The organism is Geobacillus thermocatenulatus, assembly GCF_002217655.1.
Classification (GTDB): domain Bacteria; phylum Bacillota; class Bacilli; order Bacillales; family Anoxybacillaceae; genus Geobacillus; species Geobacillus thermocatenulatus.
This window is the reverse complement of the sequence record NZ_NEWK01000002.1, coordinates 1,721,994-1,776,790: the sequence shown is the minus strand read 5'-3', so window position 1 is coordinate 1,776,790 and position 54,797 is coordinate 1,721,994. Positions and strand designations below refer to the sequence as shown.

The following is a 54,797-nucleotide window of genomic DNA, read 5'->3' as shown; positions in this document are numbered from 1 at the left end:
TGATGCACGCCGTTGCTGGCGGCGCTGCGGCGCGCCCGTTCATTACGCATCATAACGCATTGGATATGACCCTTTATATGCGAATCGCCATCGAGCTCCATTTAAAACGGCTCATCGTCGGCGGTTTGGAAAAAGTGTATGAAATCGGCCGCGTTTTCCGGAACGAAGGCATTTCCACCCGCCATAATCCGGAGTTTACGATGCTCGAATTGTACGAGGCGTACGCCGATTTTCGCGACATCATGGAACTAACGGAAAACTTGATCGCCCACATTGCCACTGAAGTGCTTGGAACGACGAAAATTCAATACGGCGAGCATGTCGTCGACTTAACGCCCGAGTGGCGGCGCCTCCATATGGTCGATGCGATCAAGGAATATGTCGGCGTCGACTTCTGGCAGCAGATGAGCGACGAAGAGGCGCGGGAGCTGGCGAAAGAACATGGAGTGGAAGTTGCTCCACATATGACGTTTGGCCATATTGTCAACGAATTTTTTGAACAAAAAGTCGAGTCTCACCTCATTCAGCCGACGTTCATTTATGGCCATCCGGTTGAAATTTCACCGTTGGCCAAGAAAAATCCGGACGACCCGCGTTTTACCGACCGATTTGAACTATTTATCGTCGGGCGCGAACATGCAAACGCCTTTACCGAATTGAATGATCCGATCGATCAGCGCCAACGCTTTGAGGCGCAGCTGAAAGAGCGTGAACAAGGAAACGATGAAGCACATGAAATGGACGAAGACTTCCTTGAAGCGCTCGAGTACGGCATGCCGCCAACAGGCGGGCTTGGCATCGGCGTCGACCGTCTGGTCATGCTGCTGACGAACTCGCCGTCGATCCGCGACGTGTTGCTTTTCCCGCAAATGCGTCATAAATAAATTTGATCGCTCCCTGCAAAGACAAGCAGGGGGCTTTTCATTTATGTAAAAATAGTCGTCGTTGTTTTGTTGAAAAACAAACACAGGAAGTCAAGTTGACAAACCACTCCCAACGTGTTATATTATGATAGCACGTTGAAATGACAGCACTAATCAAAAACAAAGACCTATTGACAAATAAATAAATTTAATTATAATATAACTTGTCTGTTGATTGTCTAGTGATGATAGCGGAGGGGAAACACCCGTTCCCATCCCGAACACGGAAGTTAAGCCCTCCAGCGCCGATGGTAGTTGGGGCCAGCGCCCCTGCAAGAGTAGGTCGTCGCTAGGCAATCCTGTGGAGGATTAGCTCAGCTGGGAGAGCACTTGCCTTACAAGCAAGGGGTCGGCGGTTCGATCCCGTCATCCTCCACCATCACCTATTATGAGCCATTAGCTCAGTAACGAGCGCTGCATCTTCGAGTTCACTGCGAGTTGCCCCGACGCATCTCGCTTCCTTGAACAGACTGGCAGAGGAAGGGGCAGGTAGAGCTAGGTAGTACCTAGAGTGTATACCCAACCATGAGCCATTAGCTCAGTAGGTAGAGCAACGAGCTTTGCATCACCGAGTTTGCTTCGAGTTGTCCCGACGCATCCTGCATCTTCGAATATGCTAGTAGAGGAAGGGACATCGTTCACTGTGAGTGTATACCCAACCATGAGCCATTAGCTCAGTAGGTAGAGCATCTGACTTTTAATCAGAGGGTCGGAGGTTCGAGTCCTCCATGGCTCACCACAATTGATTTGCGGGTGTGGCGGAATTGGCAGACGCGCTAGATTCAGGGTCTAGTGCCCTTTACGGGCGTGGGGGTTCGAGTCCCTTCACCCGCATGTTGATTCGAGCGGAAGTAGTTCAGTGGTAGAACACCACCTTGCCAAGGTGGGGGTCGCGGGTTCGAGTCCCGTCTTCCGCTCCATTTATTTGCTCATTTAGCCGGGGTGGCGGAATTGGCAGACGCACAGGACTTAAAATCCTGGGGTAGGTCACTACCGTGCCGGTTCGAGTCCGGCCCTCGGCACTTGCGCTCGTAGCTCAATTGGATAGAGCATCTGACTACGGATCAGAAGGTTAGGGGTTCGAATCCTCTCGAGCGCGTTGGCGGGAAGTAGCTCAGTTTGGCAGAGCACATGGTTTGGGACCATGGGGTCGCAGGTTCAAATCCTGTCTTCCCGATAGCGGATATATGGGGCCTTAGCTCAGCTGGGAGAGCGCCTGCTTTGCACGCAGGAGGTCATCGGTTCGATCCCGATAGGCTCCATCGTCGTTCCTTGAAAACTGAACGAAACGAAGCGCGAAAGAAAAGCTGAGGTCGCTTGCCTATCGGCGAAACGCGCTGAGAGGCCCGCGAGCGGGCTTAGCCCGCCAAAGCGGGACACGAAGCGTCGCGAGCCGATAGCGGCCGAAGCTAGACAATCCGAAAAGCCAATCAACTTTCTTTTGGAGAGTTTGATCCTGGCTCAGGACGAACGCTGGCGGCGTGCCTAATACATGCAAGTCGAGCGGACCGCCGCGTTAGGCGGGTAAGATCCCTCGAAGATGACGAGGTCGATAGGTCCGAGGTGGAAGCGTGGCGACACGTGGAGCTGACGGATACTAATCGATCGAGGGCTTAACCTAGAAAAGTGGAAGCGCCGTGTTTAGCTCTCGAGGCCAAATGTTCTTCACCTCGAGGGGTGCTGGCACCCCGAGGGGGAAGGTGATTTGACCCCGAGCGGCGGCGAGCCGGAGCTGGACAGCAGAAAAGTGGAGGCCGCCCGCTGATCGGCGAAACGCGCTGGAGGCCTGCGAGCGGGCTTAGCCCGCCGCAGCAGGACCGAAGCGTCGCGAGCCGATGGCGGCCGGAACTAGACAGCGAAAAGCGGAAGCGCCGCGGCTTCTTCCAACGGTTATCTAGTTTTGAAGGAATGAATTTCCTTCTTGACATTGTTTGTTTTCCAAGTATAATAAATGATGTCAAAACTGAATCGTTTGCCTAGTGGCTATGGCGGAGGGGAAACACCCGTTCCCATCCCGAACACGGAAGTTAAGCCCTCCAGCGCCGATGGTAGTTGGGGCCAGCGCCCCTGCAAGAGTAGGTCGCTGCTAGGCAAAATGGAAAGCACGTCTTTTCTTCTAAGAAAAGGAAAGACGTGCTTTTTCATTTATTTGCTTGACGTTTTATTGTCCAAAAAAAACGGATATTCTATAGTTAGTTTTCCTTCTTTGGTCACTCTTGAAATTTTCCGTAATACATTGTATAGTAAGAGTAAGGTCAAATATAGTCAAAGTCAACAAATAGGCAGTGGGGTGTCCTTGTCAGCGGACGGCCCATCGCCAGGCAGCTTGGTTGTAAGGAAGGTGGTAGGTAGAGTGCCGAACATTTCCGACATCATTGAGCAATATTTAAAGCAAGTGCTCAATATGAGCGACCAAGATATCGTTGAAATTAAGCGAAGCGAAATCGCTAATAAGTTCCAATGTGTTCCGTCTCAGATCAACTATGTCATCAATACGAGGTTTACCCTTGAAAGAGGGTACATCGTCGAAAGCAAGCGCGGTGGCGGTGGGTATATCCGCATTATGAAAGTGAAGACAAAGAGTGAAGCGCAGCTTATTGACCAGCTGCTCGAGCTTATCGGCCACCGCATCAGCCAATCGAATGCCGAAGATGTGGTAAAACGTCTCGTTGAAGAAAAGGTAATTTCGGAGCGGGAAGCGAACATTATGTTAAGCGCTATGGATCGTTCTGTTTTATATATCGATTTGCCCGAGCGGGACGAACTGCGGGCCCGCATGTTAAAAGCGATGCTGACGTCGCTGAAATACAAATAGGGGGAGGGGGAGGCATTGATTTGCCAAGAATGCAAGCAGCGGCCGGCCACGATGCACTTTACAAAAATTGTAAATGGAGAGAAAACGGAGTTCCATCTTTGCGAGCAATGCGCCAGAGAGCATGGCCATATGTTTACGTTCTACGGCAATGATGATTTTTCACTCAACAACTTGTTGGCGGGGCTTCTTAACTTTCAAGCGCCGATGAAAGAGATGACGGCGAACGCGTTTCCGAACCCGGATGTACTTCAATGTGAGACGTGCCAAATGACATACCATCAATTCACACAAATCGGGCGGTTCGGCTGCGCTAACTGCTACCGGACGTTTGCACGCTACTTGCCGCCGATTTTGAAACGGCTCCATAGCGGCAATACCGCTCATTCAGGAAAAATTCCGAAGCGAAAAGGCGGCGTTCTCCATTTGCGCAAGCAACTTGCTATGTTGAAACAAAAGCTTCAGGAGCTCGTCGCTCGTGAGGAATTCGAGCGAGCGGCCGAGGTGCGCGACCAAATCCGCTCGTTGGAGGATGAACTGCGTCGACGCGGAGAGGGGGATATGTAAGCGGTATGTCGTTCGAGAAGTTTTTCAATACGGCGGTCAGCGCGTGGATGAGCCAAGAGGGGCCGGATTCGGACATCGTCTTAAGCAGTCGCATCCGACTGGCGCGCAACATCGTTGACTTTCGTTTTCCAACGCTGTTTAGCAGTGAAGAAGCGATGCAAATCGTCGCGTTGTTTGAACGGACGTTCGCTCATCGTTCTTACGGAGGGGCAGGCCGCTTCGAGTTGTTGAAAATGTCGGAGCTTCAACCGATTGAAAAACGGGTATTGGTAGAAAAACACTTAATTAGTCCGCATCTGGCTGAAGATTCGCCGTTTGGCGCTTGTCTGCTTTCGGAAAATGAAGAAATCAGCATCATGATCAACGAGGAGGATCATATCCGCATCCAATGCCTATTCCCGGGGTTGCAGCTTGCTGAGGCTCTCGAGGCGGCGAGCGAATTGGACGATTGGATTGAAGGGTATGTCAACTATGCCTTTGACGAGCGGCTTGGTTATTTAACGAGCTGCCCGACCAATGTCGGGACGGGATTACGGGCTTCGGTGATGATGCATCTTCCGGCGCTTGTGCTGACGCAGCAAATTAACCGTATTATTCCTGCCATCAACCAGCTTGGGCTTGTTGTCCGTGGAACATACGGTGAAGGGAGTGAAGCGTTGGGGAATATATTCCAAATTTCCAACCAGATCACGCTTGGGAAATCGGAGGAAGACATTGTTGCTGATTTGCATACGATCGTTCAGCAGCTGATCGCCCAAGAAAGAGCGGCTCGTCAGGCATTAGTGAAAACTTTGGGCATACAATTAGAAGACAAGGTGTTCCGTTCATACGGCATACTGGCCAACTGCCGCGTCATCGAATCAAAAGAAGCGGCGCAATGTCTGTCCGATGTTCGCTTAGGGATTGATCTAGGATATATCAAGAACATCTCGCGCAACATTTTAAATGAGCTGATGATTTTGACGCAGCCGGGATTTTTGCAGCAATATGCCGGCGGGGCGCTTCGCCCTGAAGAACGGGACGTCCGCCGCGCGGCGCTGATCCGGGAGCGTTTAAAGATGGAGGAACGAAGAAAGATGGAGGGTGATGAACGATGATGTTTGGCAGATTTACGGAACGGGCGCAAAAAGTGCTGGCGCTGGCGCAGGAAGAAGCCATTCGCCTTGGCCATAACAATATCGGCACAGAACATATTTTGCTTGGCCTCATTCGTGAGGGCGAGGGGATCGCGGCTAAGGCGCTCATGGCGCTTGGGCTCGGCCCAGATAAAATTCAAAAAGAAGTCGAATCGCTCATCGGCCGTGGCAGTGAAGTGTCGCATACGATCCACTATACACCGCGGGCGAAAAAAGTAATTGAGCTGTCGATGGATGAAGCGCGGAAGCTCGGCCATTCATACGTCGGCACAGAACATATTTTGCTTGGGTTGATCCGCGAAGGCGAAGGGGTGGCCGCCCGCGTGCTGAACAACTTGGGAGTAAGCTTGAACAAAGCGCGCCAGCAAGTGTTGCAGCTGCTCGGCAGCAATGAGTCGATGTCAGGCCATGGCGGCGGCGCGTCGCATGTGAGCACTCCGACGCTTGACAGCCTCGCCCGCGATTTGACAGCGATTGCCCGCGAAGGGCGGCTGGACCCGGTCATCGGCCGCAGTAAAGAAATTCAGCGCGTCATTGAAGTATTAAGCCGGCGGACGAAAAATAATCCGGTGTTGATCGGCGAGCCGGGCGTTGGGAAAACGGCCATTGCTGAAGGGTTAGCCCAACAAATCGTCAATAACGAAGTGCCGGAAACGCTGCGCGACAAGCGGGTCATGACGCTCGATATGGGGACGGTCGTCGCCGGAACGAAATACCGGGGGGAATTTGAAGACCGGCTGAAAAAAGTGATGGATGAAATTCGTCAAGCGGGCAACATCATCTTGTTCATCGATGAGCTGCATACATTAATTGGCGCCGGTGGGGCAGAAGGAGCGATCGACGCGTCGAACATTTTGAAACCGGCGTTGGCGCGCGGGGAGCTTCAATGCATCGGCGCGACAACGCTCGATGAATACCGGAAATATATTGAAAAAGACGCCGCGCTTGAACGCCGCTTTCAGCCGATTTACGTTGATGAACCGACAGTGGAAGAATCGATCCAAATTTTAAAAGGGTTGCGCGATCGGTATGAAGCGCATCACCGCGTTTCGATTTCCGACGAGGCGATCGTGCAAGCTGTCAAGTTGTCCGACCGCTACATTACCGACCGTTTCTTGCCGGATAAGGCGATCGATTTGATCGACGAGGCTTGCTCGAAAGTGCGCCTTCGTTCGTTCACCGCACCGCCGAAATTGAAAGAACTTGAACAAAAGCTCGAGGAAGTGCGGAAAGAAAAAGACGCGGCCGTGCAAAGCCAAGAATTTGAAAAAGCGGCGTCGCTGCGCGATATGGAACAGCGGCTGCGCGAAGAACTGGAGGAAACGAAACGTGCGTGGAAAGAAAAACAAGGCCAAGAAAATTTGGAAGTGACGGTCGAAGACATCGCCGCGGTCGTCTCGAGTTGGACCGGCATTCCGGTATCGAAGCTCGCTGAGACGGAAACGGAGCGGCTGCTCAAGCTGGAAGAAATTTTGCATTCGCGTGTCGTCGGCCAAGACGAGGCGGTCAAAGCGGTCGCCAAAGCGGTGCGCCGCGCCCGTGCTGGCCTGAAAGACCCGAAACGCCCGATCGGTTCGTTCATTTTCCTTGGTCCGACCGGCGTTGGGAAAACAGAGTTGGCTCGAGCCTTGGCAGAAGCGATGTTTGGCGATGAAGACGCCCTCATTCGCATCGATATGTCCGAGTATATGGAAAAACACTCGACATCGCGGCTCATCGGGTCGCCGCCGGGGTATGTCGGTTATGAAGAAGGCGGCCAGCTGACGGAAAAAGTGCGCCGCAAGCCGTATTCGGTTGTCTTGTTAGATGAGATGGAAAAAGCGCATCCGGACGTGTTCAATATTTTGCTGCAAGTGTTGGAAGATGGGCGGCTGACTGACTCGAAAGGGCGGACGGTCGACTTCCGCAACACGATCATCATCATGACGTCCAACGTCGGCGCCGATGCGCTGAAACGGAATAAGTACGTTGGCTTCAACATTCAAGATGGGAACCAGCAATACAAAGATATGAAAAGCAAAGTGATGGATGAGCTGAAAAAAGCATTCCGTCCAGAGTTTTTAAACCGGATCGACGAAATCATCGTCTTCCATTCGCTCGAAAAAGACCATCTGAAACAAATCGTCCGATTGATGGCCGATACGCTCGTGAAGCGGTTGAAAGAGCAAGACATTGATCTTGAGCTGACAGAGGTCGCCATTGAGAAAATCGCCGCCGAAGGGTTCGATCCAGAATACGGTGCCCGCCCGCTGCGCCGCGCCTTGCAAAAGCATGTTGAAGACCGTTTGTCCGAAGAATTGTTAAAAGGCACGATCGCCAAAGGGCAAAAAGTCGTTGTGGATGTCAAAGACGGGGAGTTTGTCGTATTGTCAAAACAGGCGGTCGTGTGAGGGAAGAAAAGGCATGCGGCAGCTTCCTGCCCATGCCTTTTTTCGTTGGAAAATGTTACAGAAAGGGTTAAGATCGATGGCGAAGAAGAAAACGAAGTTCGTTTGCCAAGAGTGTGGATATGAGTCGGCCAAATGGCTTGGACGCTGTCCGGGATGCCAAACATGGAATTCGTTTGTTGAGGAAATTGAGCAGGAGAAACCGACTGTGCGCGGCGCATTTCTTCATTCGGAGCGGGCGGGTTCGGCCAAACCGGTCCCGATTACAGCCGTGGAGGCGGTGCAAGAGCCGCGCATGAAAACGAACAGCGCGGAGCTCGATCGCGTGTTGGGCGGTGGAATCGTCAAAGGTTCGCTCGTTTTGATCGGCGGCGACCCTGGCATTGGCAAATCAACGTTGCTTTTGCAAACATCAGCGCAGCTGGCCGCCGATGGGCATCAAGTGCTGTATGTCTCCGGCGAGGAATCGGTCAAACAAGTAAAGTTGCGCGCTGGACGCCTTCGTGCGGAGTGCCATCAGCTGTACGTGTTGGCGGAAGCAGATTTGGAATACATTGTGGCAGCGGTTGAAACGGTTCAACCTGCTTGTGTCATCATTGATTCGATTCAGACGGTGTATCGCACCGATATTTCCTCTGCACCGGGCAGCGTCGCCCAAGTGCGCGAATGCACGGCCGAGCTGATGAAGCTGGCGAAAACAAAAGGCATTGCCATTTTTATCGTCGGTCATGTGACGAAGGAAGGGGCGATCGCCGGGCCGCGCCTGCTCGAACATATGGTGGACACCGTTCTCTATTTTGAAGGGGAGCGGCATCATACGTACCGCATTTTGCGAGCGGTGAAAAACCGTTTTGGCTCAACGAACGAAATCGGCATTTTTGAGATGCGCGACATTGGGCTGAAGGAAGTGGAAAACCCATCAGAAGTGTTTTTAGAAGAACGGTCGCGCGGAGCGGCTGGCTCGACGGTCGTGGCAGCGATGGAAGGGACGCGGCCGGTGCTCGTGGAAATCCAGGCGCTCGTCTCGCCGACGAGCTTCGGCAACCCGAGACGGATGGCGACCGGCCTTGACCATAACCGTGTGTCGCTTTTGATGGCCGTGCTCGAAAAGCGGGTTGGGCTGCTGTTGCAAAACCAAGATGCTTATTTGAAAGTGGCGGGCGGTGTGAAGCTTGATGAGCCGGCCATTGATTTGGCGGTCGCTGTCAGCATCGCCTCAAGTTTCCGCGATCGGCCGACGAATCCGGCGGATGTCATTATCGGCGAAGTCGGCTTAACTGGAGAGGTGCGCCGCGTCTCGCGCATCGAACAGCGCGTACAGGAGGCGGTAAAATTAGGCTTTTCCCGCATCATTGTGCCAAAAAACAATTTAGCCGGCTGGCAGCCGCCAAAAGGTGTGCAAGTGATCGGTGTTTCGCATGTGGCCGAGGCGCTTGAGCATACAATGTGTTAAACGCTCCCCCATCTGCGCGGCCCATTTCTTTGCGTCCAAAGGTATGAGTGAAAGTCCAATCGCCTCCTCGTTTTTTAAGCGCTCAAGCGGGGGCATAGACAACCGAAAAAATTGAACCCTTTTGCGTTGATGTACGTAAAAAATAAGTAGAGGCCCCTAAACAAATCCGATTTGCCCTGATGTACGTAAAAAATAATAAAAGCTCCTAAACTAACCCGACGTTTGGCAAATGTGTTCTACCCATTGTTACAAGCACATGTCGAATGTTCAAAAACGATGAAAAATTGCCTTCCAATTGGTTTCAAACATGGGAAACTGTTTATAATGTTAAATAGGGAGGTGAAGATGGGCTGATGGTCAAACGCATTGTGCAATTATTTTTCCTCGCCGTGGGTGGAACGTTAGGCGCCATGTTTTTTCCTGACTTGCTTAAGCTGATGAATGTGAGCGGCATGCCGCTTCTCCATAATTCTTATACGCTGGCGGTGCTAGGGGCAGTCGTTTTCTTTTTGTTGACGTTTTGGCTTGTTGATTATGTCGTTGACATGATTCGCTGGGTGGAGGAAACGCTCGTGAAGGCGCCGGCCGCCGACGTGCTGTTTGGCAGTCTCGGGCTGATTTTCGGTCTTATTATCGCGTTTTTCGTTGTCATGCCGTTGCAGTCGTTTCACATTCAAGTGTTGAATACGGTGTTGCCGATTTTTTTGACGGTGTTGCTTGGCTACTTAGGGTTTCGAGTCGGTTTAAAGAAACGGAATGAGTTGATGAACTTATTTTCCTTGTCCAACCGCATGGCGAAGAAAAAAGGTGGAGAAGCGGAAAACGAACCGTCAAAGGGCGGTGCTGTGAAAATTTTGGATACAAGCGTCATCATCGACGGGCGGATCGCAGACATTTGCCAAACTGGGTTTTTGGAAGGACCGCTTGTCATTCCGCGGTTTGTGCTCGAAGAATTGCAGCATATCGCTGATTCGTCCGATGTGCTGAAGCGGAACCGCGGCCGCCGCGGCTTGGATATTTTGAACCGCATCCAAAAAGAAATGGCGATGAAAGTGGAAATCCATGAAGCAGATTTCAGCGATGTCCAGGAAGTCGACAGCAAACTTGTCAAGCTGGCGAAGCAGCTGCAAGGCGTTGTGGTGACGAACGATTTCAATTTAAACAAAGTATGTGAGCTGCAAAACGTGCGTGTTTTGAATATCAACGATTTAGCGAATGCCGTCAAACCGGTCGTGCTGCCAGGCGAGGAGCTGAACGTACACGTCATTAAAGATGGGAAGGAGCATAACCAAGGCGTGGCCTATTTGGACGACGGGACGATGATCGTCGTCGAAGATGGCAAAGAATATATTGGCAAACGGGTTGACGTTTTAGTCACCAGCGTGTTACAAACATCTGCAGGGAGAATGATTTTTGCCAAATTGAAATTGCTGCAAAAAGTGTTGTAAAACGAATAGGGGAAACGGCCAATGAATTACGAAGCGATTGTCTTGGCGGCCGGGCGAGGAAAGCGGATGAACGCCGGCATGAACAAGCAATTCCTTGAGCTTGGCGGTGAGCCGCTCATCGTTCGGACGCTGAACGTGTTTGAGCGCGATGAGCGGTGCACCCGCATCGTGCTCGTCGTCAACCCAGCCGAGCGAAGCCGATTTGAGCAGCTGCTCGCCCGCTTTCGCATTCGAAAAGTCGCCGCGCTTACCGACGGCGGCGAGGAGCGGCAGCATAGCGTCTATAACGGATTGCAGGCGCTCGCGGGGGAGGAGATTGTTCTCATCCATGACGGCGCCCGCCCGTTTGTCCGCGTCCATCATTTGCACGAGCTCGTGAACGCCGCTGTTCAGTACGGGGCGGCGATCCCGGCAGTGCGGGTGAAAGATACGATCAAAAAAGCGAACGGTTTGTTTGTCGAACAGACGATTGATCGTTCCAGCTTGTGGGCGGTGCAGACGCCACAAGCTTTTCGTCTGTCTTTGATCATGGAAGCGCACGAAGCGGCGAAACAGGCTGGCTATCTCGGCACGGATGACGCCAGCCTTGTGGAGCGAATCGGCAAGCCGGTGAAGATCATTGAAGGGGATTATCGCAATATTAAGATGACGACGCCGGAGGACCTTTTGTTTGCTGAGGCGATTTTGGCAAGCCGGATGGCCGAATAGATGGGGGTGGAGAGATGTTTCGCATTGGACAAGGGTTTGACGTCCATCAGCTTGTTGAAGGGCGTCCGCTGATCATTGGCGGCGTCACCATTCCGTATGAAAAGGGGCTGCTCGGCCACTCAGATGCCGACGTGCTGCTTCATGCGGTGGCGGACGCATGCCTTGGGGCAATCGGCGCCGGCGATATCGGCCGGCATTTTCCGGACACAGATCCGCGCTTTAAAGATGCCGACTCGGCTGAGCTGTTGGCGCACGTATGGGCGCTTGCTCGTCAGGAAGGGTATAGGCTCGTGAACGCCGACTGCACGATCATCGCACAAAAGCCGAAGATGGCGCCGTATATTGAAGAAATGAGGACGGTGATCGCTCGGTTGCTGGAAGCCGAGCGATCGCAAGTCAATGTGAAGGCAACGACGACGGAGAAGCTTGGATTCACTGGGCGAGGGGAAGGCATTGCCGCCCAGGCGGTCGTCTTGCTGCAAAAAAGCTAATGGAGCGGACTTTGGCAACATCATTTGGGAAGACCTCGTTCCTTCATACATAAGCGCTTTGTTTGCCGTCCTGGCTAGGAGGTGTAAAGGGGGGCGTCGGCGGTGTGGAGCGGCTTAGGCGAGAGCTGTCTGTTTTGAACTTTGCCGCGATAAACGGTACAATAATAGCACAAGCTTTGATGGAAGTGGAGGGTTTGGATGATGGCAAAAGAGGTGCGCGTGCGCTATGCGCCGAGCCCAACCGGCCATTTGCATATCGGCGGGGCGCGGACCGCGCTGTTTAACTATTTGTTTGCCCGCCATCACGGTGGAAAAATGATCGTCCGCATCGAGGATACGGATATTGAACGGAACGTCGAAGGCGGCGAAAAGTCGCAGCTCGAAAACTTAAAATGGCTCGGCATTGATTATGATGAATCGATTGATCAAGATGGCGGCTACGGGCCGTACCGGCAAACGGAGCGGCTCGATATTTACCGAAAATATGTGAATGAATTGCTTGAGCAAGGGCATGCATACAAATGTTTTTGCACGCCGGAAGAGCTCGAGCGCGAGCGGGAGGCGCAGCGGGCGGCCGGCATCGCCGCTCCGCAGTACAGCGGCAAATGCCGCCATTTGACGCCGGAGCAGGTCGCGGAGCTTGAGGCGCAAGGGAAGCCGTATACGATCCGCCTGAAGGTGCCGGAAGGGAAAACGTACGAGTTTTACGATTTAGTGCGCGGCAAAGTGGTGTTTGAATCGAAAGATGTCGGCGGCGATTGGGTGATTGTCAAGGCGAATGGCATTCCGACATACAATTTCGCTGTTGTCATCGACGACCATTTAATGGAAATCAGCCATGTGTTTCGCGGTGAGGAACATTTGTCCAATACGCCGAAGCAGCTCATGGTATACGAGTACTTCGGCTGGGAGCCGCCGCAGTTCGCGCACTTGACGTTGATCGTCAACGAGCAGCGGAAAAAGCTGTCTAAGCGCGATGAATCAATCATTCAGTTCGTCTCGCAATACAAAGAACTTGGCTATTTGCCGGAAGCGATGTTCAACTTTTTCGCCCTCTTAGGCTGGTCGCCGGAAGGAGAGGAAGAAATTTTTACGAAAGACGAACTGATCCGCATGTTCGATGTCTCTCGGCTGTCAAAATCGCCGTCCATGTTTGATACGAAAAAGCTGACATGGATGAACAACCAATATATCAAAAAGCTTGATCTTGACCGGCTTGTCGAGCTGGCCTTGCCGCATTTAGTGAAAGCCGGGCGCCTGCCGGCGGATATGACGGACGAACAGCGGCAATGGGCGCGCGATTTAATTGCTTTGTATCAAGAGCAAATGAGCTACGGGGCGGAGATCGTTCCGCTGTCTGAGTTGTTCTTTAAAGAAGAAATCGACTACGAGGACGAGGCGCGTCAAGTGCTTGCTGAAGAGCAAGTGCCGTCTGTGCTTTCCACCTTCCTTGAGAGCGTGCGTGAGCTTGAGCCGTTTACGGCAGACGAGATTAAAGCGGCCATTAAAGCGGTGCAAAAGGCGACCGGGCAAAAAGGGAAAAAGTTGTTTATGCCGATCCGCGCGGCGGTGACGGGACAAACGCACGGACCGGAGCTGCCGTTTGCCATTCAGTTGCTCGGCAAAGAAAAAGTGATCGAGCGGCTGGAGCGGGTGTTGCAAGAAAAATTTTAATCGGCCTCTATGCACGTTTGCATGATGGATGTGGTATAATAATACAAAGTTTCGATGGAACAAGCGCATAAAGAAAAAGCGTTGACGAGGAGAAGTAGGAAGCATCGGCATCCCAGAGAGAGCCGCCTGGGCTGGAAGCGGCTTATGTTCGGTGCTGTCTGAAGTGCGCCTCGGAGTCTCCTTTCGAACCGGAACAGAGACGTTCTGCAGTAGAGGGGAGCGGAGCATCTCCGTTATCGGAATCGAGTGAGCGAAACGGAGCCCCGTTTCGCTAAACAGAGTGGAACCGCGCCAAAAGCGTCTCTGTGTCTTCGGCACAGGGACGCTTTTTTATTCAAGACAACTTAGAGGGATGGAGGGAGGACATGATGTTTAAAACGTTAAAAGAGGATATTGAGGTCATTTTTGAGCAAGACCCGGCGGCGAGAAGCTATTTGGAAGTCATTTTAACGTATTCCGGCCTGCATGCCATCTGGGCGCATCGGATTGCCCATGCGCTTTACAAGCGGAAATTTTACTTTCTTGCCCGCTTGATTTCGCAAATCAGCCGCTTTTTCACTGGCATTGAAATCCATCCGGGCGCGAAAATCGGCCGCCGCTTTTTCATCGACCACGGCATGGGCGTGGTGATCGGCGAAACGTGCGAAATCGGCGACAATGTCACCGTCTATCAAGGGGTCACATTAGGCGGGACAGGGAAAGAAAAAGGGAAGCGGCACCCGACGATCAAAGACAACTGTTTGATCGCTGCCGGCGCGAAAGTGCTCGGTTCGATTACGATCGGGGAAAACTCGAAAATCGGTGCCGGGTCGGTTGTGTTAAAAGATGTGCCGCCCAATTCGACCGTCGTTGGCATTCCGGGCCGCGTCGTTGTGCGCGACGGGGTGAAAGTGAAGAAAGATTTAAACCATACCGACCTTCCTGACCCGATCGCCGACCGGTTTCGGGAGCTTGAAGAGGAAATCGCCCGGCTGAAAAGCGAGCTTGAGGCATTGAAACAACAAGAAAGGAAGAACGAGTATGAGCAGCATCCGGCTTTATAATACGCTGACGCGAAAAAAAGAACCGTTTGAGCCGCTGGAGCCGAATAAAGTGAAAATGTATGTGTGCGGCCCGACCGTCTATAATTATATTCACATCGGCAATGCTCGGGCCGCCATCGTTTTTGACACGATCCGCCGCTATTTGGAGTTCCGCGGCTATGATGTGACGTATGTATCGAACTTTACCGACGTCGATGACAAGTTGATCAAAGCGGCCCGCGAGCTCGGGGAGAGCGTGCCGGCGATCGCTGAGCGGTTTATTGAGGCGTATTTTGAAGACATTCAGGCGCTTGGCTGCAAAAAAGCGGACATCCATCCGCGGGTGACCGAAAACATTGATACGATTATCGAATTCATTCAGGCGCTCATGGACAAAGGATATGCCTACGAAGTCGACGGCGACGTGTATTACCGGACGCGCAAGTTCCGCGAATACGGCAAGCTGTCTCATCAATCGATCGATGAGCTGCAAGCTGGGGCGCGCATCGAAATTGGGGAGAAAAAAGACGATCCACTTGATTTCGCCCTTTGGAAAGCAGCAAAGGAAGGAGAAATTTGTTGGGACAGTCCATGGGGGAAAGGGCGGCCTGGTTGGCATATCGAATGTTCGGCGATGGCGCGCAAATATTTGGGCGATACGATCGATATCCACGCCGGCGGCCAGGACTTGACATTCCCGCACCATGAAAACGAAATCGCCCAGTCGGAGGCGCTGACCGGCAAACCGTTTGCAAAATATTGGTTGCACAATGGGTATTTAAATATTAACAACGAAAAAATGTCGAAGTCGCTTGGCAATTTCGTGCTCGTTCACGATATCATCCGGGAGATCGACCCGCAAGTGCTGCGTTTTTTCATGCTGTCGGTGCATTACCGCCATCCGATCAACTACAGCGAGGAACTGCTTGAGAGTGCGCGGCGCGGACTCGAGCGCCTGAAGACGGCGTACAGCAATTTGCAGCATCGCCTGCAGGCAAGCACGAACTTAACGGACAATGACGAGGAATGGGTTTCGCGCATTGCCGATATCCGCGCCTCGTTCATCCGTGAAATGGACGACGATTTCAACACGGCGAACGGCATTGCCGTATTGTTTGAACTGGCGAAGCAGGCCAACTTGTACTTGCAGGAAAAAACGACATCCGAGAAGGTCATTCACGCGTTTTTGCGCGAGTTCGAACAGCTGGCGGACGTACTTGGACTCACCTTGAAGCAGGATGAGCTGCTTGATGAGGAAATCGAGGCGTTGATCCAAAAGCGAAATGAAGCGCGGAAAAATCGCGATTTTGCTCTGGCCGACCGCATTCGCGACGAGTTGAGAGCGAAAAACATTATTTTGGAAGACACGCCGCAAGGAACGAGATGGAAACGGGGATAGCACGCGATGATGGCGGAGTTTGAAACGGTCAACGATGTGAAGCAGTTAAATGGACTGGCGCTTGCCTATATTGGCGACGCCGTGTACGAGGTGTATGTGCGACGCCATTTGCTTGCTGGTGGCAGCGTGCGGCCGCATGAGCTGCATCGGCGGGCGGTCCGCTATGTGTCGGCGCGGGCGCAAGCGCAAGTGATTTTGGCGTTGCTTGACGAGGGCGTCCTGACCGAGGAGGAAAAGGACATCGTCCGCCGCGGCCGCAATGCCAAATCAGGCACAATCCCGAAAAATACGGATGTGCAAACATACCGGCATAGCACGGCCTTTGAGGCGCTCATCGGCTATCATTTTTTGATGAATAATGAAAAGCGGGTTGATGAGCTGATCGGCCGTTCGTTTGCCATTATTGAAAGGGAAGAAAGGGCGTTGGAATGATGGACTACATTATCGGCAAAAATCCGGTCATTGAAGCGCTCAAAGCCGGGCGCGACATCCATAAAATTTGGATCGCGGAAGGGGCGCAGCGCCATGCCGTCGAACCTGTGCTTGAATGGGCAAAGCGGCGGGGCGTGCTCGTCCAATATGTCCCGAAGCGCAAGCTTGATCAGATGGCTGAAGGAGCTCATCAAGGGGTGATCGCTCAGGCGGCGGCTTACCGCTACTATGAAATCGATGACTTGTTCGCTCGCGCCGCTGAGCGGGGCGAGGCGCCGTTTTTTCTCATCTTGGACGAGCTTGAGGATCCGCATAATTTAGGGGCCATCATGCGCACCGCTGATGCGGTCGGGGCGCACGGCCTCATTATTCCGAAGCGGCGTTCGGTCGGGCTGACCCAAACGGTGGCGAAGGCGTCGACCGGGGCGATTGAGCACGTTCCGGTCGCGCGTGTGACAAACTTGGCGCGGACGATTGACGAGCTGAAAGAGCGCGGAGTGTGGGTAGCCGGAACGGATGCGTCGGCTCAAGACGACTACCGCTCGCTCGATGGCACGATGCCGTTGGCGCTCGTCATCGGGAGCGAAGGAAAAGGGATCAGCCGCCTAGTGCTTGAAAAGTGCGATTTCTTGTTCCGGTTGCCGATGCGCGGCCATGTCACCTCACTCAATGCCTCTGTCGCCGCCAGCCTGCTCATGTACGAGGTGTACCGGAAGCGGTATCCGTTGGGAGAGTAGCGAATGAACATTTTGATTGTCGACGGCTATAACATCATCGGAGCGTGGCCGGAGCTGCGCCGGTTGAAAGAAGAGGGCGATCTGGCAGCGGCAAGGGATTTATTGATTGAAAAAATGGCTGACTACAAAGGATTCACCGGGGACCATGTCGTGATCGTATTCGATGCCCACCTCGTGCAAGGAAACGAGAAAAAGTATAAACATTACGACGTCGATGTCATTTTTACAAAGGAACATGAGACGGCCGATGAGCGAATTGAACGGTTGACGAAAACATTGATGAATGCGCGCACAAAAGTGTATGTCGCTACCTCCGACTACACTGAACAATGGACGGTGTTCGGCCAAGGCGCCCTGCGCAAGTCGGCGCGCGAGCTATTGGATGAAGTCGAGACGGTTGAGCGGGACATTTCCCAAAAAGTAAAAGCGATGCGGCAGCGCACTCCGACCTCCAAAGTTCCGCTAAATGATAGAATTGCTGAAATTTTTGAAAAATGGCGAAGAGGAGAAAAATGAGCGGTTGACGCTGTAAAAATTTGTCCTGTATAATACATGTTAGCGATTGATGCGGTCGGGGGGATCAGCGTGGGGGAATGCTTGAAAGCAATGAAAGGGAAAGATTATCATCATCTGGACGATGAGCAGCTTGTTGCGCTCGTTCACGAAGGGGATGGGGAAGCACTTGATTTTTTAATCCATAAATATCAAAACTTTGTGCGCGCCAAAGCTCGCTCCTATTTTTTAGTCGGAGCTGATCGTGAAGATATCGTGCAGGAAGGAATGATCGGTCTGTATAAGGCCGTCCGTGATTTTAAGGGGGACAAGCTTTCCTCATTTAAAGCGTTTGCAGAACTTTGCATCACAAGGCAAATGATTACCGCGATTAAAACGGCGACCCGCCAAAAGCATATTCCGCTCAACTCTTACGTTTCCTTGGATAAGCCGATTTATGACGATGAATCTGACCGGACGCTGATGGATGTGTTGTCCGGCACGCAGGTGACCGACCCGGAACAGTTGATTGTCAACCGCGAGGAAGTCGACGATATTGAACTAAAGATGGCGGAACTGCTCAGCGACCTCGAGCGGAAAGTGCTCGCTTTGTATTTGGATGGACGCTCATACCAAGAAATTTCCGAAGAGCTGAACCGCCATGTCAAGTCGATCGACAACGCGTTGCAGCGCGTCAAGCGGAAGCTCGAGAAATATTTGGAATACCGCGAGGTCAGTTTGTAGGCATCGCGCCGCCGAATCAAAAGACGTCATTGACAGCGAAACAGCCAATATGATAAATTTTTATGGACATCTCGCAGGAACGGTGGAATGCTGATGCGCCAAAAAGTGACGCTGGCTTGCGCGCAGTGCGGAAGCCGAAACTATACGGCAGCAAAACAAATACGTCGCCTTGGTGAGCGCCTTATGGCCAACAAGTTTTGCTCAACATGCAACAAACATACGATCCATCGTGAAACGAAATAGACGGTGGAGATAGTTTTGAACGATGATGGAGGTACGAGTGATGCAGCGAGTAATCAACTTTTTAAAAGAAGTCGTACGCGAGCTGAAAAAAGTGAGTTGGCCAAACCGGAAGGAGTTGGTGAACTACACGGCGGTCGTGTTGGCCACGGTGGCGTTTTTCACCGTCTTTTTTGCCGTTGTGGACCTGGGCATTTCTGAGTTGATTCGCCTCGTGTTTGAATAAGCGGATGAAGGATATGTTATAATGAAAGATAATCGTGCGCGTATGGAACCCGGCAACGGGTTTTTGTTTTGCGCAAAAAACAAAACGAAAACCGCCTTGGGGAGGCTTGTTGATGGAGAAAAACTGGTATGTTGTCCATACATATTCGGGATATGAAAACAAAGTGAAAGCCAATTTGGAAAAACGCGTCGAATCGATGGGAATGCAAGATAAAATTTTTCGCGTCGTCGTTCCGGAAGAGACGGAAACGGATGTCAAAAACGGAAAACGGAAAACGACGAAAAAGAAAGTGTTCCCTGGCTATGTGCTCGTTGAGATGGTCATGACGGATGACTCATGGTATGTCGTGCGCAACACGCCGGGCGTCACGGGATTTGTCGGCTCAAGCGGAGCTGGTTCGAAACCGACGCCGCTTATGGAGGAAGAAGTAAAAATGATCTTGAAGCGGATGGGCATGCCGCTTGCCGAGGTTGACGTGGACTATGAGGTAAATGAAACGGTGCGGATCAAAGAAGGTCCGTTTGCGAACTTTACAGGGAAAATTGAAGCGATTGACCCGGATAAACATAAAGTGAAGCTGCTTGTCGATATGTTTGGGCGCGAAACACGGGTGGAGCTTGAGTTTTCGCAAATAGAAAAAATCTAATGGATAAAGAACTTGCAATTGATAGGGAAAAGTGATACTATTTTAAAGTCAGTATGTCTCTTAAACGGAGGCATATGGCGGTGAACTTATACACTTTTGTATAAGGGAGCCGTTTTGTTTTACGCTGATCCTCTCAACTGAACGGGAGATAGGAAAACGGCTCAGTAGACCGGAGCCGGATGAGTGGGAGGGGCAATCCCTAATACCACATCACGGACTTAAGGAGGTGTGTCTCGTGGCGAAAAAAGTCATCAAGGTCGTCAAACTGCAAATTCCTGCAGGGAAAGCGAATCCGGCGCCGCCAGTAGGTCCTGCGTTGGGTCAAGCCGGTGTCAATATTATGGCGTTTTGCAAAGAGTTTAATGCCCGCACGGCGGACCAAGCAGGGTTGATCATTCCGGTTGAAATTACGGTTTTTGAAGACCGTTCATTTACATTCATCACGAAAACGCCGCCAGCCGCTGTATTGCTGAAAAAAGCGGCAGGCATTGAATCGGGCTCCGGCGAACCGAACCGCAACAAAGTGGCGACAATTAAACGCGACAAAGTACGTGAGATCGCTGAGCTGAAAATGCCGGATTTGAATGCGGCGAGCATTGAGGCGGCCATGCGCATGATCGAAGGCACGGCCCGCAGCATGGGCATCGTGATTGAAGACTAAAGCCGTGCGTCGTTTGTGAAGGGGGTTGCGTCATTCGGCAACCTCTTTCTCCATGAATAAAAACAGCAAGACAGGCCTGATGAATGGGCATCCGGCCGCTTCTTCGCTTTCGAAAGAAGCGAAGAATGTTCCATGTGGGAGGTTTTTTCCGCTAAAACCACAATCGAGGAGGATTTTTCACATGCCGAAAAGAGGAAAGAAGTACTTAGAAGCATTGAAGCTCGTTGACCGCTCCAAAGCATACCCGATTGCTGAAGCAATCGAGCTCGTGAAAAAAACGAACATCGCGAAATTTGATGCCACGGTGGAAGTGGCGTTCCGCTTGGGTGTTGACCCGAAAAAAGCGGACCAACAAATTCGCGGCGCTGTCGTCCTGCCGCACGGCACAGGGAAAGTGGCGCGCGTGTTGGTGTTCGCGAAAGGGGAAAAAGCGAAAGAAGCAGAAGCAGCTGGCGCTGACTATGTCGGCGATACAGAATATATCAACAAAATCCAGCAAGGTTGGTTTGACTTTGATGTCGTTGTGGCTACGCCGGACATGATGGGTGAAGTCGGGAAACTCGGCCGCATTTTAGGGCCGAAAGGGTTAATGCCAAACCCGAAAACCGGAACCGTCACGTTTGACGTAGCAAAAGCGGTGCAAGAAATCAAGGCTGGTAAAGTGGAATACCGGGTCGACAAAGCGGGCAACATCCACGTTCCGATCGGCAAAGTATCGTTTGACAACGAGAAATTGGCTGAAAACTTCGCGGCCGTCTATGAAGCCATTTTGAAAGCTAAACCGGCGGCGGCAAAAGGGACGTACGTGAAAAACGTCACGATTACATCGACAATGGGCCCTGGCATCAAGGTTGACCCGTCCACGGTTGCGGTTGCACAATAACCGTTGACTTTTGTTTGTCCGTTTGTTAAAATGCCATTTGGCTGAACAAATGAATATCATTTGTACCGTAGACAGTAGGTGCCTGTTTGAGGCTTAATTTCCTACCGAGGTATGTGGACGATAGAACAGCGCGCCCTACGTCGGGGACGAGCGGCGGTGCGTTGAACGACACCTCCATGTCTACGCGGCATGGAGGTTTTTTATTGAGCAGACGGTATAAGTGGTATTCTCTCATTTTTCTTACAGGAGGTGCAGGACGTGTCGAGCGCGATTGAACTGAAAAAACAAGTGGTGGCGGAAATCGCAGACAAATTCCGGGCCAGCAAGGCAACCGTCATCGTTGATTACCGCGGCTTGAACGTGGCGGAAATGACCGAGTTGCGCAAACAGCTGCGCGAGGCAGGCGTCGAGTTTAAAGTGTACAAAAACACCTTGACCCGCCGGGCGCTCGCGGAAGTCGGCTTGGAAGGACTGGATGAAGTGTTCACCGGTCCAAATGCCATCGCCTTCAGCAATGAAGATGTCGTGGCGCCGGCAAAAATTTTAAGCGAGTTTGCGAAAACGCATGAAGCATTGGAAATCAAAGGCGGCGTCATCGAAGGGAACATCGCCAGCAAAGAAGAAATCGATGCGTTGGCGAAACTCCCGTCCCGCGAAGGGTTGCTTTCGATGTTGCTTAGCGTTCTTCAAGCCCCGATCCGCAACTTTGCGCTTGCGATTAAAGCGGTGGCTGACAAGCAAGAGGAACAAGGCGCGTAATGGCGCATCGATATGTGCTTAACCATCATTCAGAAAACAAAGGAGGAAGTTGTGATGACGAAAGAACAAATCATTGAAGCAGTGAAAAATATGACCGTATTGGAATTAAACGAATTGGTGAAAGCGATCGAGGAAGAATTCGGCGTAACAGCTGCGGCTCCGGTTGTTGTCGCGGGCGGCGCAGCAGCTGGCGCTGAAGCAGCGGCAGAAAAAACGGAATTCGACGTCATTCTTGCCGACGCCGGCGCGCAAAAAATCAAAGTCATCAAAGTCGTTCGCGAAATCACTGGCCTCGGCCTGAAAGAGGCGAAAGACTTGGTCGACAACACCCCGAAGCCGATCAAAGAAGGCATTGCGAAAGAAGAAGCAGAAGAAATCAAAGCAAAACTCGAAGAAGCTGGCGCGAAAGTCGAAATCAAGTAATGGCTGCGCCATTGAAAAAAGAGGCTTGCCCGAAGCAAGGGACGGCCTCTTTTTTGTTACACTATATAACGGAAGGCCGTGCAGCCTGTCGACAAGGAGGAGGGGATGATGATGAGCGAGCATTATTACTCAGTCAATCCGAAGTCCGAGCGAAACCCGCAAACGTGGACGTACGTGTTGCGGGGGCATGAATTCCGCTTTACGACCGACAGCGGAGTGTTTTCAAAACGCGAAGTCGACTTTGGCACACGCCTGTTAATTGAAACGTTCGAGGAGCCGGGAGTGGCTGGGGATTGGTTGGATGTCGGCTGCGGATATGGGCCGATCGGGCTTGCCTTGGCCAAATCGTTTCCAAACCGGCGCGTTCACATGATTGATGTCAACGAGCGGGCGCTCGAACTGGCGCAGGAAAACAAGCAGGCAAACGGGATTGACAATGCGGTGATTTACAAAAGCGATCTTTTTTCGGAAGTCGGAGAACAGCGATTTGCAGCGGTCGTCACCAATCCGCCGATCCGGGCTGGCAAACGGGTCGTTTACGCGATTTTTGAACAAAGCCGCGATCATCTGCTCGATCATGGCGAGCTATGGGTCGTCATTCAAAAAAAGCAAGGCGCCCCATCGGCCTTGCAAAAGCTGAACGAATGCTTTCCCGCTGTAGAAGTCGTCGCGAAGAAAAAAGGATATTATATCATAAAGGCGAAAAAATGTTGACACCGTTTTTTTATTGTGGTAACATTATAAAATGCTAAATATGCACATTTCCCGTGCAGAGGGGATGACGTATAATTTTGGACGCAATGGAAACAATGATAAAATCAATAAACAACGAACCATATGGTTTTCTATTGGAATAGAAACCATTTTCTTTTTTTCTCCATTCAACTCAACGCCTGGTTTCCTCGCGCCGGGAGCGTGTTAAATCCCCTAAATGAAACGGCGGTGCACGCAACGAAGCCGTTTCCGCCCGGATGGCGGGGGCCGGCCGCATGCATGCCTAGTGCTTTGCCCCGGAATGACGGAGCGGCCAGTCCGCCTTGAAGGCATTGATTGCTAAGCAGAGCGGATGATGGAGCTGTTCCGGTTCCGGTTTTCACTAATGTCTACATTTGAGGGGTGAATCACTCTTGACAGGCCGACTAGTTCAATACGGGCGACACCGCCAACGCAGAAGCTATGCACGCATCAGCGAAGTGCTGGAATTGCCGAACTTGATCGAAATTCAAACGTCCTCCTACCAATGGTTTCTCGATGAAGGGCTGCGGGAAATGTTTAGGGAAATTTCCCCGATTGAAGACTTTTCCGGCAATCTCTCGCTTGAATTTATCGACTATAGTTTAGGAGAACCGAAATATACGGTCGAAGAGGCGAAAGAACGCGACGTTACATATGCGGCGCCGCTTCGCGTCAAAGTTCGCCTGATCAATAAAGAAACGGGCGAAGTGAAGGAACAAGACGTGTTTATGGGCGATTTTCCGCTCATGACGGAAACCGGAACGTTTATTATCAACGGGGCGGAACGCGTCATCGTTTCCCAGCTTGTCCGTTCGCCAAGCGTCTATTACAGCGACAAAGTTGATAAAAACGGCAAACGCGGCTACTCGGCGACAGTGATTCCGAACCGCGGCGCATGGCTTGAATATGAAACCGATGCGAAAGACGTCGTTTACGTTCGCATCGACCGCACCCGTAAACTGCCGGTTACGGTGCTTCTCCGTGCGCTTGGGTTCAGCTCCGACCAAGAAATCATCGATCTGCTCGGCGACAACGAATACTTGCGCAATACGCTCGAAAAAGATAATACCGACAGCACGGAAAAGGCGTTGATTGAAATATATGAGCGCCTCCGTCCGGGCGAGCCGCCGACGCTCGAGAACGCGAAAAGCTTGCTTGCGTCTCGCTTTTTTGACCCGAAACGCTACGATCTGGCCAGCGTCGGGCGCTATAAAATCAACAAAAAACTTCATATTAAAAACCGTTTGTTCAACCAGCGGCTGGCGGAAACGATCGTCGATCCGGAAACGGGCGAAGTCATCGCTGAAGCTGGAGCGATGATCGACCGCCGAACGCTGAATCGCCTGCTCCCGTATTTGGAAAAAGGGGTCGGCTTACAGACATACCGCCCGGCCGAAGGGGTGGTGGACGGGGACATTTCGGTGCAAACGATCAAAATTTATGCCCCGAATGACCCGGATGGCGAAAAAGTAATCAACGTCATCGGCAACGGCTTCATCGCCGAGGATGTCAAACATATTACACCGGCTGACATCATTGCGTCGATCAGCTATTTCTTCAACTTGCTCCACGGCGTCGGCGATACGGATGACATCGACCATTTAGGCAACCGCCGCCTCCGTTCGGTCGGCGAACTATTGCAAAACCAATTCCGCATCGGCCTGTCGCGCATGGAGCGCGTCGTGCGCGAGCGCATGTCGATCCAAGATACGAACACGATTACGCCGCAGCAACTGATCAACATCCGCCCAGTGATCGCGGCGATCAAAGAGTTTTTCGGCAGCTCGCAGCTGTCACAGTTCATGGATCAAACGAACCCATTGGTCGAACTGACGCATAAGCGGCGTCTGTCCGCGCTTGGCCCTGGCGGATTGACACGTGAGCGTGCTGGATTTGAGGTGCGCGACGTTCACTATTCGCACTACGGGCGGATGTGTCCGATTGAAACGCCGGAAGGTCCGAACATCGGACTCATCAACTCGCTGTCCACTTACGCGAAAGTGAACAAGTTCGGCTTTATTGAAACGCCATACCGGCGCGTCGATCCGGAAACAGGGCGGGTGACGGACCAAATCGATTATTTGACAGCCGATGAAGAGGACAATTACGTTGTAGCGCAGGCGAACGTACCGCTTGCGGAGGACGGCACGTTCCTTGAAGAAAACGTTGTCGCCCGTTTCCGCGGCGAGAACATCGTCGTCAAGCGCGATCGCGTCGACTACATGGACGTTTCGCCGAAGCAAGTCGTCTCGGCAGCGACAGCGTGCATCCCATTTTTGGAAAACGACGACTCGAACCGCGCGCTGATGGGAGCGAACATGCAGCGGCAAGCCGTGCCGCTGTTGGAACCGGAAGCGCCGATCGTTGGCACGGGGATGGAGTATGTTTCGGCGAAAGACTCGGGCGCAGCGGTCATTTGCAAGCACCGCGGCATCGTCGAGCGCGTCGAAGCAAAGGAAATTTGGGTGCGTCGGCTGATTGAAGTGGACGGCAAAGAAGTCAAGGGTGATCTAGATAAATATCGGTTGCTGAAATTCGTTCGTTCGAACCAAGGCACGTGCTACAACCAGCGGCCGATCGTGAAAAAAGGCGATATCGTTGAGAAGGGCGAAATTTTGGCCGATGGCCCGTCGATGGATAAAGGCGAATTGGCGCTTGGCCGCAACGTGCTTGTTGCCTTTATGACATGGGACGGCTACAACTACGAAGATGCGATCATCATGAGCGAACGGCTCGTCAAAGAAGACGTGTATACGTCAATCCATATTGAAGAGTATGAAGCCGAATCGCGCGATACGAAACTCGGTCCGGAAGAAATTACGCGCGACATTCCAAACGTCGGCGAGGATGCGCTGAAAAACTTGGATGAACGCGGCATCGTCCGCATCGGCGCAGAAGTGAAAGACGGCGACTTGCTCGTCGGCAAAGTGACGCCAAAAGGAATGACCGAGTTGACGGCGGAAGAGCGGCTTTTGCACGCGATCTTCGGTGAAAAAACGCGCGAGGTGCGTGATACGTCGTTGCGCGTCCCGCACGGCGGCGGCGGCATCGTCCTTGACGTGAAAGTGTTCAACCGCGAAGACGGCGACGAGCTTCCGCCGGGTGTCAATCAACTAGTGCGCGTCTATATTGTGCAAAAGCGGAAAATTTCCGAGGGCGACAAAATGGCAGGCCGCCACGGAAACAAAGGGGTTATTTCCCGCATTTTGCCGGAGGAAGATATGCCCTTCCTGCCGGATGGCACGCCGATTGATATCATGTTAAACCCGCTCGGCGTTCCGTCGCGGATGAACATCGGGCAAGTATTTGAGCTGCACCTTGGCATGGCGGCGAAAAAACTCGGCCTGCACATCGCCTCCCCGGTCTTTGACGGGGCGACGGGGGAAGACGTTTGGAACATCCTCGAAGAGGCAGGTCTAGCGCGCGATGCAAAAACGGTGCTGTATGACGGACGGACGGGTGAACCGTTTGATAACCGCGTGTCGGTTGGGATCATGTACATGATCAAGCTCGCCCACATGGTCGACGACAAGCTTCATGCCCGTTCCACCGGCCCATACTCACTCGTCACTCAACAGCCGCTTGGCGGCAAGGCGCAGTTCGGCGGCCAGCGCTTTGGTGAGATGGAAGTATGGGCGCTTGAGGCGTATGGGGCGGCATACACGCTTCAAGAAATTTTGACCGTCAAGTCCGACGATGTCGTCGGCCGTGTCAAAACGTACGAGGCGATCGTCAAAGGGGAAAACATTCCGGAGCCGGGTGTGCCGGAGTCGTTTAAAGTGTTGATCAAGGAGCTGCAAAGCTTGGGCATGGATGTCACGATTTTGACGAGCGATGAACAAGAAGTGAACATGGAAAACTTTGATGATGATGATGACCATGCACCGGATGCCCTCATGGTGGACGTCAAACCGGCCGAACGGGAAGAAGCCGGCGAAGAGAAAGATGCGGTGACGAAAGAATAAACCGGCCATAACGGCCAGGCGGGGAGCTGTTCCCCGCCATTGGCCGCTTGAGCGAACGGAAAACCGACGGATCAAAAAGGGAGGTATACCCCTTGCTAGATGTCAATAAGTTTGAGTACATGAAAATTGGGCTCGCTTCCCCGGAGAAAATTCGTTCTTGGTCGTATGGCGAAGTCAAAAAGCCGGAGACAATCAACTATCGGACGTTAAAGCCGGAAAAAGACGGCTTGTTTTGCGAGCGCATTTTCGGTCCGACGAAAGACTGGGAATGCCATTGCGGCAAATATAAACGCGTTCGCTACAAAGGCGTCGTCTGCGATCGCTGCGGCGTCGAAGTGACGCGCTCGAAAGTCCGCCGCGAACGGATGGGCCATATCGAGCTGGCTGCCCCGGTTTCGCACATCTGGTATTTCAAAGGCATCCCGAGCCGGATGGGATTGGTTCTTGACATGTCGCCGCGGGCACTCGAAGAGGTCATTTATTTTGCATCCTATGTCGTCACCGACCCGGGTGATACGCCGCTTGAGAAAAAGCAGCTGTTGTCGGAAAAGGAATACCGCGCCTATCGCGAGAAGTACGGTCAATCGTTCCAAGCGTCGATGGGGGCGGAGGCGATCAAAAAGCTGCTCCAAGACATTGATTTGGATAAAGAGGTGGCCGCGCTGAAAGAAGAGCTAAAAACGGCGCAAGGGCAACGGCGCGCCCGCATCATTAAGCGGCTTGAAGTGCTTGAAGCGTTCCGCAGTTCAGGGAACGATCCGGCATGGATGGTGCTTGATGTACTGCCAGTCATTCCGCCGGAGTTGCGCCCGATGGTTCAGCTTGACGGCGGGCGGTTTGCAACATCGGATTTGAACGATTTGTACCGCCGCGTCATCAACCGTAACAACCGGCTGAAACGGCTGCTTGATCTCGGTGCGCCGAACATTATCGTCCAAAATGAGAAGCGGATGCTGCAAGAGGCGGTTGATGCTTTGATCGATAACGGCCGCCGCGGCCGTCCGGTGACCGGTCCGGGGAACCGTCCGTTAAAATCGCTTTCTCATATGCTGAAAGGGAAGCAAGGGCGCTTCCGGCAAAACTTGCTCGGCAAACGCGTTGATTATTCCGGCCGCTCCGTCATCGTCGTCGGCCCAAACTTAAAAATGTATCAATGCGGGTTGCCGAAAGAAATGGCGCTCGAGCTGTTCAAGCCGTTCGTCATGAAGGAGCTTGTGGAGCGGGGGTTGGCGCATAACATTAAAAGCGCGAAACGGAAAATCGAGCGCGTCCATCCGGAAGTGTGGGATGTGCTTGAAGATGTCATCAAAGAACATCCGGTGCTGTTAAACCGCGCTCCGACGCTGCACCGTCTCGGCATTCAGGCGTTTGAACCAACGCTTGTGGAAGGGCGGGCGATCCGTCTTCATCCGCTTGTTTGCACGGCGTACAACGCTGACTTTGACGGCGACCAAATGGCGGTGCACGTGCCGCTGTCAGCTGAGGCGCAAGCCGAAGCGCGCTTGTTGATGTTGGCGGCGCAAAACATTTTGAACCCGAAAGATGGGAAGCCGGTCGTGACACCATCACAAGACATGGTGTTGGGCAACTACTACTTGACGATGGAGCGCGAGGGAGCCATCGGCGAAGGCATGGTGTTCAAAGACACGGACGAGGCGCTCCTTGCTTACCATAACGGCTACGTCCATCTCCATTCGCGCATCGCCATTCATGCCGGTTCGCTGAAAAACGAAACGTTTACCGAAGAGCAAAACAACAAGTTGCTCTTAACGACCGTCGGAAAGCTCATTTTCAACGAAATTTTGCCGAATTCGTTCCCGTACATCAACGAGCCGACGACGGAAAACATTGAAGGGCGGACGCCGGACAAGTACTTCCTTGACAAAGGGGTCAACGTGCGCGAAGAAATTCGCAAGCGCGAACTCGTGCCGCCGTTTAAGAAAAAAGTGCTCGGGCAAATTATCGCTGAAGTGTTCAAACGGTTCAAAATCACCGAAACATCGAAGATGCTCGACCGCATGAAAGACCTTGGCTTCCAATATTCGACGAAGGCCGGCATCACGATCGGCGTGGCCGATATCGTCGTCCTGCCGGAAAAACAAGAAATTTTGGATGAAGCGCAAGCGAAAGTCGATACGGTTTTGAAGCAGTTCCGCCGCGGCTTAATTACGGACGAAGAGCGGTACGAGCGCGTCATCTCCATCTGGAGCGCGGCGAAAGACAAAATTCAAGACCGGTTGATGAAGTCGCTTGATAAACGCAACCCGATCTTTATGATGAGCGATTCCGGAGCGCGCGGGAACGCGTCGAACTTTACGCAGCTTGCGGGGATGCGTGGTTTGATGGCCAACCCGGCCGGCCGGATCATTGAGCTGCCGATCAAGTCGTCGTTCCGCGAAGGCTTGACGGTATTGGAATACTTTATCTCGACGCACGGCGCGCGAAAAGGATTGGCGGATACGGCGCTCAAAACGGCCGACTCAGGCTATCTCACGCGCCGCCTTGTCGACGTGGCCCAAGACGTCATCGTCCGCGAAGAAGATTGCGGCACCGACCGCGGCATTTTGGCGCGGGCGCTGACGGATGGCACGGAAGTTGTCGTCAAGTTGGAAGAGCGGCTTGTCGGCCGCTATGCGCACAAAACGGTGCGCCATCCGGAAACGGGCGAAGTGATCGTCCGCAAAGACGAGATGATCACCGAAGATATCGCCAATGAGATCATGAAAGCCGGCATTACGGAAGTATGGATTCGCTCCGTATTCGCCTGCAACACGCGCCATGGCGTCTGCAAAAAATGTTACGGCCGCAACATGGCGACCGGCATGGACGTCGAAGTTGGCGAAGCCGTCGGCATTATCGCCGCTCAGTCGATCGGCGAGCCGGGCACGCAGCTGACAATGCGGACGTTCCATACAGGCGGCGTCGCCGGCGACGATATCACTCAAGGTTTGCCACGGGTGCAAGAGCTGTTTGAAGCGCGCAACCCGAAAGGGCAAGCGGTCATTTCGGAAATTGACGGCACGGTCATCTCGATTAACAAAACGCGTGACAACCAATATGAAGTTGTCGTGCAAGGTGAGGTTGAAACGCGGACATATGTAGCGCCGTACAACGCGCGGCTGAAAGTCGAAGAAGGTCAGCGCGTCGAACGAGGCCAAGAGCTGACAGAAGGCTCGGTCGACCCGAAACAGTTGTTGCGCGTGCGCGATATTACATCCGTTCAAGAGTACTTGCTCCGCGAAGTGCAAAAAGTGTACCGGATGCAAGGGGTGGAGATCAGCGACAAGCATATCGAGGTCATGGTGCGGCAAATGCTGCGCAAAGTGCGCGTCATCGATGCCGGCGACACCGATGTGCTGCCGGGTACGCTTTTGGATGTCCACCAGTTTACGGATGTCAACGCCAAAGCTCTTCGCGAAGGGAAACGGCCGGCGACGGCCCGCCAGGTGTTGCTCGGCATCACGAAAGCGTCGCTTGAGACGGATTCATTCTTGTCTGCTGCTTCGTTCCAAGAAACGACGCGCGTCTTGACCGATGCAGCGATCAAAGGAAAACGTGATGAATTGCTTGGCTTAAAAGAAAACGTCATTATCGGCAAACTCGTCCCGGCTGGAACCGGTATGGCCCGCTACCGGAAAGTGAAGCCGGCCGTCAAAAAGGAAACGGCTGGCGACACGGTGTCGTCCAAATAACGCGAACCAAGTGGCCGGCTAAGGCGCTCCTTGGCCGGCCATCATCTAATGAAAAATCCAGTTGACAATCGACAAAGAAAATGGTAGTCTAATAAAGGTGTTCCAACAACCTGGTACTTTGGAGGATATGTTACATGTCTTATGAAAAAGTATTACAGGCTGGAAAAATTGTCATTGGAACCAAACAAACGATAAGGGCTTTAAAGGAAGGGAAAGCAGCGGAAGTGATCGTGGCGGAGGATGCCGACTTGCCGATCATCGAAAAAGTGACCGCCGCCGCCAATGAGGCAAACGTGCCGGTCACAAAAGTCGATTCGATGAAAAAGCTTGGCAAGGCGTGCAAAATCCAAGTCGGCGCGGCCGCGGTGGCGATCCTTCGGTAACGTTTTGTCTTTCTCCCCTAAAACCTTTATTTGCATAAACGATGAACCACCTGGATATGTGGGCTTAAACGATACATGCGAAAGGAGGATCTTTTCATGCCTACAATCAACCAATTGGTCCGCAAAGGACGCGAGAAAAAAGTCGTTAAATCGAAATCTCCTGCGTTGAACAAAGGGTATAACAGCTTCAAAAAAGAGCAAACGAATGTGTCGTCTCCGCAAAAACGCGGCGTTTGCACGCGTGTCGGCACGATGACGCCGAAAAAACCGAACTCGGCGTTGCGGAAATACGCCCGTGTCCGCTTGACAAATGGGATTGAAGTTACGGCGTACATTCCGGGGATCGGCCATAACTTGCAAGAACACAGCGTTGTGCTCATCCGCGGCGGACGTGTCAAAGACTTGCCGGGGGTACGCTACCATATCATCCGTGGGGCGCTGGATGCTGCCGGCGTAGCGAACCGGATGCAAGGTCGTTCGAAATACGGCGCGAAAAAACCAAAAGCAGCGAAAAAATAATGAAATGAAGAGAATGTTTTCCTGAAGGGAGGAAACACTATGCCACGTAGAGGCCCTGTTGCTAAACGTGACGTACTGCCGGATCCGATTTACAATTCGAAGCTTGTTACCCGTTTGATCAATAAAATTATGATCGACGGCAAAAAATCAAAAGCGCAAAAAATTCTTTACACCGCGTTTGATATGATCCGTGAGCGCACGGGTAAAGATCCAATGGAAGTGTTTGAGCAAGCGTTGAAAAACGTGATGCCGGTGTTGGAAGTGCGCGCTCGCCGCGTTGGTGGGGCGAACTACCAAGTTCCGGTCGAGGTTCGTCCGGACCGCCGCGTTTCTCTCGGTTTGCGCTGGCTCGTGCAATATGCACGTCTTCGCAACGAAAAAACGATGGAAGAGCGCTTGGCAAATGAAATTATGGACGCTGCCAACAACACGGGTGCAGCGGTGAAAAAACGCGAAGATACGCATAAAATGGCTGAAGCGAACCGCGCGTTTGCCCATTACCGCTGGTAAGGAGCGTCGCCTAAAGGAAATAGGTGAGGAGGCACTGCGGTTGCCTATTCACCTATCTTCCTATATATTGCGGCCTTTCCGGTCGCGCGTGGGACAACTTCAAAGACAAGGGGATTGCGCCATCGATGGCGGCGCCATCTACTTATATTTCATATTTGAAGGAAGGAGAAAATAACCACTATGGCAAGAGAGTTCTCCTTGGAAAAAACTCGCAACATAGGGATTATGGCGCACATTGACGCCGGGAAAACGACGACGACGGAACGGATCTTGTTCTATACCGGTCGCGTTCATAAAATCGGGGAAGTGCATGAAGGTGCGGCCACGATGGACTGGATGGAACAAGAACAAGAGCGCGGAATTACGATCACGTCGGCGGCGACAACGGCGCAATGGAAAGGCCATCGCATCAATATCATCGACACGCCGGGGCACGTCGACTTTACGGTCGAGGTTGAGCGTTCGTTGCGCGTATTGGACGGGGCTATCACGGTCTTAGACGCGCAATCGGGTGTTGAGCCGCAAACGGAGACCGTTTGGCGCCAAGCGACGACATATGGCGTCCCGCGGATCGTGTTCGTCAACAAAATGGACAAAATCGGCGCCGATTTCTTGTATTCGGTGAAAACGCTCCATGACCGCCTGCAAGCGAACGCCCATCCGGTGCAACTGCCGATCGGCGCTGAAGATCAATTCTCCGGCATTATTGACTTGGTCGAAATGTGCGCGTACCATTACCATGATGAGCTTGGCAAAAACATTGAGCGCATTGACATTCCGGAAGAATACCGCGAGATGGCAGAAGAGTACCATAACAAGCTGATTGAGGCGGTCGCTGAGCTGGACGAAGAATTAATGATGAAATATTTAGAAGGGGAAGAAATCTCGACGGAAGAGCTGAAGGCTGCCATCCGCAAAGCGACGATCAGTGTTGAATTCTTCCCAGTCTTCTGCGGCTCGGCATTCAAAAACAAAGGTGTTCAGCTGCTTCTTGACGGTGTTGTCGACTACTTGCCGTCTCCGGTTGACATCCCGGCGATTCGCGGCGTTGTTCCGGATACCGAAGAAGAGGTGACACGTGAAGCAAACGATGACGCTCCGTTTGCCGCTTTGGCATTTAAAATCATGACTGACCCGTATGTCGGGAAATTGACGTTTATTCGCGTCTACTCTGGAACACTTGATTCCGGTTCATATGTGATGAACACGACGAAAGGGAAGCGTGAACGAATCGGCCGCTTGTTGCAAATGCACGCAAACCACCGTCAAGAAATTTCGAAAGTCTATGCCGGTGATATTGCCGCAGCGGTAGGTTTAAAAGATACGACGACCGGTGATACTCTATGTGATGACAAGCATCCTGTCATTTTAGAGTCGATGCAATTCCCAGAACCGGTCATTTCAGTGGCAATTGAGCCGAAGTCGAAAGCTGACCAAGACAAAATGAGTCAAGCGTTGCAAAAATTACAAGAAGAAGACCCGACTTTCCGCGCTCACACCGACCCGGAAACGGGACAAACGATCATCTCCGGAATGGGCGAGCTGCATCTTGACATCATCGTCGACCGGATGCGCCGTGAGTTCAAAGTCGAAGCGAACGTCGGGGCGCCGCAAGTTGCCTACCGCGAAACGTTCCGCAAATCGGCGCAAGTCGAAGGCAAATTCATCCGTCAATCCGGCGGCCGCGGTCAATACGGCCACGTTTGGATCGAGTTTTCGCCGAACGAGCGCGGCAAAGGCTTCGAATTCGAGAACGCCATCGTCGGTGGGGTTGTTCCGAAAGAGTATGTGCCGGCCGTCCAAGCTGGATTGGAAGAAGCGATGCAAAACGGCGTCTTAGCCGGCTATCCGGTTGTCGACATTAAAGCGAAACTGTTCGACGGATCGTACCACGATGTCGACTCGAGCGAAATGGCATTCAAAATCGCTGCGTCCTTGGCATTGAAAAATGCCGCGACGAAGTGCGATCCGGTTCTTTTGGAACCGATCATGAAAGTCGAAGTTGTCATCCCTGAAGAGTACCTCGGTGACATCATGGGCGACATCACGTCCCGTCGCGGCCGCATCGAGGGGATGGAAGCGCGCGGCAACGCCCAAGTTGTCCGGGCGATGGTGCCGTTGGCTGAAATGTTCGGTTACGCGACATCGCTCCGTTCGAACACGCAAGGACGCGGAACGTTCTCGATGGTGTTTGACCACTATGAAGAAGTTCCGAAAAACATCGCCGATGAAATTATCAAAAAAAATAAAGGCGAATAATTGATTTCTCTTGCTAGTTTCGCTATAAATACTTATGTAAGTAAGACTTGGGAACATTTTGTTCCCAAGCATCCTATACTTACCCAACCATATAAATTCATATCTTACTTTTAAGGAGGATATCTCTCATGGCTAAAGCGAAATTTGAGCGCACGAAACCGCACGTCAACATTGGCACGATCGGCCACGTTGACCACGGGAAAACGACGTTGACAGCTGCGATCACGACGGTTTTGGCGAAACAAGGCAAAGCCGAAGCAAAAGCGTACGACCAAATCGACGCTGCTCCGGAAGAGCGTGAACGCGGGATTACGATTTCGACGGCGCACGTTGAGTATGAAACGGATGCTCGCCACTATGCGCACGTTGACTGCCCGGGCCACGCTGACTACGTCAAAAACATGATCACGGGCGCGGCGCAAATGGACGGCGCGATCCTTGTTGTATCGGCGGCTGACGGTCCGATGCCGCAAACGCGCGAACACATTCTTCTCTCCCGCCAAGTCGGTGTTCCGTACATCGTTGTATTCTTGAACAAATGCGACATGGTGGACGACGAAGAATTGCTTGAACTTGTTGAAATGGAAGTTCGCGATCTTCTCTCTGAATACGACTTCCCAGGCGATGAAGTGCCGGTCATCAAAGGTTCGGCATTAAAAGCGCTTGAAGGCGACCCGCAATGGGAAGAAAAAATCATTGAACTGATGAATGCGGTTGACGAATACATCCCGACGCCGCAACGTGAAGTGGATAAACCGTTCATGATGCCAATCGAGGACGTCTTCTCGATCACGGGCCGCGGTACGGTTGCAACAGGCCGTGTTGAACGCGGTACGTTGAAAGTTGGCGACCCGGTTGAAATCATCGGTTTGTCGGATGAGCCGAAAACGACGACCGTTACGGGTGTAGAAATGTTCCGCAAACTTCTCGATCAAGCGGAAGCCGGCGACAACATCGGTGCGCTTCTCCGCGGCGTATCTCGTGATGAAGTCGAGCGCGGCCAAGTATTGGCGAAACCTGGTTCGATCACGCCGCACACGAAATTCAAAGCGCAAGTATACGTCCTGACGAAAGAAGAAGGCGGACGCCATACTCCGTTCTTCTCGAACTACCGTCCGCAATTCTACTTCCGTACGACGGACGTAACGGGCATCATCACGCTTCCGGAAGGCGTCGAAATGGTTATGCCTGGCGACAACGTTGAAATGACGGTGGAACTGATCGCCCCGATCGCGATCGAAGAAGGTACGAAATTCTCGATCCGCGAAGGCGGCCGTACGGTCGGCGCTGGCTCTGTATCGGAAATCATCGAGTAATCACGGCAAAAAAGGGTGTCCAGCAATGGACATCCTTTTTTTAATGCCATCTTGACCTTCAGATTGGCGGCTGTGTTGAAAACGGGATGGCGGCTATGTATAATAGAAGAAGTGTGGGAAAAGCAAAGAAATCACTTGCAATCTTGCTTACATACCAGTATAATATCAAATGTTGGTCTTTGACTGCGATGAAGCGGAAGGTTGCTGACACACCCGGCCGCTTTGCCACGGCGGTGTGCAGGAAATTTCCGTGGAGAAGTCTATTTTCAAAATAGGCGAAGAAGGAGGGAAACCAAATGGCAAAAGAAAAAATTCGCATTCGTTTAAAAGCTTACGATCATCGAATTTTAGACCAATCGGCGGAGAAAATTGTGGAAACCGCAAAACGTTCCGGGGCAAAAGTGTCGGGGCCGATCCCGCTGCCGACGGAAAGAACGGTGTATACGATCTTGCGTGCCGTTCATAAATACAAAGACTCCCGTGAACAATTCGAAATGCGGACGCATAAACGTTTGATCGACATCATCAACCCGACTCCGCAAACGGTTGATTCGTTAATGCGTCTCGATTTGCCGTCGGGCGTTGATATTGAAATTAAACTTTGATCGACTGGGAGGTGTGACACATGACGAAAGGAATCTTAGGAAGAAAGATCGGTATGACGCAAATATTTGCGGAAAATGGCGATTTGATTCCGGTAACCGTCATCCATGCGACGCCGAACGTCGTCCTGCAAAAGAAAACGATCGAAAACGACGGTTACGAAGCGATCCAATTAGGTTTTGAAGATATTAGCGAAAAACGCGCCAATAAACCGCAAATTGGCCATGCTGCCAAAGCGAACACGGCACCTAAGCGCTTCATTCGTGAAATCCGCGGCGCCAACATCGATGAATATGAAGTTGGCCAAGAAGTGAAAGTTGACATTTTCAGCGAAGGCGAAATTGTCGATGTCACGGGCATTTCGAAAGGGAAAGGTTTCCAAGGGGCGATCAAACGCCACGGTCAATCACGCGGACCAATGGCTCACGGTTCCCGTTATCATCGCCGTCCGGGTTCGATGGGGTCCATCGCGCCAAACCGCGTTTTCAAAACGAAAAACTTGCCGGGCCGCATGGGCGGTGAGCGCGTGACGATCCAAAACTTGAAAATCGTGAAAGTGGATCCGGAGCGCAACTTGTTGCTCATTAAAGGCAATGTGCCGGGTCCGAGAAAAGGCTTAGTCATCGTCAAAAGCGCCGTGAAAGCGGCGAAGAAGGCGAAATAACATCCGGCCAAGAAAGGAGGAACTACGTAATGCCAAAAGTAGCATTATACAACCAAAACGGTCAGACGGTCGGCGAAATCGAGTTGAACGACGCCGTTTTTGGAATTGAACCAAATAAGCATGTGTTGTTCGAAGCAGTGATTATGCAACGCGCCTCGATGCGTCAAGGAACGCATAAAACGAAAAACCGCGCTGAAGTGAGCGGCGGCGGCCGCAAGCCATGGCGCCAAAAAGGGACAGGACGCGCCCGTCAAGGTTCGATTCGCGCTCCGCAATGGCGCGGCGGCGGTACGGTCTTTGGTCCAGTTCCGCGCAGCTACAGCTACAAACTTCCGAAAAAAGTTCGCCGTTTAGCGATCAAATCGGCATTGTCTTCGAAAGTGCTCGAAAACGACATCGTTGTATTGGATCAATTGTCGCTTGAGGCACCGAAGACGAAGGAAATGGTCAAAATTTTAAACAATCTCTCGGTGGATCGGAAAGCACTCATTGTGACCGACGAGCTGAATGAGAATGTATATCTGTCGGCGCGCAACATTCCGGGCGTCAAAGTGGTGGCAGCCAACGGCATCAATGTGCTCGATGTGCTCAACCATGACAAACTCGTCATTACGAAGGCGGCCGTGGAGAAAGTAGAGGAGGTGCTTGCATAATGAAAGACCCCCGCGACATTATTAAGCGCCCCATCATCACGGAAAATACAATGAATTTGATCGGGCAAAAAAAATATACGTTTGAGGTCGACGTCAAAGCGAACAAGACGGAAGTGAAAGACGCCGTCGAGAAAATTTTTGGCGTTAAAGTAGCCAAAGTGAACATCATGAACTATAAAGGGAAATTTAAACGCGTCGGCCGCTACAGCGGCTATACGAACCGCCGCCGCAAAGCGATCGTCACGCTGACGCCGGACAGCAAAGAGATCGAACTGTTTGAAGTGTAACATAAACGATGAAGGAGGGACATTCCGATGGCGATCAAAAAGTACAAACCGACATCGAACGGCCGTCGCGGCATGACGGTGCTTGATTTCTCGGAAATTACGACGGATCAGCCGGAAAAATCGCTGCTTGCTCCGTTAAAGAAAAAGGCGGGCCGCAACAATCAAGGGAAAATTACGGTGCGCCATCAAGGCGGCGGCCATAAACGCCAATATCGGATTATCGACTTTAAACGCGACAAAGACGGAATTCCAGGACGCGTTGCTACGATTGAATACGATCCGAACCGTTCTGCCAATATCGCGCTTATCAACTATGCAGACGGTGAAAAACGCTACATTATCGCGCCGAAAAACTTGAAAGTCGGCATGGAAATCATGTCCGGTCCGGATGCGGACATTAAAATCGGCAATGCGCTTCCGCTTGAGAACATCCCAGTCGGTACGCTCGTCCACAACATTGAGCTGAAACCGGGCCGCGGCGGACAATTGGTGCGTGCAGCTGGTACGTCGGCGCAAGTGCTTGGGAAAGAAGGAAAATACGTCATCGTTCGTTTGGCTTCCGGCGAAGTGCGCATGATTTTAGGCAAATGCCGTGCAACGGTTGGTGAAGTCGGCAACGAGCAACACGAGCTCGTCAACATCGGGAAAGCAGGACGCGCCCGCTGGTTGGGGATTCGCCCGACAGTTCGCGGTTCGGTTATGAACCCGGTTGACCATCCGCACGGCGGTGGTGAAGGGAAAGCGCCAATCGGACGCAAATCGCCGATGACACCATGGGGCAAACCGACTCTTGGATACAAAACACGCAAAAAGAAAAACAAATCGGATAAATTCATCATCCGTCGCCGCAAGAAATAATGAACGAGCGCAATTCAGAAGGGAGGTTCACTTATGGGTCGCAGCTTGAAAAAAGGTCCGTTTTGCGATGAGCATTTGATGAAAAAAATCGAAAAACTGAATGCAACAGGGCAAAAACAAGTGATCAAAACGTGGTCTCGCCGTTCGACGATCTTCCCGCAGTTTGTCGGGCATACGATCGCGGTGTACGATGGCCGCAAACATGTTCCGGTCTACATCACGGAAGACATGGTCGGGCACAAACTCGGCGAATTTGCGCCGACGCGTACGTTCCGCGGCCATGCTGGCGATGACAAGAAAACGAAACGGTAATGAGAGGAGGTTCTAGATATGCAAGCTAAAGCTGTTGCCAGAACCGTTCGCATCGCTCCTCGTAAAGCGCGCTTAGTCATTGACCTGATTCGCGGGAAGGAAGTGGGCGAAGCGTTCGCGATTTTGCGCCATACACCAAAAGCAGCTTCCCCGATCATTGAGAAAGTGTTGAAATCAGCAGTTGCCAACGCTGAACACAACTATGACATGGACGTCAACAACTTGGTCATTACTCAAGCGTATGTCGACGAGGGCCCGACGCTGAAACGGTTCCGTCCGCGTGCCATGGGACGGGCAAGCGCCATTAACAAACGCACAAGCCATATTACGATCGTCGTTTCAGAAAAGAAGGAGGGATAATCCGTGGGTCAAAAGGTCAACCCGATCGGTCTGCGCATCGGCATCATTCGTGACTGGGAATCGAGATGGTATGCGGAAAAAGACTATGCAGATCTGTTGCACGAAGACTTGAAAATCCGTGAATACATTAACAAACGCCTGCAAGACGCGGCCGTCTCCCGCGTGGAGATTGAACGGGCAGCCAACCGCGTCAACGTAACGATCCATACCGCCAAACCGGGCATGGTCATCGGGAAAGGCGGTTCGGAAGTGGAAGCGCTCCGTAAAGCGCTCGCGCAATTGACCGGTAAACGCGTCCATATCAACATTGTCGAAATCAAAAAACCAGACTTGGATGCACGTCTTGTTGCTGAAAATATCGCTCGTCAGCTTGAAAACCGCGTATCGTTCCGCCGGGCGCAAAAACAAGCGATCCAACGTGCGATGCGCGCTGGGGCGAAAGGGATCAAAACGATGGTATCCGGCCGTTTGGGCGGGGCTGACATCGCTCGTTCGGAGCATTACAGCGAAGGGACGGTTCCACTCCATACGCTGCGCGCTGACATTGACTATGGAACGGCAGAAGCCGATACGACGTACGGAAAAATCGGCGTGAAAGTATGGATTTATCGTGGAGAAGTCCTTCCGACCAAGAAAAAAGATGAGGAAGGAGGAAAATAATCATGTTAATGCCAAAACGCGTCAAATATCGCCGTGAACATCGCGGACGGATGAAAGGCCGGGCGAAAGGCGGCACGGAAGTTCATTTCGGTGAATTTGGGTTGCAAGCATTAGAATCAGCTTGGATTACGAACCGGCAAATCGAAGCAGCCCGTCGGGCGATGACCCGGTACATGAGACGGGGCGGGAAAGTATGGATCCGCATTTTCCCTTCCAAACCGTATACGGCAAAACCGCTTGAAGTGCGGATGGGTTCTGGTAAAGGGGCGCCGGAAGGCTGGGTCGCCGTTGTCAAACCAGGCAAAGTGATGTTTGAAGTGGGCGGTGTTTCTGAGGAAGTGGCACGTGAAGCATTGCGTCTCGCTTCTCACAAACTTCCGATCAAATGCAAATTTGTAAAACGTGAAGAAACTGGTGGTGAAGCGTAATGAAAGCGAAAGAAATCCGTGAGTTGACCACTGCCGAGATCGAACAAAAAATTAAGGCATTGAAGGAAGAATTGTTCAACCTTCGCTTCCAACTGGCCACAGGTCAATTGGAAAACACAGCGCGCATCCGCCAAGTGCGCAAAGACATTGCCCGCATGAAAACGATTATTCGCGAACGTGAGCTCGCTGCCAATAAATAATGTGTTTGAGAGGAGGTTTGTGGAATGAGCCAACGCAATCAACGCAAAGTGTACGTCGGGCGGGTTGTATCGGACAAAATGGACAAAACGATCACCGTGTTGGTCGAAACGTACAAAAAACATCCGCTGTACGGCAAACGCGTGAAATATTCAAAAAAATATAAAGCGCATGATGAACATAACATCGCGAAAGTCGGCGATATCGTGAAAATTATGGAAACTCGCCCGCTGTCGGCCACAAAACGCTTCCGCTTAGTGGAAGTCATCGAAAAATCGGTTGTTCTGTAATCGTTCTTCACTTAGTTCGGAGAGATAATTCCGAAAGGAGGTTTCGTCGATGATTCAACAAGAATCTCGCTTGAAAGTAGCTGATAACTCTGGTGCACGCGAAGTGCTTGTCATTAAAGTGCTCGGAGGCTCGGGTCGCCGCTATGCGAACATCGGCGACGTCGTTGTGGCGACGGTCAAAGATGCGACACCAGGTGGCGTTGTTAAAAAAGGTCAAGTCGTGAAAGCAGTTGTTGTTCGTACGAAACGCGGGGTGCGCCGTCCGGACGGTTCGTACATCCGCTTTGACGAAAACGCCTGCGTCATCATCCGCGATGACAAAAGCCCGCGCGGCACGCGGATTTTCGGACCGGTTGCCCGTGAATTGCGCGATAAAGACTTCATGAAAATCATTTCTTTAGCTCCGGAAGTTATTTAATGGAACGGAACAGCGTTTCAAGGAGGTGCGAATGCGATGCATGTAAAAAAAGGCGATAAAGTGCAAGTAATCTCCGGCAAAGACAAAGGCAAGCAAGGCGTCATTCTGGCGGCGTTTCCGAAGAAAAACCGCGTCATCGTCGAGGGCGTCAATATTGTGAAAAAGCATGCGAAACCGTCGCAAGCGAACCCGCAAGGCGGCATCATTGAGAAAGAAGCGCCGATCCACGTTTCGAAAGTCATGCCGCTCGACCCGAAAACGGGTGAACCGACGCGCATCGGCTACAAAATGGTCGATGGCAAAAAAGTGCGCTATGCGAAAAAATCCGGCGAGATTTTGGATAAATAACCGTGACGCAGGAAGGGAGGTACTTTTATGAACCGCCTGAAAGAGAAGTATGTAAACGAAGTCGTACCTGCTCTCATGAGCAAGTTCAACTATAAATCGATCATGCAAGTGCCAAAAATCGAAAAAATTGTCATCAACATGGGTGTCGGCGATGCGGTGCAAAACCCGAAAGCATTAGACAGCGCCGTTGAAGAGCTGACGCTGATCGCCGGTCAGCGTCCGGTGGTAACGCGTGCGAAAAAATCGATCGCCGGCTTCCGTCTTCGCCAAGGGATGCCAATCGGTGCGAAAGTGACGCTGCGCGGCGAACGGATGTATGAGTTTCTCGATAAGTTGATTTCGGTCTCGCTTCCGCGCGTGCGCGACTTCCGCGGCGTATCGAAAAAGTCGTTTGACGGCCGCGGCAACTATACGCTCGGCATTAAAGAACAGCTCATTTTCCCTGAGATTGACTACGATAAAGTGAACAAAGTGCGCGGCATGGACATCGTGATCGTCACAACGGCCAACACGGATGAAGAAGCTCGTGAACTGCTGGCGTTGCTCGGCATGCCATTCCAAAAATAATGATCCCATAACGCAAGGGAGGCGAAATCGTGGCTAAAAAATCGATGATCGCGAAACAAAAACGGACGCCGAAGTTTAAAGTGAGAGCGTACACCCGTTGCGAGCGCTGCGGCCGCCCGCACTCGGTCTATCGCAAATTCAAATTGTGCCGTATTTGTTTCCGTGAGCTCGCATACAAAGGTCAACTTCCAGGCATCAAAAAAGCCAGCTGGTAATCAACCCATTGATTGGGAAGGAGGTAAAACATAATGGTGATGACAGATCCAATTGCTGATATGCTGACTCGCATCCGCAATGCGAATATGGTGCGTCACGAAAAGCTCGAAGTCCCGGCTTCGAAAATCAAGCGGGAAATCGCGGAAATTTTAAAGCGCGAAGGGTTTATTCGTGATTATGAATATATCGAAGACAACAAACAAGGCATTCTCCGCATCTTCTTGAAATACGGTCCGAACAACGAACGTGTCATTACCGGGCTGAAACGCATCAGCAAACCCGGCTTGCGCGTTTACGTCAAAGCCCATGAAGTGCCGCGCGTCTTAAACGGCTTAGGGATCGCGATTCTTTCGACATCGCAGGGCATCTTAACAGACAAAGAAGCACGGCAAAAAGGCACGGGCGGCGAAGTAATCGCCTACGTTTGGTAATCTATCTGCTCAAGAATGGAGGTGTTTTTGACATGTCACGTGTCGGCAAAAAACCAATTGAAATTCCTGCCGGTGTCACCGTTACGGTCAACGGCAACACGGTTACGGTCAAAGGGCCGAAAGGGGAGCTGACCCGCACGTTCCATCCAGATATGACGATCACGGTGGAGGGCAATGTCATCACGGTTACGCGTCCAAGCGATGAAAAACATCATCGTGCGCTCCATGGCACGACGCGCAGCTTGCTCGCCAACATGGTCGAAGGCGTTTCGAAAGGTTATGAAAAAGCGCTCGAACTCGTTGGTGTCGGGTACCGGGCGTCGAAACAAGGGAAAAAGCTTGTATTGAGCGTCGGTTATTCTCATCCGGTAGAAATTGAGCCGGAAGAAGGGCTTGAAATTGAAGTGCCATCCCAAACGAAAATCATCGTCAAAGGGGCAGACAAACAGCGCGTCGGCGAACTGGCCGCCAACATTCGCGCCGTACGTCCGCCAGAGCCGTATAAAGGCAAAGGCATCCGCTACGAAGGTGAATTGGTGCGCTTGAAAGAAGGCAAAACTGGTAAATAACGCGGCATAGCGAAGCGAAAGGAGTGACATTCGATGATCACGAAAGTGGACCGAAACGCGGTTCGGAAGAAAAGACACGCGCGCATCCGCAAAAAAATCTTCGGCACGGCTGAACGTCCGCGGTTGAGCGTGTTCCGTTCCAATAAACATATTTACGCGCAAATTATCGATGATACAAAATCGTCAACGATCGTCAGCGCCTCGACGTTGGATAAAGAGTTTGGCTTAGATTCGACGAACAACATTGAGGCAGCGAAAAAAGTCGGCGAACTTGTCGCCAAACGTGCGTTGGAAAAAGGCATTAAAAAAGTCGTGTTCGACCGTGGCGGGTATTTATATCACGGACGGGTAAAAGCATTGGCAGACGCCGCCCGCGAAGCCGGCTTGGAATTCTAATTACAAAGGAGGGACAACGATGCGTCGTATCGATCCAAACAAACTTGAATTGGAAGAGCGTGTAGTCGCGGTCAACCGTGTAGCAAAAGTCGTGAAAGGCGGACGTCGCCTGCGCTTTTCAGCTCTCGTCGTCGTCGGCGATAAAAACGGCCATGTCGGATTTGGCACCGGAAAAGCACAAGAGGTTCCAGAAGCGATCCGCAAAGCCATTGAAGATGCGAAGAAAAACTTAATTGAAGTGCCGATCGTCGGCACAACGATTCCGCATGAAGTCATCGGCCATTTCGGTGCCGGGGAAATCATTTTGAAACCCGCTTCCGAAGGTACCGGGGTCATCGCTGGGGGTCCGGCGCGTGCTGTATTAGAGCTGGCGGGCATCAGCGACATCTTGTCGAAATCGATCGGTTCCAACACGCCAATCAACATGGTGCGCGCAACGTTTGATGGGCTGAAACAATTAAAACGCGCCGAAGACGTAGCGAGATTGCGCGGCAAAACAGTCGAGGAACTGTTAGGATAAGGAGGGAACGATCATGGCAAAAAAACTGGCGATTACCCTCACGCGCAGCGTGATTGGCCGTCCGGAAGACCAACGCGTTACCGTCAGAACGCTCGGCCTGCGAAAAATGCACCAAACGGTCATCCACAATGACAATCCTGCGATCCGCGGGATGATCAACAAAGTGGCCCACCTTGTCAAAGTCAAAGAAATTGAAGAATAATGAATCATAAGGAGGTGCTTTGCCATGAAACTTCATGAATTGCAACCAGCGCCGGGATCCCGAAAGAAAGCTGTGCGCGTCGGCCGCGGGATCGGTTCGGGCAACGGCAAAACGTCCGGCCGCGGTCAAAAAGGTCAAAATGCTCGCTCAGGTGGAGGAGTTCGTCTTGGGTTTGAAGGCGGTCAAACTCCGCTGTTCCGCCGTTTGCCGAAACGAGGATTTACGAACATCAATCGGAAAGAGTATGCGGTTGTGAATCTGGAAAAACTGAATCGTTTTGAAGACGGAACGGAAGTGACGCCGGAATTGCTTCTTGAGACGGGCGTCATCAGCAAGTTGAAATCGGGTGTGAAAATTTTGGGCAAAGGCCAAATCGAGAAAAAGCTGACGGTCAAAGCGCATAAGTTCTCGGCATCGGCGAAAGAGGCCATTGAGGCGGCTGGCGGTAAAACTGAGGTGATTTAATGTTTCGGACAATCTCCAACTTTATGCGCGTCAGTGATATTCGAAACAAAATTATTTTCACTCTTCTTATGTTGATCGTGTTCCGCATTGGAACGTTCATCCCTGTTCCGGGCGTGAACGCGGATGTGTTAAAACTGCAAGATGAATTGAATGCATTCGGCGTCCTGAACATTTTCGGCGGCGGGGCGCTGCGAAACTTTTCGATTTTTGCCATGGGGGTTATGCCCTATATCACGGCATCGATTATCGTCCAGCTGCTGCAAATGGACGTTGTTCCCAAATTTACGGAGTGGTCGAAGCAAGGAGAGGTTGGGCGGCGTAAATTAGCTCAGTTTACCCGCTATTTCACGGTCGTGCTCGGATTTATCCAAGCCATCGGCATGTCGTACGGCTTTAACAACTTGGCTGGCGGGATGCTCATTCGAAATCCGGGCATCGGCACGTATTTGTTGATCGCGGTTGTCTTGACCGCCGGCACCGCATTTTTAATGTGGCTCGGCGAACAGATCACCGCGAAAGGCGTGGGCAATGGCATTTCGATCATTATTTTCGCCGGGATTGTCTCAGGCATTCCGACGGTCTTGAACCAAATTTACGCCCAACAGTTTGAAAATGTCGGGGAAGATGTGTTTTTGCGCATCGTCCGGCTCCTGCTTGTGGCGTTGGCGGTCGTTGCCGTCATCGTTGGTGTCATTTACATCCAGCAGGCGTTCCGGAAAATTCCGATTCAATACGCAAAGCGGCTTGAGGGCCGAAGCCCGGTGGGCGGCCACTCGACTCATTTGCCGCTCAAAGTGAACCCAGCGGGAGTCATTCCGGTCATTTTCGCTGTATCGTTTTTGATTGCACCACCGACCATTGCATCGTTTTTTGGCACGAATGATGTAACATTGTGGATTCGCCGAACGTTTGATTATACGCACCCGGTTGGGATGATCATTTACGTCGTGCTCATCATCGCGTTTACGTACTTTTATGCGTTTGTTCAAGTCAATCCGGAGCAGATGGCGGACAACTTGAAAAAACAAGGCGGCTACATCCCAGGTATTCGCCCTGGGAAAAATACACAAGAGTACGTGACGAGAATTTTATACCGGCTGACGCTGGTCGGATCAATCTTTTTGGCGGTTGTCGCTGTGCTGCCGGTGTTCTTTGTGAACTTTGCCAACTTGCCGTCTTCCGCACGAATCGGCGGTACGAGCTTGCTTATTGTCGTCGGCGTGGCGCTTGAGACGATGAAACAGCTTGAGAGCCAGCTGGTGAAACGCCATTACCGTGGATTCATCAAATAAAGAAGGCAAGAACGGACGTCCCTTGCCGATAGGGGGAGTTAGGATGAATTTAGTGCTGATGGGGCTGCCGGGTGCCGGCAAAGGCACGCAGGCCGGGAAAATTGTCGAGGCTTACGGAATTCCGCATATTTCAACGGGAGATATGTTTCGAGCGGCGATCAAAGAAGGGACGCCGTTAGGGTTGCAGGCAAAGCAGTATATGGACCGCGGCGACCTTGTGCCGGATGAGGTGACGATCGGCATCGTCCGAGAACGGCTGAGCAAAGACGATTGCCAACACGGTTTTTTGCTCGATGGATTCCCGCGCACGGTCGCCCAAGCAGAAGCGCTTGAGAGGTTGCTTTCGGAAATCGGGCGCAAGCTTGACTATGTCATCCATATCGACGTTCGCCAAGAGGTCTTAATGGAGCGCCTGACCGGCAGACGTATTTGCCGCAACTGCGGAGCAACGTACCATCTCGTTTTTCATCCGCCGGCGAAACCGGGCGTATGCGATAAATGTGGTGGCGATCTGTACCAGCGCCCCGATGATAATGAAGCAACGGTGGCCAATCGGCTTGAGGTGAATAGGAAACAAATGAAGCCGCTCCTCGACTTTTACGAGCAAAAAGGCTATTTGCGCCACATTAACGGCGAACAGGAAATGGAAAAGGTGTTTGCTGATATTTGTGAAGTGCTCGGGGGACTTGCTCGATGATTCGTTGCAAAACCGCGCAGGAAATTGCTTTGATGCGCGAGGCGGGAAAAATCGTTTCCCTTACATTGAAAGAATTGCAAAAGCACATTCGTCCCGGGATCACAACAAAGGAACTGGACGCCATCGCGGAGGAAGTGATTCGTTCCCATGGCGCCATTCCGTCGTTTAAAGGGTATCAAGGGTTTCCAGGGAGCATTTGCGCCTCGGTGAATGAAGAGCTTGTGCACGGGATTCCCAGCGGCCGTGCATTGCGGGAAGGCGATATTATTACGATCGATGTCGGCGCGCAGTATGAAGGCTATCACGCCGACTCCGCCTGGACGTATCCGGTTGGGGAGATCGACGCCGAGACGAAACGGTTGCTTGACGTGACAGAGCAATCACTGTACGTCGGGCTCGCCGAGGCAAAACCGGGCGCTCGTTTAACGAACATTTCCCATGCGATTCAAACGTATGTCGAAGCGCATCACTTTTCCGTTGTTCGCGAGTATGTCGGGCATGGAATTGGTCAACACTTACATGAAGACCCGCAAATCCCACATTATGGGCCACCGAACAAAGGACCGATTTTGCGGCCAGGGATGGCGCTGTGCATCGAACCGATGGTCAATGCTGGCAGCCGTTACGTGAAAACGTTGGCCGACGATTGGACCGTCGTCACGGCCGATGGAAAACGGTGCGCCCATTTCGAACATACGATTGTCATTACAGAAGATGGCTATGAAATTTTAACACATGGTGGAAATGAATCTCCCACTTCATAAGTGGGAAGGGGTAAACGTCTTCTCGATCATCATGGATATCACGTTCGGTTTTGCGCAACACAATGTTACTCATTCGAAGGAGGGAGAGCCGCTCGATGGCGAAAGATGATGTAATTGAAGTGGAAGGCACCGTCATCGAAACATTGCCAAATGCGATGTTTCGTGTAGAATTAGAAAATGGGCACACAGTGTTGGCTCATGTATCCGGCAAGATCCGCATGCATTTCATTCGCATTTTGCCTGGCGACCGGGTGACGGTGGAGCTGTCGCCGTATGATTTGACGCGTGGACGGATCACGTATCGATATAAATAAAAGGAATGCACTCCGTTCAATAGGGAGGTAAACAACATGAAAGTAAGACCATCTGTCAAACCGATTTGCGAAAAATGCAAAGTTATTCGCAGACGGGGCAAAGTCATGATCATTTGCGAAAATCCGAAACATAAACAACGCCAAGGGTAATTTCTAAGGAGGTGTATCATATGGCACGCATTGCAGGTGTCGATATTCCGCGTGATAAACGGGTCGTCATTTCGTTAACATACATTTATGGGATCGGCAAACCGACAGCACAAAAAATCTTAAAAGAAGCTGGCGTATCGGAAGACACGCGCGTCCGCGACTTAACGGAAGAAGAGCTTAGCCGCATTCGTGAGATCGTCGGCCGCTTAAAAGTAGAAGGCGATTTGCGCCGTGAAGTATCGCTGAATATTAAACGCTTGATGGAGATCGGCTGCTATCGTGGTCTTCGCCATCGCCGCGGATTGCCGGTTCGCGGCCAAAACACGAAAAACAATGCCCGCACCCGCAAAGGTCCGCGCCGCACGGTAGCGAACAAGAAAAAATAATCATGCAAAGGAGGTCATTTGACGAATGGCACGCAGAACAAACACTCGTAAACGCCGGGTAAGAAAAAATATTGATACAGGCATCGCCCATATCCGTTCAACGTTCAACAACACGATCGTGACGATTACGGACGTTCATGGCAACGCCATTGCTTGGGCGAGCGCTGGTTCGCTGGGGTTCAAAGGTTCGCGCAAATCAACGCCGTTTGCGGCGCAAATGGCGGCTGAAGCAGCAGCGAAAGCGTCGATGGAGCATGGCATGAAAACGGTCGAAGTGAACGTCAAAGGTCCGGGGGCTGGCCGCGAGGCAGCGATCCGTGCATTGCAAGCAGCCGGGTTGGAAATCACGGCGATCAAAGACGTCACTCCAATCCCGCACAATGGATGCCGTCCGCCAAAACGTCGCCGCGTATAACGCCCCTGTATAGAATTTGCGCCGTTGTCAATAATGGGATATGATAAAGACCATGACAGGCAAGCGTAAAGAGAGATTCATGGGGGAATGTTGGTAGGCGTGTACCGTTTGATCGGGGTCTCGACGTTTTGAAGGAGGGTATAATAATCGATGATTGAAATTGAAAAGCCGAAAATTGAAACGGTCGAACTGAGCGAAGATGCCAAATATGGCAAATTCGTCGTCGAACCGCTTGAGCGTGGATATGGTACAACCTTAGGGAACTCCTTGCGTCGTATCCTATTGTCTTCACTCCCTGGTGCAGCTGTAACATCGGTGCAAATCGACGGCGTCTTGCATGAGTTTTCCACGATTGACGGCGTCGTGGAAGATGTGACAGCCATCATTTTGAATATCAAAAAACTAGCGTTGAAAATTTATTCAGACGAAGAGAAAACGTTGGAGATTGATGTGCAGGGTGAAGGAGTTGTCACGGCTGCCGATATTACTCACGACAGCGATGTCGAAATTTTAAACCCGGATCTTCATATCGCGACGCTGGCGGAAGGCGGCCGCCTGCGCATGCGCATGACCGCCAAGCGAGGGCGCGGATATGTTCCTGCTGAGGCGAATAAGCGCGAAGACCAGCCCATCGGCGTCATTCCGATCGATTCCATTTATACGCCGGTCTCCCGAGTTTCTTATCAAGTTGAGAATACAAGGGTCGGCCAAGTGACGGACTATGACAAGCTGACCATTGATGTGTGGACGGATGGAAGCATCGGGCCGAAAGAGGCCATTTCCCTTGGAGCGAAAATTTTAACGGAGCACTTGAACATTTTTGTCGGCTTGACGGATGAAGCGCAAAATGCGGAGATCATGGTCGAGAAAGAGGACGATCAAAAAGAAAAAGTGCTCGAAATGACGATCGAGGAGCTCGATCTTTCGGTTCGTTCCTACAATTGCTTGAAGCGGGCCGGCATCAACACCGTTCAAGAACTGACGCAAAAAACGGAAGAAGATATGATGAAAGTGCGCAACCTCGGCCGCAAGTCGCTTGAGGAAGTGAAAGCGAAACTGGCTGAGCTTGGCCTCAGCCTGCGTAAAGACGACTAAGCGCCGTCCTCCGTCGGCAAGCTGGAAGCACACTTTCACCATATCGCTTTGATGATGACCACCATGAGGAACACATCACTTTAAAAGGGAGGGACATTTGATGTCGTACAGAAAATTAGGACGCACGACTTCGCAACGAAAAGCACTGCTTCGCGACTTGGCAACAGACTTAATCATCAACGAACGCATTGAAACGACGGAAGCGCGGGCGAAAGAACTGCGCTCGGTCATGGAAAAAATGATTACGCTCGGCAAACGCGGCGATTTGCATGCCCGCCGTCAAGCAGCGGCATTCATTCGCAAAGAGGTCGCCAACAGCGAAACCGGCCAAGATGCACTGCAAAAACTGTTTAGTGACATTGCGCCGCGCTACCAAGATCGCCAAGGCGGCTATACGCGCATTATGAAACTTGGTCCTCGCCGCGGTGACGGGGCGCCGATGGTCATTATTGAACTCGTGTAACGGTTTCATTTCAACAAGGGCGAGACAGTTTCGTTTGAACTGGATCTATGCCCTTTTTTTGTTTACCATCATTTAGCAGGCTGCGTTTACAACGCGGCGAAGCAAGGGGAAACGATCATGGCCGAACCAATCTTGTCGATCGAGGGAGTGTCCTTTCGCTATCCAAATCAATCCGACTATGCGGTGCAAAACGTCAGCTTCACGGCCGAGCGCGGGGAATGGTTGGCGATCGTCGGCCATAACGGATCCGGCAAATCGACCATCGCTCGGATGCTGATCGGCTTGCTTCGGCCCGAGCGGGGCGCCATTCGCTTGTTTGGACGCCTTTTGAACGACGCAACCGTTTGGGAAGTGCGCCGCCGCGTCGGCCTTGTGTTCCAGAACCCGGACAACCAGTTTGTCGGTGCGACCGTGGAAGACGACATCGCTTTTGCCCTCGAAAACAACGGCATTCCGCGCTTGGAAATGGTCGAGCGCATTCGCGAGGCCATTCGCCAAGTCCATATGGAGCCGTTTCTCCATTATGAACCGCATCGGTTGTCTGGGGGACAAAAACAGCGCGTCGCCATCGCGGGCATTTTGGCGCTCCGCCCCGATATGATCATTTTGGACGAAGCGACATCGATGCTTGACCCGCGTGGAAGGGAAGAAGTGCTGGAGACGGTGCGCCGCCTGAACCGCCAGCAGCGCATTACCGTCTTGTCCATTACCCATGATTTGGAAGAGGCAGCGAAGGCGGACCGCCTCATTGTGATGAACAAAGGCGAAGTGATGGCAGAAGGGACGCCGGAGCAAATCTTTCGGCTGGGAAGCAAGCTCGAACGCATCGGTCTTGATTTGCCGTTTGCCGTGAAAATGGGCAGCCGTTTGCGGGAACGAGGCATTCCGCTTCGGATTGGGTATTTTACGACAGAGGAGTTGGTCGAGGAGCTATGGACATTGTATTCGAAAAAGTAGAGCATGTGTACAACGCCCGTTCACCGCTTGCCCGTCGGGCGCTCTATGATGTCAATGTCGCCATCCGAAGCGGGGCGTACGTCGCCGTGGTTGGGCATACGGGCTCAGGAAAATCGACCCTCCTTCAGCATTTAAACGGGTTGCTGCAGCCGACAAGCGGCGCGGTGAAGATCGGCGAAGAGACGATCACGAGCCATAAGCGGCCAAACCAGCTGAAACCGCTGCGCAAAAAGGTCGGGGTCGTCTTCCAGTTCCCGGAGCACCAGTTGTTTGAAGAAACGGTGGAGAAAGATATTTGTTTTGGCCCGCTCAATTTTGGCGTGCCGGAAGACGAGGCGAAGCGGAAGGCGCGGGAGCTCATTAAGCTCGTCGGATTGAGTGAAGACGTATTGGTGAGATCGCCGTTTGATTTGAGCGGAGGGCAAATGCGGCGCGTCGCCATCGCCGGCGTGCTCGCGCTCGAGCCGGAAGTGCTCGTGCTCGATGAACCGACCGCAGGCCTTGATCCGCGCGGGCGCAAAGAGATGATGGAGATGTTTTATCGCCTCCATCGGGAAAAGCAGTTGACGACGGTCCTCGTCACCCACAGCATGGAGGACGCCGCCCGGTACGCCGATGAAATCATCGTCATGCATGAAGGAACGGTATGGGGCCACGGAACGCCGGAAGAGATCTTTCGAGACGCTGACAAATTGACTGCCATCGGTTTGAGCGTGCCGGAAACGGTCAAATTGAAACAGCAGCTTGAAAAGCGGTTCGGTGTTGTCATTCCGTCGCCATGCTTGACGTTGGAACAGACAGCGGAAGCCATCGAGCAATTGTTCGTCAAAGGTGAGCGTCCATGACGAATCATTTGATTATCGGCCAATATGTGCCTGGTCATTCCGTCATTCATCGCTTAGACCCGCGCGCCAAACTATTGATCGTGTTTGCTTACGTCCTGATCGTCTTTTTGGCAAACAATGCGGTGACCTATGCACTGCTGTCGCTGTTTGCGTTTGCCTTTGCCGCGCTGTCTCGCATCTCGTTTTCGTTCATTGCCCGCGGCTTGAAACCGATTTTATGGGTTGTGTTGTTTACATTGCTGTTGCATCTCTTCATGACGAAGGAAGGAGACGTCATCTGCCAAATCGGTCCGCTCTCTGTATATGAAGGCGGCATCAAGCAAGGGGCCTTTATTTCCCTAAGGTTTTTGCTCCTTGTATGGATGACGACGATGTTGACGTTGACGACGACGCCGATTGAAGTGACCGATGGCGTCGAAAGTTTGCTTGGGCCGCTCAAAAAGATGCGCGTTCCTGTCCATGAGCTCGCCTTGATGATGGCCATTTCGCTTCGATTCATTCCAACATTGATGGAAGAGACGGAAAAAATTATGAAAGCACAGGCGGCCCGCGGCGTTGATTTTTCTGGCGGCCGTTTTTCCGAACGGATGAAAGCCATTGTCTCACTGCTTGTGCCTCTGTTTATCAGCTCGTTCAAACGAGCCGATGAGCTGGCGACAGCTATGGAGGCGCGCGGCTACCGCGGCGGGGAAGGGCGGACGAAATTCCGCCAGCTCGCTTGGAAGCCGGTGGACACCGTGTTTTTAGCGGCCGTGGCGTTGCTTTTTGCATTGCTTTGTCTATTACGCTCATAGCGGAGGAAGGCCATGACAACACGGATCAAATGCATCATTGCCTATGACGGCACCCACTTTTCCGGCTACCAAATCCAGCCGGGAAAGCGGACGGTGCAAGGCGAGTTTGAGGAAGTGCTTCGGCGGATGCATAAAGGGACAAAAGTGCGTGTAACGGCTTCCGGAAGGACGGATGCCGGCGTTCATGCCTATGGCCAAGTGATCCACTTTGATACGCCGCTTTCCCTTTCCTCGGAGCAGTGGAAAAAGGCGTTGAACGCCCAGCTGCCGGATGATATCGTCGTTCGCTTTGTACAGGAGGCCGATGCAGATTTCCACGCCCGTTTTTCGGCGAAAGCGAAAGAATACCGCTATAAAGTATGGACGGCTGCCGAGCGCGACGTGTTTCGCCGCCATTATTGTGCATGGCATCCATATTCGCTTCATATCAGCGCGATGAACGAGGCGCTTCGTTTGCTTCATGGAACGCACGATTTTACAAGCTTTTGTTCCGCCAAAACGTCGATCGAAGACCGGGTGCGCACCATGTATCGGGCTGAAGTGAAGGTCGACGGCCCGATGCTCGAGTTTCGGTTTGTCGGCAGCGGCTTTTTGTACAACATGGTGCGCATTATCGTTGGTACGGTGTTGGAGATCGGCCAAAGGAAGCGTTCTCCCGCCGACATTTCGACACTGCTTGCGGCGAAAGATCGGCGCCTCGCGGGTCCAACCGCGCCGGCCGAAGGGCTGTATTTATGGCGCGTATACTATGAGGATGAATGTTTGGTCCAATCATTGGCGGATGGCTGATGGTTTTCCCCGGCTTTTTAAGGCAACGAGTCCTTGTGTAACATCTTCTTGACATTGGCGCGCCGGCAAGCTATTATATCATATGGCATGTATTTTCCACGATTAGCCCCGGACCATAATCGTGTTGAAATAAACGACCATTTGTTTGTTCATTTTTTTATTTTAGGAGGGAACTGCATTGCGTACGACTTATATGGCGAAACCGAATGAAGTAGAGCGTAAATGGTACGTTGTCGACGCAGCTGGCAAGACGTTAGGCCGCTTAGCCAGCGAAGTAGCGGCGCTGTTGCGCGGCAAACATAAACCGACGTTCACTCCGCACGTTGACTGCGGAGATCACGTCATCGTCATCAATGCGGACAAAGTCGAACTGACGGGGAAAAAGTTGACGAAAAAACTGTACTATCGCCACAGCTTATATCCGGGTGGCTTAAAAGTAAGAACAGCGCTGGAAATGCGTACGAACTACCCGGAACAAATGATCGAACGTGCGGTGCGCGGCATGCTTCCAAAAGGCAGCCTTGGCCGGCAAATGTTCAAAAAGTTGCACGTTTACCGTGGAAGCGAACATCCGCATCAAGCACAAAAACCAGAAGTGTATGAACTTCGCGGATAATCATAAGGGAGGGTATGATTTTGGCACAAGTACAATATTACGGCACAGGTCGTCGCAAGAGCTCGGTCGCCCGTGTCCGCCTTGTCCCGGGCGATGGCCGCATCATTGTGAATAAACGTGACATTCGCGAGTA

The 54,797-nt window shown here is 52.1% G+C and carries 67 protein-coding genes, 8 tRNA genes, 2 rRNA genes and 3 other annotated features (2 of these 80 cut by a window edge); all 77 genes read left to right on the top strand.

Annotated features, from left to right (window positions below):
• Positions 1-884 carry the 3' portion of a lysine--tRNA ligase gene (lysS, locus tag B9L19_RS18105; protein WP_025950930.1) on the top strand. It extends 601 nt beyond the left edge of the window, so 884 of the gene's 1,485 nt are visible here — the last part of the coding sequence; its start codon lies beyond the left edge, outside the window; it ends in the stop codon at positions 882-884.
• A gap of 217 nt (positions 885-1,101) precedes the next feature.
• A 5S ribosomal RNA gene (rrf, locus tag B9L19_RS18100) occupies positions 1,102-1,218 on the top strand.
• Between the two features lie 8 nt (positions 1,219-1,226).
• Positions 1,227-1,302: transfer RNA gene (locus B9L19_RS18095), tRNA-Val, on the top strand.
• Positions 1,303-1,586: 284 nt separating this feature from the next.
• Positions 1,587-1,662, top strand: a tRNA-Lys gene (locus tag B9L19_RS18090).
• Positions 1,663-1,672: 10 nt separating this feature from the next.
• Positions 1,673-1,757 (top strand) — tRNA-Leu (locus B9L19_RS18085).
• A gap of 11 nt (positions 1,758-1,768) precedes the next feature.
• Positions 1,769-1,843 (top strand) — tRNA-Gly (locus tag B9L19_RS18080).
• A 16-nt stretch (positions 1,844-1,859) separates the two neighbouring features.
• Positions 1,860-1,945 (top strand) — tRNA-Leu (locus B9L19_RS18075).
• Positions 1,946-1,948: 3 nt separating this feature from the next.
• Positions 1,949-2,022 (top strand) — tRNA-Arg (locus B9L19_RS18070).
• Positions 2,023-2,026: 4 nt separating this feature from the next.
• Positions 2,027-2,100 (top strand) — tRNA-Pro (locus tag B9L19_RS18065).
• Positions 2,101-2,112: 12 nt separating this feature from the next.
• Positions 2,113-2,185: transfer RNA gene (locus B9L19_RS18060), tRNA-Ala, on the top strand.
• A 247-nt stretch (positions 2,186-2,432) separates the two neighbouring features.
• Positions 2,433-2,532, top strand: a sequence feature (23S ribosomal RNA rRNA prediction is too short).
• Positions 2,533-2,898: 366 nt separating this feature from the next.
• Positions 2,899-3,015, top strand: a 5S ribosomal RNA gene (rrf, locus tag B9L19_RS18055).
• Between the two features lie 261 nt (positions 3,016-3,276).
• On the top strand, positions 3,277-3,738 hold the full coding sequence (ctsR, locus tag B9L19_RS18050) for a transcriptional regulator CtsR (protein WP_025950548.1): 462 nt from the start codon (positions 3,277-3,279) through the stop codon (positions 3,736-3,738).
• A 15-nt stretch (positions 3,739-3,753) separates the two neighbouring features.
• A complete protein-coding gene (mcsA, locus tag B9L19_RS18045; RefSeq protein ID WP_011229591.1) occupies positions 3,754-4,302 on the top strand; it encodes a protein-arginine kinase activator protein McsA in 549 nt (182 codons plus the stop codon).
• 5 nt (positions 4,303-4,307) lie between these two features.
• Positions 4,308-5,399 (top strand): protein-arginine kinase McsB, encoded by a 1,092-nt coding sequence (gene mcsB / locus B9L19_RS18040; protein WP_011229592.1) that lies wholly within the window; start codon positions 4,308-4,310, stop codon positions 5,397-5,399.
• Positions 5,396-7,828, top strand: a complete 2,433-nt coding sequence (gene clpC / locus B9L19_RS18035; RefSeq protein WP_047752429.1) for an ATP-dependent protease ATP-binding subunit ClpC — start codon at positions 5,396-5,398, stop codon at positions 7,826-7,828. Before mcsB ends, clpC begins: the two co-directional genes overlap by 4 nt.
• A gap of 76 nt (positions 7,829-7,904) precedes the next feature.
• Positions 7,905-9,278, top strand: a complete 1,374-nt coding sequence (gene radA, locus B9L19_RS18030; protein ID WP_025950549.1) for a DNA repair protein RadA — start codon at positions 7,905-7,907, stop codon at positions 9,276-9,278.
• 353 nt (positions 9,279-9,631) lie between these two features.
• The gene (locus B9L19_RS18025; protein ID WP_047752428.1) at positions 9,632-10,726 is read left to right on the top strand and encodes a PIN/TRAM domain-containing protein; all 1,095 of its coding nucleotides are present in this window, start codon (positions 9,632-9,634) and stop codon (positions 10,724-10,726) included.
• A gap of 21 nt (positions 10,727-10,747) precedes the next feature.
• Positions 10,748-11,434 (top strand): 2-C-methyl-D-erythritol 4-phosphate cytidylyltransferase, encoded by a 687-nt coding sequence (gene ispD, locus B9L19_RS18020; protein ID WP_025950551.1) that lies wholly within the window; start codon positions 10,748-10,750, stop codon positions 11,432-11,434.
• Between the two features lie 14 nt (positions 11,435-11,448).
• On the top strand, positions 11,449-11,925 hold the full coding sequence (ispF, locus tag B9L19_RS18015) for a 2-C-methyl-D-erythritol 2,4-cyclodiphosphate synthase (protein ID WP_025950552.1): 477 nt from the start codon (positions 11,449-11,451) through the stop codon (positions 11,923-11,925).
• 201 nt (positions 11,926-12,126) lie between these two features.
• A complete protein-coding gene (gene gltX, locus B9L19_RS18010; RefSeq protein WP_025950553.1) occupies positions 12,127-13,599 on the top strand; it encodes a glutamate--tRNA ligase in 1,473 nt (490 codons plus the stop codon).
• 72 nt (positions 13,600-13,671) lie between these two features.
• Positions 13,672-13,907, top strand: a binding site (T-box leader).
• On the top strand, positions 13,905-14,642 hold the full coding sequence (gene cysE, locus B9L19_RS18005) for a serine O-acetyltransferase (RefSeq protein ID WP_020754402.1): 738 nt from the start codon (positions 13,905-13,907) through the stop codon (positions 14,640-14,642). Its footprint overlaps the feature before it by 3 nt.
• Positions 14,620-16,020, top strand: a complete 1,401-nt coding sequence (gene cysS, locus B9L19_RS18000) for a cysteine--tRNA ligase (protein WP_047752427.1) — start codon at positions 14,620-14,622, stop codon at positions 16,018-16,020. Before cysE ends, cysS begins: the two co-directional genes overlap by 23 nt.
• Before the next feature lie 6 nt (positions 16,021-16,026).
• Entirely contained in the window at positions 16,027-16,452 is a 426-nt protein-coding gene (locus B9L19_RS17995; RefSeq protein ID WP_033024296.1) for a Mini-ribonuclease 3, read from the top strand.
• Positions 16,452-17,189, top strand: a complete 738-nt coding sequence (gene rlmB, locus B9L19_RS17990; RefSeq protein WP_047752426.1) for a 23S rRNA (guanosine(2251)-2'-O)-methyltransferase RlmB — start codon at positions 16,452-16,454, stop codon at positions 17,187-17,189. The genes B9L19_RS17995 and rlmB overlap by 1 nt, the downstream gene beginning before the upstream one ends.
• Positions 17,190-17,192: 3 nt before the next feature.
• Positions 17,193-17,705 carry an NYN domain-containing protein gene (locus tag B9L19_RS17985; protein WP_047752425.1) on the top strand — a complete coding sequence of 171 codons (513 nt, stop codon included), beginning with the start codon at positions 17,193-17,195 and terminating at the stop codon, positions 17,703-17,705.
• Between the two features lie 36 nt (positions 17,706-17,741).
• Entirely contained in the window at positions 17,742-18,425 is a 684-nt protein-coding gene (sigH, locus tag B9L19_RS17980; protein WP_047752424.1) for an RNA polymerase sporulation sigma factor SigH, read from the top strand.
• Positions 18,426-18,518: 93 nt separating this feature from the next.
• Positions 18,519-18,668 carry a 50S ribosomal protein L33 gene (gene rpmG / locus B9L19_RS17975; RefSeq protein WP_012820480.1) on the top strand — a complete coding sequence of 50 codons (150 nt, stop codon included), beginning with the start codon at positions 18,519-18,521 and terminating at the stop codon, positions 18,666-18,668.
• Positions 18,669-18,708: 40 nt separating this feature from the next.
• Positions 18,709-18,891 carry a preprotein translocase subunit SecE gene (gene secE / locus B9L19_RS17970; RefSeq protein ID WP_012820481.1) on the top strand — a complete coding sequence of 61 codons (183 nt, stop codon included), beginning with the start codon at positions 18,709-18,711 and terminating at the stop codon, positions 18,889-18,891.
• A gap of 112 nt (positions 18,892-19,003) precedes the next feature.
• Positions 19,004-19,537 (top strand): transcription termination/antitermination protein NusG, encoded by a 534-nt coding sequence (gene nusG, locus B9L19_RS17965; protein ID WP_012820482.1) that lies wholly within the window; start codon positions 19,004-19,006, stop codon positions 19,535-19,537.
• A 235-nt stretch (positions 19,538-19,772) separates the two neighbouring features.
• Positions 19,773-20,198 carry a 50S ribosomal protein L11 gene (gene rplK / locus B9L19_RS17960; protein WP_011229608.1) on the top strand — a complete coding sequence of 142 codons (426 nt, stop codon included), beginning with the start codon at positions 19,773-19,775 and terminating at the stop codon, positions 20,196-20,198.
• Between the two features lie 181 nt (positions 20,199-20,379).
• Positions 20,380-21,081: a 50S ribosomal protein L1 gene (gene rplA / locus B9L19_RS17955; RefSeq protein ID WP_012820483.1), complete on the top strand. Its 702-nt coding sequence runs from the start codon at positions 20,380-20,382 to the stop codon at positions 21,079-21,081.
• Between the two features lie 47 nt (positions 21,082-21,128).
• Positions 21,129-21,292, top strand: a sequence feature (ribosomal protein L10 leader region).
• 47 nt (positions 21,293-21,339) lie between these two features.
• A complete protein-coding gene (rplJ, locus tag B9L19_RS17950) occupies positions 21,340-21,840 on the top strand; it encodes a 50S ribosomal protein L10 (RefSeq protein WP_011229610.1) in 501 nt (166 codons plus the stop codon).
• A 54-nt stretch (positions 21,841-21,894) separates the two neighbouring features.
• On the top strand, positions 21,895-22,263 hold the full coding sequence (rplL, locus tag B9L19_RS17945; RefSeq protein WP_012820484.1) for a 50S ribosomal protein L7/L12: 369 nt from the start codon (positions 21,895-21,897) through the stop codon (positions 22,261-22,263).
• 111 nt (positions 22,264-22,374) lie between these two features.
• A complete protein-coding gene (locus B9L19_RS17940; protein WP_025950557.1) occupies positions 22,375-22,977 on the top strand; it encodes a class I SAM-dependent methyltransferase in 603 nt (200 codons plus the stop codon).
• 413 nt (positions 22,978-23,390) lie between these two features.
• Entirely contained in the window at positions 23,391-26,963 is a 3,573-nt protein-coding gene (gene rpoB, locus B9L19_RS17935) for a DNA-directed RNA polymerase subunit beta (RefSeq protein WP_089114001.1), read from the top strand.
• A 92-nt stretch (positions 26,964-27,055) separates the two neighbouring features.
• Positions 27,056-30,655: a DNA-directed RNA polymerase subunit beta' gene (gene rpoC / locus B9L19_RS17930; protein ID WP_025950559.1), complete on the top strand. Its 3,600-nt coding sequence runs from the start codon at positions 27,056-27,058 to the stop codon at positions 30,653-30,655.
• Positions 30,656-30,789: 134 nt separating this feature from the next.
• The gene (locus tag B9L19_RS17925; protein WP_011229615.1) at positions 30,790-31,038 is read left to right on the top strand and encodes a 50S ribosomal protein L7ae-like protein; all 249 of its coding nucleotides are present in this window, start codon (positions 30,790-30,792) and stop codon (positions 31,036-31,038) included.
• Positions 31,039-31,134: 96 nt separating this feature from the next.
• Positions 31,135-31,557, top strand: a complete 423-nt coding sequence (rpsL, locus tag B9L19_RS17920) for a 30S ribosomal protein S12 (protein ID WP_011229616.1) — start codon at positions 31,135-31,137, stop codon at positions 31,555-31,557.
• A gap of 39 nt (positions 31,558-31,596) precedes the next feature.
• Entirely contained in the window at positions 31,597-32,067 is a 471-nt protein-coding gene (rpsG, locus tag B9L19_RS17915) for a 30S ribosomal protein S7 (protein ID WP_025950560.1), read from the top strand.
• Positions 32,068-32,247: 180 nt separating this feature from the next.
• On the top strand, positions 32,248-34,326 hold the full coding sequence (gene fusA, locus B9L19_RS17910) for an elongation factor G (protein ID WP_025950561.1): 2,079 nt from the start codon (positions 32,248-32,250) through the stop codon (positions 34,324-34,326).
• Positions 34,327-34,454: 128 nt separating this feature from the next.
• Positions 34,455-35,642, top strand: coding sequence for an elongation factor Tu (tuf, locus tag B9L19_RS17905; protein ID WP_011229619.1), 1,188 nt, complete (start codon positions 34,455-34,457; stop codon positions 35,640-35,642).
• Positions 35,643-35,938: 296 nt separating this feature from the next.
• Complete coding sequence (gene rpsJ / locus B9L19_RS17895; RefSeq protein ID WP_008881945.1) at positions 35,939-36,247, top strand: 30S ribosomal protein S10; 309 nt, start codon at positions 35,939-35,941, stop codon at positions 36,245-36,247.
• Positions 36,248-36,267: 20 nt separating this feature from the next.
• Positions 36,268-36,909 carry a 50S ribosomal protein L3 gene (gene rplC / locus B9L19_RS17890; RefSeq protein ID WP_011229620.1) on the top strand — a complete coding sequence of 214 codons (642 nt, stop codon included), beginning with the start codon at positions 36,268-36,270 and terminating at the stop codon, positions 36,907-36,909.
• Positions 36,910-36,938: 29 nt separating this feature from the next.
• Positions 36,939-37,562 carry a 50S ribosomal protein L4 gene (rplD, locus tag B9L19_RS17885; RefSeq protein WP_011229621.1) on the top strand — a complete coding sequence of 208 codons (624 nt, stop codon included), beginning with the start codon at positions 36,939-36,941 and terminating at the stop codon, positions 37,560-37,562.
• Positions 37,562-37,849, top strand: coding sequence for a 50S ribosomal protein L23 (gene rplW / locus B9L19_RS17880; protein ID WP_011229622.1), 288 nt, complete (start codon positions 37,562-37,564; stop codon positions 37,847-37,849). Before rplD ends, rplW begins: the two co-directional genes overlap by 1 nt.
• A 27-nt stretch (positions 37,850-37,876) precedes the next feature.
• Positions 37,877-38,707, top strand: coding sequence for a 50S ribosomal protein L2 (gene rplB, locus B9L19_RS17875; protein ID WP_011229623.1), 831 nt, complete (start codon positions 37,877-37,879; stop codon positions 38,705-38,707).
• 33 nt (positions 38,708-38,740) lie between these two features.
• Positions 38,741-39,019, top strand: coding sequence for a 30S ribosomal protein S19 (rpsS, locus tag B9L19_RS17870; protein WP_011229624.1), 279 nt, complete (start codon positions 38,741-38,743; stop codon positions 39,017-39,019).
• A gap of 18 nt (positions 39,020-39,037) precedes the next feature.
• Positions 39,038-39,379: a 50S ribosomal protein L22 gene (gene rplV, locus B9L19_RS17865; RefSeq protein WP_011229625.1), complete on the top strand. Its 342-nt coding sequence runs from the start codon at positions 39,038-39,040 to the stop codon at positions 39,377-39,379.
• Between the two features lie 3 nt (positions 39,380-39,382).
• A complete protein-coding gene (gene rpsC, locus B9L19_RS17860) occupies positions 39,383-40,039 on the top strand; it encodes a 30S ribosomal protein S3 (protein ID WP_047752422.1) in 657 nt (218 codons plus the stop codon).
• A gap of 2 nt (positions 40,040-40,041) precedes the next feature.
• Complete coding sequence (rplP, locus tag B9L19_RS17855; RefSeq protein ID WP_011229627.1) at positions 40,042-40,467, top strand: 50S ribosomal protein L16; 426 nt, start codon at positions 40,042-40,044, stop codon at positions 40,465-40,467.
• Entirely contained in the window at positions 40,467-40,667 is a 201-nt protein-coding gene (rpmC, locus tag B9L19_RS17850; protein WP_011229628.1) for a 50S ribosomal protein L29, read from the top strand. Before rplP ends, rpmC begins: the two co-directional genes overlap by 1 nt.
• A 24-nt stretch (positions 40,668-40,691) precedes the next feature.
• Positions 40,692-40,955, top strand: coding sequence for a 30S ribosomal protein S17 (rpsQ, locus tag B9L19_RS17845; protein WP_012820488.1), 264 nt, complete (start codon positions 40,692-40,694; stop codon positions 40,953-40,955).
• A gap of 49 nt (positions 40,956-41,004) precedes the next feature.
• Positions 41,005-41,373, top strand: coding sequence for a 50S ribosomal protein L14 (gene rplN / locus B9L19_RS17840; RefSeq protein WP_011229630.1), 369 nt, complete (start codon positions 41,005-41,007; stop codon positions 41,371-41,373).
• A 36-nt stretch (positions 41,374-41,409) separates the two neighbouring features.
• A complete protein-coding gene (rplX, locus tag B9L19_RS17835) occupies positions 41,410-41,721 on the top strand; it encodes a 50S ribosomal protein L24 (protein ID WP_020754510.1) in 312 nt (103 codons plus the stop codon).
• 27 nt (positions 41,722-41,748) lie between these two features.
• Complete coding sequence (gene rplE, locus B9L19_RS17830) at positions 41,749-42,288, top strand: 50S ribosomal protein L5 (protein WP_012820489.1); 540 nt, start codon at positions 41,749-41,751, stop codon at positions 42,286-42,288.
• 29 nt (positions 42,289-42,317) lie between these two features.
• Positions 42,318-42,503, top strand: coding sequence for a type Z 30S ribosomal protein S14 (locus tag B9L19_RS17825; RefSeq protein ID WP_003247599.1), 186 nt, complete (start codon positions 42,318-42,320; stop codon positions 42,501-42,503).
• 33 nt (positions 42,504-42,536) lie between these two features.
• Complete coding sequence (gene rpsH / locus B9L19_RS17820; protein ID WP_012820490.1) at positions 42,537-42,935, top strand: 30S ribosomal protein S8; 399 nt, start codon at positions 42,537-42,539, stop codon at positions 42,933-42,935.
• 32 nt (positions 42,936-42,967) lie between these two features.
• The gene (rplF, locus tag B9L19_RS17815) at positions 42,968-43,504 is read left to right on the top strand and encodes a 50S ribosomal protein L6 (RefSeq protein WP_011229634.1); all 537 of its coding nucleotides are present in this window, start codon (positions 42,968-42,970) and stop codon (positions 43,502-43,504) included.
• A 33-nt stretch (positions 43,505-43,537) separates the two neighbouring features.
• Entirely contained in the window at positions 43,538-43,900 is a 363-nt protein-coding gene (rplR, locus tag B9L19_RS17810) for a 50S ribosomal protein L18 (RefSeq protein WP_011229635.1), read from the top strand.
• Between the two features lie 19 nt (positions 43,901-43,919).
• Positions 43,920-44,420 (top strand): 30S ribosomal protein S5, encoded by a 501-nt coding sequence (rpsE, locus tag B9L19_RS17805; RefSeq protein WP_011229636.1) that lies wholly within the window; start codon positions 43,920-43,922, stop codon positions 44,418-44,420.
• Between the two features lie 13 nt (positions 44,421-44,433).
• Positions 44,434-44,622, top strand: coding sequence for a 50S ribosomal protein L30 (gene rpmD, locus B9L19_RS17800; RefSeq protein WP_011229637.1), 189 nt, complete (start codon positions 44,434-44,436; stop codon positions 44,620-44,622).
• A gap of 24 nt (positions 44,623-44,646) precedes the next feature.
• The gene (gene rplO, locus B9L19_RS17795; protein ID WP_011229638.1) at positions 44,647-45,087 is read left to right on the top strand and encodes a 50S ribosomal protein L15; all 441 of its coding nucleotides are present in this window, start codon (positions 44,647-44,649) and stop codon (positions 45,085-45,087) included.
• Positions 45,087-46,379, top strand: a complete 1,293-nt coding sequence (gene secY, locus B9L19_RS17790) for a preprotein translocase subunit SecY (RefSeq protein ID WP_012820491.1) — start codon at positions 45,087-45,089, stop codon at positions 46,377-46,379. Before rplO ends, secY begins: the two co-directional genes overlap by 1 nt.
• 43 nt (positions 46,380-46,422) lie before the next feature.
• Positions 46,423-47,076 (top strand): adenylate kinase, encoded by a 654-nt coding sequence (locus B9L19_RS17785; protein ID WP_025950564.1) that lies wholly within the window; start codon positions 46,423-46,425, stop codon positions 47,074-47,076.
• A complete protein-coding gene (gene map, locus B9L19_RS17780; protein ID WP_015373727.1) occupies positions 47,073-47,840 on the top strand; it encodes a type I methionyl aminopeptidase in 768 nt (255 codons plus the stop codon). Before B9L19_RS17785 ends, map begins: the two co-directional genes overlap by 4 nt.
• Before the next feature lie 95 nt (positions 47,841-47,935).
• A complete protein-coding gene (gene infA, locus B9L19_RS17775) occupies positions 47,936-48,154 on the top strand; it encodes a translation initiation factor IF-1 (protein WP_011229642.1) in 219 nt (72 codons plus the stop codon).
• Positions 48,155-48,190: 36 nt separating this feature from the next.
• The gene (gene rpmJ / locus B9L19_RS17770; protein WP_011229643.1) at positions 48,191-48,304 is read left to right on the top strand and encodes a 50S ribosomal protein L36; all 114 of its coding nucleotides are present in this window, start codon (positions 48,191-48,193) and stop codon (positions 48,302-48,304) included.
• Between the two features lie 20 nt (positions 48,305-48,324).
• Positions 48,325-48,690, top strand: a complete 366-nt coding sequence (gene rpsM, locus B9L19_RS17765) for a 30S ribosomal protein S13 (protein ID WP_015373728.1) — start codon at positions 48,325-48,327, stop codon at positions 48,688-48,690.
• Between the two features lie 25 nt (positions 48,691-48,715).
• Complete coding sequence (gene rpsK / locus B9L19_RS17760) at positions 48,716-49,105, top strand: 30S ribosomal protein S11 (RefSeq protein ID WP_011229644.1); 390 nt, start codon at positions 48,716-48,718, stop codon at positions 49,103-49,105.
• 150 nt (positions 49,106-49,255) lie between these two features.
• A complete protein-coding gene (locus B9L19_RS17755) occupies positions 49,256-50,200 on the top strand; it encodes a DNA-directed RNA polymerase subunit alpha (protein WP_011229645.1) in 945 nt (314 codons plus the stop codon).
• A gap of 100 nt (positions 50,201-50,300) precedes the next feature.
• Entirely contained in the window at positions 50,301-50,663 is a 363-nt protein-coding gene (rplQ, locus tag B9L19_RS17750; protein WP_011229646.1) for a 50S ribosomal protein L17, read from the top strand.
• Between the two features lie 117 nt (positions 50,664-50,780).
• On the top strand, positions 50,781-51,620 hold the full coding sequence (locus tag B9L19_RS17745; protein WP_014194604.1) for an energy-coupling factor ABC transporter ATP-binding protein: 840 nt from the start codon (positions 50,781-50,783) through the stop codon (positions 51,618-51,620).
• On the top strand, positions 51,596-52,465 hold the full coding sequence (locus B9L19_RS17740) for an energy-coupling factor ABC transporter ATP-binding protein (RefSeq protein WP_047752418.1): 870 nt from the start codon (positions 51,596-51,598) through the stop codon (positions 52,463-52,465). Before B9L19_RS17745 ends, B9L19_RS17740 begins: the two co-directional genes overlap by 25 nt.
• Positions 52,462-53,259, top strand: a complete 798-nt coding sequence (locus B9L19_RS17735; RefSeq protein ID WP_047752417.1) for an energy-coupling factor transporter transmembrane component T family protein — start codon at positions 52,462-52,464, stop codon at positions 53,257-53,259. The genes B9L19_RS17740 and B9L19_RS17735 overlap by 4 nt, the downstream gene beginning before the upstream one ends.
• A gap of 12 nt (positions 53,260-53,271) precedes the next feature.
• Positions 53,272-54,048 carry a tRNA pseudouridine(38-40) synthase TruA gene (gene truA / locus B9L19_RS17730; protein ID WP_025950569.1) on the top strand — a complete coding sequence of 259 codons (777 nt, stop codon included), beginning with the start codon at positions 53,272-53,274 and terminating at the stop codon, positions 54,046-54,048.
• A gap of 178 nt (positions 54,049-54,226) precedes the next feature.
• The gene (rplM, locus tag B9L19_RS17725; protein WP_011229651.1) at positions 54,227-54,664 is read left to right on the top strand and encodes a 50S ribosomal protein L13; all 438 of its coding nucleotides are present in this window, start codon (positions 54,227-54,229) and stop codon (positions 54,662-54,664) included.
• A gap of 20 nt (positions 54,665-54,684) precedes the next feature.
• Positions 54,685-54,797 carry the beginning of a 30S ribosomal protein S9 gene (gene rpsI / locus B9L19_RS17720; protein WP_025950570.1) on the top strand. Its footprint extends 280 nt past the window's final position, so the window shows 113 of its 393 coding nt (coding positions 1-113); it begins with the start codon at positions 54,685-54,687; its stop codon lies beyond the right edge, outside the window.

Excerpts from the sequence above, each read along its gene's own strand:
- rplW (WP_011229622.1), top strand. The coding sequence starts at position 37,562 with ATGAAAGACCCCCGCGACATTATTAAGCGCCCCATCATCACGGAAAAT.
- ispF (WP_025950552.1), top strand. The coding sequence starts at position 11,449 with ATGTTTCGCATTGGACAAGGGTTTGACGTCCATCAGCTTGTTGAAGGG.
- rplP (WP_011229627.1), top strand. The coding sequence starts at position 40,042 with ATGTTAATGCCAAAACGCGTCAAATATCGCCGTGAACATCGCGGACGG.
- rplC (WP_011229620.1), top strand. The coding sequence starts at position 36,268 with ATGACGAAAGGAATCTTAGGAAGAAAGATCGGTATGACGCAAATATTT.
- B9L19_RS17995 (WP_033024296.1), top strand. The coding sequence starts at position 16,027 with ATGATGGCGGAGTTTGAAACGGTCAACGATGTGAAGCAGTTAAATGGA.
- rpsK (WP_011229644.1), top strand. The coding sequence starts at position 48,716 with ATGGCACGCAGAACAAACACTCGTAAACGCCGGGTAAGAAAAAATATT.
- rplF (WP_011229634.1), top strand. The coding sequence starts at position 42,968 with ATGTCACGTGTCGGCAAAAAACCAATTGAAATTCCTGCCGGTGTCACC.
- rpsH (WP_012820490.1), top strand. The coding sequence starts at position 42,537 with ATGGTGATGACAGATCCAATTGCTGATATGCTGACTCGCATCCGCAAT.
- rpsE (WP_011229636.1), top strand. The coding sequence starts at position 43,920 with ATGCGTCGTATCGATCCAAACAAACTTGAATTGGAAGAGCGTGTAGTC.
- rplA (WP_012820483.1), top strand. The coding sequence starts at position 20,380 with ATGCCGAAAAGAGGAAAGAAGTACTTAGAAGCATTGAAGCTCGTTGAC.
- nusG (WP_012820482.1), top strand. The coding sequence starts at position 19,004 with ATGGAGAAAAACTGGTATGTTGTCCATACATATTCGGGATATGAAAAC.
- secY (WP_012820491.1), top strand. The coding sequence starts at position 45,087 with ATGTTTCGGACAATCTCCAACTTTATGCGCGTCAGTGATATTCGAAAC.
- sigH (WP_047752424.1), top strand. The coding sequence starts at position 17,742 with ATGTTAGCGATTGATGCGGTCGGGGGGATCAGCGTGGGGGAATGCTTG.
- rpsM (WP_015373728.1), top strand. The coding sequence starts at position 48,325 with ATGGCACGCATTGCAGGTGTCGATATTCCGCGTGATAAACGGGTCGTC.
- rplQ (WP_011229646.1), top strand. The coding sequence starts at position 50,301 with ATGTCGTACAGAAAATTAGGACGCACGACTTCGCAACGAAAAGCACTG.
- rplR (WP_011229635.1), top strand. The coding sequence starts at position 43,538 with ATGATCACGAAAGTGGACCGAAACGCGGTTCGGAAGAAAAGACACGCG.
- B9L19_RS17785 (WP_025950564.1), top strand. The coding sequence starts at position 46,423 with ATGAATTTAGTGCTGATGGGGCTGCCGGGTGCCGGCAAAGGCACGCAG.
- radA (WP_025950549.1), top strand. The coding sequence starts at position 7,905 with ATGGCGAAGAAGAAAACGAAGTTCGTTTGCCAAGAGTGTGGATATGAG.
- rlmB (WP_047752426.1), top strand. The coding sequence starts at position 16,452 with ATGGACTACATTATCGGCAAAAATCCGGTCATTGAAGCGCTCAAAGCC.
- rplV (WP_011229625.1), top strand. The coding sequence starts at position 39,038 with ATGCAAGCTAAAGCTGTTGCCAGAACCGTTCGCATCGCTCCTCGTAAA.
- B9L19_RS17735 (WP_047752417.1), top strand. The coding sequence starts at position 52,462 with ATGACGAATCATTTGATTATCGGCCAATATGTGCCTGGTCATTCCGTC.
- cysS (WP_047752427.1), top strand. The coding sequence starts at position 14,620 with ATGAGCAGCATCCGGCTTTATAATACGCTGACGCGAAAAAAAGAACCG.
- rpmC (WP_011229628.1), top strand. The coding sequence starts at position 40,467 with ATGAAAGCGAAAGAAATCCGTGAGTTGACCACTGCCGAGATCGAACAA.
- rplN (WP_011229630.1), top strand. The coding sequence starts at position 41,005 with ATGATTCAACAAGAATCTCGCTTGAAAGTAGCTGATAACTCTGGTGCA.
- rplX (WP_020754510.1), top strand. The coding sequence starts at position 41,410 with ATGCATGTAAAAAAAGGCGATAAAGTGCAAGTAATCTCCGGCAAAGAC.
- rplB (WP_011229623.1), top strand. The coding sequence starts at position 37,877 with ATGGCGATCAAAAAGTACAAACCGACATCGAACGGCCGTCGCGGCATG.
- rpmG (WP_012820480.1), top strand. The coding sequence starts at position 18,519 with ATGCGCCAAAAAGTGACGCTGGCTTGCGCGCAGTGCGGAAGCCGAAAC.
- B9L19_RS17755 (WP_011229645.1), top strand. The coding sequence starts at position 49,256 with ATGATTGAAATTGAAAAGCCGAAAATTGAAACGGTCGAACTGAGCGAA.
- infA (WP_011229642.1), top strand. The coding sequence starts at position 47,936 with ATGGCGAAAGATGATGTAATTGAAGTGGAAGGCACCGTCATCGAAACA.
- rpsG (WP_025950560.1), top strand. The coding sequence starts at position 31,597 with ATGCCACGTAGAGGCCCTGTTGCTAAACGTGACGTACTGCCGGATCCG.
- rpmD (WP_011229637.1), top strand. The coding sequence starts at position 44,434 with ATGGCAAAAAAACTGGCGATTACCCTCACGCGCAGCGTGATTGGCCGT.
- rplL (WP_012820484.1), top strand. The coding sequence starts at position 21,895 with ATGACGAAAGAACAAATCATTGAAGCAGTGAAAAATATGACCGTATTG.
- tuf (WP_011229619.1), top strand. The coding sequence starts at position 34,455 with ATGGCTAAAGCGAAATTTGAGCGCACGAAACCGCACGTCAACATTGGC.
- mcsB (WP_011229592.1), top strand. The coding sequence starts at position 4,308 with ATGTCGTTCGAGAAGTTTTTCAATACGGCGGTCAGCGCGTGGATGAGC.
- gltX (WP_025950553.1), top strand. The coding sequence starts at position 12,127 with ATGGCAAAAGAGGTGCGCGTGCGCTATGCGCCGAGCCCAACCGGCCAT.
- B9L19_RS17985 (WP_047752425.1), top strand. The coding sequence starts at position 17,193 with ATGAACATTTTGATTGTCGACGGCTATAACATCATCGGAGCGTGGCCG.
- rplD (WP_011229621.1), top strand. The coding sequence starts at position 36,939 with ATGCCAAAAGTAGCATTATACAACCAAAACGGTCAGACGGTCGGCGAA.
- B9L19_RS17745 (WP_014194604.1), top strand. The coding sequence starts at position 50,781 with ATGGCCGAACCAATCTTGTCGATCGAGGGAGTGTCCTTTCGCTATCCA.
- B9L19_RS17740 (WP_047752418.1), top strand. The coding sequence starts at position 51,596 with ATGGACATTGTATTCGAAAAAGTAGAGCATGTGTACAACGCCCGTTCA.
- map (WP_015373727.1), top strand. The coding sequence starts at position 47,073 with ATGATTCGTTGCAAAACCGCGCAGGAAATTGCTTTGATGCGCGAGGCG.
- clpC (WP_047752429.1), top strand. The coding sequence starts at position 5,396 with ATGATGTTTGGCAGATTTACGGAACGGGCGCAAAAAGTGCTGGCGCTG.
- fusA (WP_025950561.1), top strand. The coding sequence starts at position 32,248 with ATGGCAAGAGAGTTCTCCTTGGAAAAAACTCGCAACATAGGGATTATG.
- truA (WP_025950569.1), top strand. The coding sequence starts at position 53,272 with ATGACAACACGGATCAAATGCATCATTGCCTATGACGGCACCCACTTT.
- secE (WP_012820481.1), top strand. The coding sequence starts at position 18,709 with ATGCAGCGAGTAATCAACTTTTTAAAAGAAGTCGTACGCGAGCTGAAA.
- rpsQ (WP_012820488.1), top strand. The coding sequence starts at position 40,692 with ATGAGCCAACGCAATCAACGCAAAGTGTACGTCGGGCGGGTTGTATCG.
- rpsJ (WP_008881945.1), top strand. The coding sequence starts at position 35,939 with ATGGCAAAAGAAAAAATTCGCATTCGTTTAAAAGCTTACGATCATCGA.
- B9L19_RS17925 (WP_011229615.1), top strand. The coding sequence starts at position 30,790 with ATGTCTTATGAAAAAGTATTACAGGCTGGAAAAATTGTCATTGGAACC.
- B9L19_RS18025 (WP_047752428.1), top strand. The coding sequence starts at position 9,632 with ATGGTCAAACGCATTGTGCAATTATTTTTCCTCGCCGTGGGTGGAACG.
- rplE (WP_012820489.1), top strand. The coding sequence starts at position 41,749 with ATGAACCGCCTGAAAGAGAAGTATGTAAACGAAGTCGTACCTGCTCTC.
- rplO (WP_011229638.1), top strand. The coding sequence starts at position 44,647 with ATGAAACTTCATGAATTGCAACCAGCGCCGGGATCCCGAAAGAAAGCT.
- rpsS (WP_011229624.1), top strand. The coding sequence starts at position 38,741 with ATGGGTCGCAGCTTGAAAAAAGGTCCGTTTTGCGATGAGCATTTGATG.
- B9L19_RS17940 (WP_025950557.1), top strand. The coding sequence starts at position 22,375 with ATGAGCGAGCATTATTACTCAGTCAATCCGAAGTCCGAGCGAAACCCG.
- ispD (WP_025950551.1), top strand. The coding sequence starts at position 10,748 with ATGAATTACGAAGCGATTGTCTTGGCGGCCGGGCGAGGAAAGCGGATG.
- rpmJ (WP_011229643.1), top strand. The coding sequence starts at position 48,191 with ATGAAAGTAAGACCATCTGTCAAACCGATTTGCGAAAAATGCAAAGTT.
- rpsL (WP_011229616.1), top strand. The coding sequence starts at position 31,135 with ATGCCTACAATCAACCAATTGGTCCGCAAAGGACGCGAGAAAAAAGTC.